At 42.8% G+C, this 57,671-nt stretch carries 50 protein-coding genes and 1 riboswitch (1 of these 51 running past the window's edge); of the genes, 26 read left to right on the top strand and 24 right to left on the bottom strand.

Annotated features, from left to right (window positions below):
* A protein-coding gene (gene purD / locus PSF09_RS20000; RefSeq protein WP_272684402.1) for a phosphoribosylamine--glycine ligase crosses the window boundary here: on the top strand, positions 1-621 show its end. 663 nt of this gene lie to the left of the window's left edge; only the last 621 of its 1,284 coding nucleotides appear in the window; its start codon lies beyond the left edge, outside the window; its stop codon occupies positions 619-621.
* 235 nt (positions 622-856) lie between these two features.
* Here the strand turns inward: purD and PSF09_RS19995 are convergent, their stop codons facing one another.
* The 6 genes from PSF09_RS19995 to nudC all read right to left on the bottom strand — a co-directional run bounded on the left by PSF09_RS19995 (position 857) and on the right by nudC (position 5,436).
* Positions 857-1,501 carry a DUF1481 domain-containing protein gene (locus PSF09_RS19995; RefSeq protein ID WP_336298621.1) on the bottom strand — a complete coding sequence of 215 codons (645 nt, stop codon included), beginning with the start codon at positions 1,499-1,501 and terminating at the stop codon, positions 857-859.
* Positions 1,502-1,572: 71 nt separating this feature from the next.
* Entirely contained in the window at positions 1,573-1,845 is a 273-nt protein-coding gene (locus tag PSF09_RS19990) for an HU family DNA-binding protein (protein WP_004264522.1), read from the bottom strand.
* 199 nt (positions 1,846-2,044) lie between these two features.
* Entirely contained in the window at positions 2,045-2,632 is a 588-nt protein-coding gene (locus PSF09_RS19985) for a YjaG family protein (RefSeq protein WP_109913182.1), read from the bottom strand.
* 74 nt (positions 2,633-2,706) lie between these two features.
* Positions 2,707-3,378: a deoxyribonuclease V gene (gene nfi, locus PSF09_RS19980; RefSeq protein WP_272684405.1), complete on the bottom strand. Its 672-nt coding sequence runs from the start codon at positions 3,376-3,378 to the stop codon at positions 2,707-2,709.
* Positions 3,379-3,487: 109 nt separating this feature from the next.
* Positions 3,488-4,552 carry a uroporphyrinogen decarboxylase gene (gene hemE / locus PSF09_RS19975; protein ID WP_004264519.1) on the bottom strand — a complete coding sequence of 355 codons (1,065 nt, stop codon included), beginning with the start codon at positions 4,550-4,552 and terminating at the stop codon, positions 3,488-3,490.
* Positions 4,553-4,644: 92 nt separating this feature from the next.
* Complete coding sequence (nudC, locus tag PSF09_RS19970) at positions 4,645-5,436, bottom strand: NAD(+) diphosphatase (RefSeq protein WP_272684401.1); 792 nt, start codon at positions 5,434-5,436, stop codon at positions 4,645-4,647.
* 249 nt (positions 5,437-5,685) lie between these two features.
* Here nudC and PSF09_RS19965 point away from each other — a divergent pair, with 249 nt between their 5' ends.
* From PSF09_RS19965 to thiH, 12 genes are all read left to right on the top strand, one after another.
* Entirely contained in the window at positions 5,686-6,738 is a 1,053-nt protein-coding gene (locus PSF09_RS19965; protein ID WP_272684400.1) for an ABC transporter substrate-binding protein, read from the top strand.
* A 29-nt stretch (positions 6,739-6,767) separates the two neighbouring features.
* Positions 6,768-7,583: an alkaline phosphatase family protein gene (locus PSF09_RS19960; protein ID WP_272684399.1), complete on the top strand. Its 816-nt coding sequence runs from the start codon at positions 6,768-6,770 to the stop codon at positions 7,581-7,583.
* On the top strand, positions 7,583-8,485 hold the full coding sequence (locus tag PSF09_RS19955; RefSeq protein WP_272666549.1) for an ABC transporter permease: 903 nt from the start codon (positions 7,583-7,585) through the stop codon (positions 8,483-8,485). Before PSF09_RS19960 ends, PSF09_RS19955 begins: the two co-directional genes overlap by 1 nt.
* The gene (locus tag PSF09_RS19950) at positions 8,475-9,305 is read left to right on the top strand and encodes an ABC transporter permease (RefSeq protein ID WP_272666548.1); all 831 of its coding nucleotides are present in this window, start codon (positions 8,475-8,477) and stop codon (positions 9,303-9,305) included. Before PSF09_RS19955 ends, PSF09_RS19950 begins: the two co-directional genes overlap by 11 nt.
* Positions 9,305-10,321 (top strand): ABC transporter ATP-binding protein, encoded by a 1,017-nt coding sequence (locus PSF09_RS19945; protein ID WP_272684404.1) that lies wholly within the window; start codon positions 9,305-9,307, stop codon positions 10,319-10,321. Before PSF09_RS19950 ends, PSF09_RS19945 begins: the two co-directional genes overlap by 1 nt.
* An 18-nt stretch (positions 10,322-10,339) precedes the next feature.
* The gene (locus tag PSF09_RS19940) at positions 10,340-11,002 is read left to right on the top strand and encodes an HAD family hydrolase (RefSeq protein ID WP_272666547.1); all 663 of its coding nucleotides are present in this window, start codon (positions 10,340-10,342) and stop codon (positions 11,000-11,002) included.
* Between the two features lie 304 nt (positions 11,003-11,306).
* Positions 11,307-11,418, top strand: a riboswitch (TPP riboswitch).
* Positions 11,419-11,562: 144 nt separating this feature from the next.
* Positions 11,563-13,551, top strand: a complete 1,989-nt coding sequence (gene thiC, locus PSF09_RS19935) for a phosphomethylpyrimidine synthase ThiC (RefSeq protein ID WP_272684398.1) — start codon at positions 11,563-11,565, stop codon at positions 13,549-13,551.
* On the top strand, positions 13,535-14,200 hold the full coding sequence (thiE, locus tag PSF09_RS19930) for a thiamine phosphate synthase (RefSeq protein ID WP_272666545.1): 666 nt from the start codon (positions 13,535-13,537) through the stop codon (positions 14,198-14,200). Before thiC ends, thiE begins: the two co-directional genes overlap by 17 nt.
* 76 nt (positions 14,201-14,276) lie before the next feature.
* Entirely contained in the window at positions 14,277-15,035 is a 759-nt protein-coding gene (locus PSF09_RS19925; RefSeq protein ID WP_272666544.1) for a HesA/MoeB/ThiF family protein, read from the top strand.
* Positions 15,023-15,223 (top strand): sulfur carrier protein ThiS, encoded by a 201-nt coding sequence (thiS, locus tag PSF09_RS19920; protein WP_210836562.1) that lies wholly within the window; start codon positions 15,023-15,025, stop codon positions 15,221-15,223. Before PSF09_RS19925 ends, thiS begins: the two co-directional genes overlap by 13 nt.
* Before the next feature lie 2 nt (positions 15,224-15,225).
* Positions 15,226-15,996 (top strand): thiazole synthase, encoded by a 771-nt coding sequence (locus PSF09_RS19915; RefSeq protein ID WP_272684403.1) that lies wholly within the window; start codon positions 15,226-15,228, stop codon positions 15,994-15,996.
* Positions 15,993-17,114, top strand: coding sequence for a 2-iminoacetate synthase ThiH (gene thiH / locus PSF09_RS19910; RefSeq protein ID WP_210836563.1), 1,122 nt, complete (start codon positions 15,993-15,995; stop codon positions 17,112-17,114). The genes PSF09_RS19915 and thiH overlap by 4 nt, the downstream gene beginning before the upstream one ends.
* Before the next feature lie 54 nt (positions 17,115-17,168).
* On the opposite strand, the gene PSF09_RS19905 is transcribed toward thiH, so the two are convergent.
* From PSF09_RS19905 to PSF09_RS19880, 6 genes are all read right to left on the bottom strand, one after another.
* Positions 17,169-18,470 (bottom strand): uracil/xanthine transporter, encoded by a 1,302-nt coding sequence (locus PSF09_RS19905; RefSeq protein ID WP_272684397.1) that lies wholly within the window; start codon positions 18,468-18,470, stop codon positions 17,169-17,171.
* Between the two features lie 257 nt (positions 18,471-18,727).
* Positions 18,728-19,306 carry a DJ-1/PfpI family protein gene (locus tag PSF09_RS19900; RefSeq protein WP_272684396.1) on the bottom strand — a complete coding sequence of 193 codons (579 nt, stop codon included), beginning with the start codon at positions 19,304-19,306 and terminating at the stop codon, positions 18,728-18,730.
* Positions 19,307-19,397: 91 nt separating this feature from the next.
* Positions 19,398-20,252, bottom strand: a complete 855-nt coding sequence (locus tag PSF09_RS19895; RefSeq protein ID WP_115166445.1) for a tagatose bisphosphate family class II aldolase — start codon at positions 20,250-20,252, stop codon at positions 19,398-19,400.
* 115 nt (positions 20,253-20,367) lie between these two features.
* Positions 20,368-21,834, bottom strand: a complete 1,467-nt coding sequence (locus PSF09_RS19890; RefSeq protein ID WP_272684395.1) for a DUF2264 domain-containing protein — start codon at positions 21,832-21,834, stop codon at positions 20,368-20,370.
* Positions 21,835-21,897: 63 nt separating this feature from the next.
* On the bottom strand, positions 21,898-23,505 hold the full coding sequence (locus PSF09_RS19885) for a sulfatase family protein (protein WP_272684394.1): 1,608 nt from the start codon (positions 23,503-23,505) through the stop codon (positions 21,898-21,900).
* Positions 23,506-23,528: 23 nt separating this feature from the next.
* Complete coding sequence (locus PSF09_RS19880; RefSeq protein WP_272684393.1) at positions 23,529-24,764, bottom strand: anaerobic sulfatase maturase; 1,236 nt, start codon at positions 24,762-24,764, stop codon at positions 23,529-23,531.
* A 528-nt stretch (positions 24,765-25,292) separates the two neighbouring features.
* Here PSF09_RS19880 and agaR point away from each other — a divergent pair.
* The 11 genes from agaR (at position 25,293) to PSF09_RS19825 (ending at position 35,261) form a co-directional block, all read left to right on the top strand.
* Positions 25,293-26,069: a transcriptional repressor AgaR gene (gene agaR, locus PSF09_RS19875; RefSeq protein ID WP_210836571.1), complete on the top strand. Its 777-nt coding sequence runs from the start codon at positions 25,293-25,295 to the stop codon at positions 26,067-26,069.
* Positions 26,070-26,120: 51 nt separating this feature from the next.
* Positions 26,121-27,404, top strand: a complete 1,284-nt coding sequence (kbaZ, locus tag PSF09_RS19870; RefSeq protein ID WP_272666539.1) for a tagatose-bisphosphate aldolase subunit KbaZ — start codon at positions 26,121-26,123, stop codon at positions 27,402-27,404.
* An 8-nt stretch (positions 27,405-27,412) separates the two neighbouring features.
* Positions 27,413-28,597: an SIS domain-containing protein gene (locus PSF09_RS19865; protein ID WP_210836573.1), complete on the top strand. Its 1,185-nt coding sequence runs from the start codon at positions 27,413-27,415 to the stop codon at positions 28,595-28,597.
* 34 nt (positions 28,598-28,631) lie between these two features.
* A complete protein-coding gene (gene agaV / locus PSF09_RS19860) occupies positions 28,632-29,126 on the top strand; it encodes a PTS N-acetylgalactosamine transporter subunit IIB (RefSeq protein ID WP_272684392.1) in 495 nt (164 codons plus the stop codon).
* A gap of 48 nt (positions 29,127-29,174) precedes the next feature.
* Complete coding sequence (agaW, locus tag PSF09_RS19855; protein WP_004264436.1) at positions 29,175-29,945, top strand: PTS N-acetylgalactosamine transporter subunit IIC; 771 nt, start codon at positions 29,175-29,177, stop codon at positions 29,943-29,945.
* A complete protein-coding gene (locus PSF09_RS19850) occupies positions 29,935-30,822 on the top strand; it encodes a PTS system mannose/fructose/sorbose family transporter subunit IID (RefSeq protein ID WP_117163054.1) in 888 nt (295 codons plus the stop codon). Before agaW ends, PSF09_RS19850 begins: the two co-directional genes overlap by 11 nt.
* Positions 30,823-30,884: 62 nt before the next feature.
* On the top strand, positions 30,885-31,316 hold the full coding sequence (gene agaF / locus PSF09_RS19845; RefSeq protein WP_272684391.1) for a PTS galactosamine/N-acetylgalactosamine transporter subunit IIA: 432 nt from the start codon (positions 30,885-30,887) through the stop codon (positions 31,314-31,316).
* Positions 31,313-32,485: an N-acetylglucosamine-6-phosphate deacetylase gene (gene nagA / locus PSF09_RS19840; protein ID WP_272684390.1), complete on the top strand. Its 1,173-nt coding sequence runs from the start codon at positions 31,313-31,315 to the stop codon at positions 32,483-32,485. The genes agaF and nagA overlap by 4 nt, the downstream gene beginning before the upstream one ends.
* 37 nt (positions 32,486-32,522) lie before the next feature.
* Positions 32,523-33,353 carry a 5-dehydro-4-deoxy-D-glucuronate isomerase gene (gene kduI / locus PSF09_RS19835; RefSeq protein ID WP_272684389.1) on the top strand — a complete coding sequence of 277 codons (831 nt, stop codon included), beginning with the start codon at positions 32,523-32,525 and terminating at the stop codon, positions 33,351-33,353.
* Positions 33,354-33,420: 67 nt separating this feature from the next.
* Positions 33,421-34,176 carry a 2-dehydro-3-deoxy-D-gluconate 5-dehydrogenase KduD gene (gene kduD, locus PSF09_RS19830; RefSeq protein ID WP_272684388.1) on the top strand — a complete coding sequence of 252 codons (756 nt, stop codon included), beginning with the start codon at positions 33,421-33,423 and terminating at the stop codon, positions 34,174-34,176.
* A gap of 17 nt (positions 34,177-34,193) precedes the next feature.
* Positions 34,194-35,261, top strand: a complete 1,068-nt coding sequence (locus PSF09_RS19825) for a glycoside hydrolase family 88/105 protein (protein ID WP_272684387.1) — start codon at positions 34,194-34,196, stop codon at positions 35,259-35,261.
* A gap of 199 nt (positions 35,262-35,460) precedes the next feature.
* On the opposite strand, the gene ltrA is transcribed toward PSF09_RS19825, so the two are convergent.
* The 3 genes from ltrA to PSF09_RS19810 all read right to left on the bottom strand — a co-directional run bounded on the left by ltrA (position 35,461) and on the right by PSF09_RS19810 (position 39,919).
* Positions 35,461-36,849 carry a group II intron reverse transcriptase/maturase gene (gene ltrA, locus PSF09_RS19820; protein ID WP_272684386.1) on the bottom strand — a complete coding sequence of 463 codons (1,389 nt, stop codon included), beginning with the start codon at positions 36,847-36,849 and terminating at the stop codon, positions 35,461-35,463.
* Positions 36,850-37,515: 666 nt separating this feature from the next.
* The gene (locus PSF09_RS19815) at positions 37,516-38,235 is read right to left on the bottom strand and encodes an oligogalacturonate-specific porin KdgM family protein (protein WP_115166432.1); all 720 of its coding nucleotides are present in this window, start codon (positions 38,233-38,235) and stop codon (positions 37,516-37,518) included.
* 124 nt (positions 38,236-38,359) lie between these two features.
* The gene (locus tag PSF09_RS19810) at positions 38,360-39,919 is read right to left on the bottom strand and encodes a sulfatase-like hydrolase/transferase (protein ID WP_272666535.1); all 1,560 of its coding nucleotides are present in this window, start codon (positions 39,917-39,919) and stop codon (positions 38,360-38,362) included.
* Positions 39,920-40,823: 904 nt separating this feature from the next.
* On the opposite strand from PSF09_RS19810, the gene pepT reads away from it, so the two are divergent.
* Positions 40,824-42,077: a peptidase T gene (gene pepT / locus PSF09_RS19805; RefSeq protein WP_272684385.1), complete on the top strand. Its 1,254-nt coding sequence runs from the start codon at positions 40,824-40,826 to the stop codon at positions 42,075-42,077.
* The gene (gene dcuC, locus PSF09_RS19800; protein WP_272666533.1) at positions 42,074-43,447 is read left to right on the top strand and encodes a C4-dicarboxylate transporter DcuC; all 1,374 of its coding nucleotides are present in this window, start codon (positions 42,074-42,076) and stop codon (positions 43,445-43,447) included. Before pepT ends, dcuC begins: the two co-directional genes overlap by 4 nt.
* Before the next feature lie 64 nt (positions 43,448-43,511).
* Here dcuC and PSF09_RS19795 read toward each other — a convergent pair whose 3' ends face one another.
* The 9 genes from PSF09_RS19795 to secE all read right to left on the bottom strand — a co-directional run bounded on the left by PSF09_RS19795 (position 43,512) and on the right by secE (position 57,043).
* Positions 43,512-44,465 (bottom strand): VWA domain-containing protein, encoded by a 954-nt coding sequence (locus PSF09_RS19795; protein WP_210840412.1) that lies wholly within the window; start codon positions 44,463-44,465, stop codon positions 43,512-43,514.
* 385 nt (positions 44,466-44,850) lie between these two features.
* Positions 44,851-49,074, bottom strand: coding sequence for a DNA-directed RNA polymerase subunit beta' (rpoC, locus tag PSF09_RS19790; protein ID WP_004265876.1), 4,224 nt, complete (start codon positions 49,072-49,074; stop codon positions 44,851-44,853).
* 108 nt (positions 49,075-49,182) lie between these two features.
* The gene (gene rpoB, locus PSF09_RS19785) at positions 49,183-53,211 is read right to left on the bottom strand and encodes a DNA-directed RNA polymerase subunit beta (protein ID WP_210839816.1); all 4,029 of its coding nucleotides are present in this window, start codon (positions 53,209-53,211) and stop codon (positions 49,183-49,185) included.
* 358 nt (positions 53,212-53,569) lie between these two features.
* Positions 53,570-53,935: a 50S ribosomal protein L7/L12 gene (gene rplL / locus PSF09_RS19780; RefSeq protein WP_102140204.1), complete on the bottom strand. Its 366-nt coding sequence runs from the start codon at positions 53,933-53,935 to the stop codon at positions 53,570-53,572.
* Between the two features lie 60 nt (positions 53,936-53,995).
* The gene (rplJ, locus tag PSF09_RS19775; protein WP_102140205.1) at positions 53,996-54,493 is read right to left on the bottom strand and encodes a 50S ribosomal protein L10; all 498 of its coding nucleotides are present in this window, start codon (positions 54,491-54,493) and stop codon (positions 53,996-53,998) included.
* A 324-nt stretch (positions 54,494-54,817) separates the two neighbouring features.
* The gene (gene rplA / locus PSF09_RS19770; protein WP_272666532.1) at positions 54,818-55,519 is read right to left on the bottom strand and encodes a 50S ribosomal protein L1; all 702 of its coding nucleotides are present in this window, start codon (positions 55,517-55,519) and stop codon (positions 54,818-54,820) included.
* Between the two features lie 4 nt (positions 55,520-55,523).
* Entirely contained in the window at positions 55,524-55,952 is a 429-nt protein-coding gene (rplK, locus tag PSF09_RS19765) for a 50S ribosomal protein L11 (protein WP_004264379.1), read from the bottom strand.
* Between the two features lie 158 nt (positions 55,953-56,110).
* Positions 56,111-56,656, bottom strand: coding sequence for a transcription termination/antitermination protein NusG (nusG, locus tag PSF09_RS19760; RefSeq protein WP_004264378.1), 546 nt, complete (start codon positions 56,654-56,656; stop codon positions 56,111-56,113).
* A complete protein-coding gene (secE, locus tag PSF09_RS19755) occupies positions 56,657-57,043 on the bottom strand; it encodes a preprotein translocase subunit SecE (protein WP_004265885.1) in 387 nt (128 codons plus the stop codon).
* Between the last annotated feature and the right edge of the window lie 628 nt (positions 57,044-57,671).

Raw genomic sequence — 57,671 nt, 5'->3', positions numbered from 1 at the left:
GATACCGGCCTAAATACAGGTGGAATGGGCGCTTACTCCCCAGCTCCTGTTGTGACAGATGAAATACACCAGCGCGTGATGGAACAAGTCATTTACCCTACAGTTAAAGGTATGGACCAAGAAGGAAACCGCTATCAAGGCTTCTTATATGCAGGTTTGATGATTGATAAAGCAGGTAACCCAAAAGTTATCGAGTTCAACTGCCGTTTTGGCGATCCTGAAACTCAACCTATTATGATGCGCTTACAGTCGGATTTAGTTGCTCTGTGCCTAGCGGGTGCGAAAGGTGAGTTAGCGGGTAAAGATTCATTATGGGATGAGCGCCCTGCTTTAGGGGTAGTAATTGCTGCAGGTGGTTACCCAGGTGATTACCACAATGGCGATGTAATTTCAGGTTTACCAACCACTGAATCCACGGATAGTAAAGTTTTCCATGCTGGTACTCGCATGAAAGATGGAGAAGTCGTGACTGCTGGTGGTCGCGTCCTATGCGTAACGGCATTGGGTAATGATATTGCTAAAGCACAAACCAAAGCTTATGAAGTCGCCAAAACCATTCACTGGAATGATAGCTTCTACCGCAACGACATCGGCTACCGCGCTATCGCTCGTATAAAATAAGACAAAGTACTAAACCATTCCCTGAGCTGATAAGAGGAAACTTTTATCAGCTTTTTTATTTTCTATTTTTTGAACTTGTTTTTGCCTTTGACCATTCACACAGACAATGGCTCTAAGTATTTCGAATCACAGCAAAGCTGCAAGAGAGAGAATCTCTAGGAACATACATAAGTATGTAACTAGAGTGAGCGAACGTAGCAATATAGCTGAGGCTCGAAAGACGACGAGCGATTATTTATAAGCTATCTTTAGAAGGTTGCCAGCGGCAAAAATCGGTATCAGCTACCATCAAAAGCTGGTTTCCCTCTGAAGACTCCAACCACGCTAAATTTAGCTGGGAATGCCACACTTTTGCACGGTTTTGCAACCAATTTTCAGCATAGGGTTCGAAAGCCACTTCACGCACATCACCTTCACATGTGGTCACTTTTCCTTGTTGCCAGCGACCTTGATAGAGTTTGACGCCGCCGACAATCAGTGCGGTGTTTGTCTCAAGTACGCGTTCCGCTTCAAAGCGCCAACGCGTGATTTCATCAGCCGAAAGTGATGTTTTATGGCCATCTTGAGCACGCTGCATAAAAATAACGTCATTATTTTTATCGAAGCGTAATTGTTCGGTGATATCGCCATTTTTTTGATTCAAGATTTGGCTACGAATTTGCCAGAGGTTACCAGAGCGATACTCGAAGAAATTAACGGAAGTGTCTGTACCTTTATAGGGGCTATAAACCACCATTAAGACCAGAGGTTGGCTTTTTGCATTATTTAGCCGCCACATACGAATGACGCCATCATCGGCAATAAAACCACTTGCACTAAACTCAGGGAGCTTTGGTGCATTAGAAGAACAGGCGCTTAGCATTGAGATAGTTCCCAACACCAGCAACCCTTTTTGAATAAACAAAAGGGGTAGTTTTTTACCCCCTCTGGTGATTCGGCTGTACAATGTTCTTATTTTACAGCTTCTTTCAGTGCTTTACCGGCAGAGAAAGCAGGTACAGTTGTAGCAGGAATCTGGATTTCTGCTTTAGTTTGTGGGTTACGACCAGTACGCGCAGCACGATGGCTAACTTTAAAAGTACCGAAACCGACCAGTTGGACTTGTTCGCCTTTTTTCAGCGTTTCAGAAATAGCATTCAGAGTAGATTCTAATGCCGCTTTTGCCTGAACTTTGGTCAGGTCCGCTGATTCTGCGATAGCATCAACTAATTCAGTCTTGTTCATAAATTATCCTTACACAGTGTGTTTATCGTTTGCAAAGCATCGAGTGCGTCGGATATGCCAAATTGACAGCCCCTGATACACGCCCCCGATAGCCACTTCTTCTCGCCCCTAAATGTAGACCAGAGTAGGGGCAAATGTGAAGTCTTAGTACTCAGCATTACTGCGTCAAGTCACGTTTTCGATAATGAAAATGCGAAAATCAGCTTAAAGTAATACCTATATTGCTCACCCCCGCTTCGCGGAGGTCAGATTTTAATCCTTTAATTAACTCTAAGTCGCGCTCTTCACAAGCTGCCAGTAAGCGGAAAATGTCCCACTGGATATCCCATTCTTCTTCAACGGCCGGGATTTCTTTGAGTTCTTCTTCTGTCATTTCCCGCCCTGCTTGAGTCATTTCGAGCATGGCAACTGTACGAATGGATGCTTCGCTAACCAATATTGCGTGTTCGAGGGTTTCACCGCTCAATTTCGAATGAATAATTTCACCTAATGCAATACAGGCATCAATAGCTGGATACACACCATACATATCGAAATCATCTGCTGATGGGATAATTTCTTCTAATTTTTCTAACTGATTATCGAAATTGACTTTGCTATCTTTAATGACCAAAGTTTCCCAAACTAAATCAAGGATGGAACGATAAACTTTTGCATCGGCAAATTCAGTTTGCTGACAAAACATTTGAAAGTTCGGATACATTCTTTCACATAGGCTCGCCATGAAAGTAGTATGTTGCCAGCTTTCTAATTTTTCCAACCTCAAATGAATGGGATTTCTTAACATAATTTCTGACTCATCAATCTTAATACTTCGCAGTTTACCTGAAAATCTGTCAATGCCACATATTTTGCTGATAATTAGCTGATTTTCTCATTCATTCGCTTAAAAAACGTTCGATTTGATGCAATTCCGTCAGCAAAACGCGTCGGTTCTGGCAACCGATAGCCTCTTAGACACTGCTTAACCCACGCTAGGGAAGACGAAAAACCTACTTTATGGCCCGGCGAAACATATAATGGTTTGCAGCGTTTTTTACTCCGCAACACCCAACCGAGTTGATTTTCACCTGCCATTAACGGCTGAACACTTTCAGGCTCTTCACTTAACTCAACCGCATCACCACATAAACGGCTTTTTGCAACACCAATTGTGGCTATATTCGCTTGTAACCCAAAATGGCAGGCAACACCAAACCCCCGCGGATGTGCAATCCCTTGCCCATCCACAAGCACTAATTCAGGTTTGTTTTGTATTTTTTCCCACGCCGCCATTAACCCAGGGACTTCACGAAAAGAAAGTAACCCCGGTATATAAGGCAATTGAGTCGGTATTCGAGCTATTTGATACTCAACAAGTTCTAACTGTGGCCAAGATAGTACAGCTACCACCGCACGCGTAATAGCACCTTGCTGTTCAAAGCCTACATCGGCTCCACCAATCAGTTTGAGTGGTGTAAATTCATCCTGCAAAATGATTTTTGAAGCCTGGCTAGCTTGTTCTTTTCGTAACAATTGAGTATCTAAAACCATCATGCATCCATTGCTTATGAGATTTAATTATTCTTAATCATAGATGATAATGGTGTACTTACAAGATTCTATAAATACACCACAAATCAAGAAGATCAATAAACGATAATTATTGATGATATTGGCGAGATAAACGGTGAACAGCATCGACAAATGCACCTGCATGCTCAGGTGGAACATCCTGATGGATACCATGACCTAAATTAAATACGTGCCCTTCACCTTGGCCGAAGCCTGATAGAATATTTTGCACTTCTTCTTCAATACGAGCCGGTGGCGCATATAACATGGATGGGTCCATATTGCCTTGTAAAGCAACTTTATCACCGACACGACGACGAGCATCTGCAATTTCAGTCGTCCAATCAAGGCCTAATGCATCGCAACCCGTTGCGGCCATTTCCTCTAACCACTGGCCGCCACCTTTAGTGAATAAGGTGACAGGAACACGGCGACCATCATTTTCACGAATTAAGCCATCAATAATTTTATGCATATAATTCAATGAAAACTGTAAATAATCACGCTTAGTTAAGACCCCACCCCATGTGTCAAAAATCATCACGGACTGTGCACCTGCGCGAATTTGAGCATTCAAGTATAAAATGACACTGTCTGCCAGTTTATCCAATAACAAATGCAATGTGTTCGGGTCTTCGTACATCATCTTTTTGATTTTAGTGAATGCTTTGCTACTACCGCCTTCCACCATATAAGTCGCTAGTGTCCACGGGCTACCAGAGAAACCAATTAGTGGCACATTACCTTCAAGCGCTTTACGGATGGCACGAACAGCATCCATCACATAACCAAGTTCCATTTCAGGATCAGGAATAGGGATATTTTTTACATCTGCCGCGCTCATAATCGGTTTATGAAAACGTGGGCCTTCACCCGTTTCGAAATATAACCCAAGCCCCATTGCATCAGGGATAGTGAGAATATCAGAAAATAAAATTGCAGCGTCTAATGGAAAACGACGTAATGGCTGTAATGTCACTTCACAAGCCAATTCGGTGTTTTTGCACAGAGCAATAAAATCACCAGCTTCAGCGCGTGTTGCTTTATATTCAGGCAGGTAACGCCCTGCTTGACGCATCATCCATACAGGGGTCACATCTACAGGCTGACGTAGCAAAGCACGTAGATAGCGGTCATTTTTTAACTCAGTCATTATTTACTCCATTATTATAAGTGGCCGCCGCAAATGGCTAAGAGCGAAGTTCATTATTGTATCATGTTAATGGTAACAATATCAGCGCTGTGCTATTTGCCCGTTTCATATTCACTCTGACGACACAATGCGACTGTATCTTCAATCAAACGTCTAGCGATTGTATCTGCCGGTGGGATCAAGGGTAATTCATTGTAATGATACCAATTTGCGCTCACCAGTTCCTTAGGGTCTACTTTAATATCGCCACTCTCATAATCCGCAAGAAATCCCATCATTAAGGAATGAGGAAAAGGCCATGGTTGTGAAGATACGTAACGAATATTTTTTACTTTTATATGGCTTTCTTCCATGACTTCGCGCATAACAGCTTCTTCTAATGTTTCACCGACTTCAACAAAGCCCGCTAATACGGTAAATAATGGATTTTGTGAATGGCGCCGGTGCTGAGCTAATAGAATATGGTCATCACGACGAATTCCCACGATAATGCAAGGGGCAATCTGCGGATAATAACGCTCATGGCAATGGTCACACAAACACGCCCATTCTGTTTCACTATGGCGCATTGCCGTACCACAATAGCCACAATAACGATGAGAGCGATAGAATTCCGCCAATTGCACGCCTCGCCCAGCAAGACGAAATAAACCTTCATCTTGCGCAGCAACGAGACGAGGAGATGCCATATCTGATGGCATTTTTTCGGCGATCAACCAGACGATTTCCCCTTGCCACTCACCGATTGGCGTTGCTGTTTTTCCTTCTAACAAATAGTCCTTTGCCATACCTCGTGGAATGTCTCCATGAGGTAACCACAAACGCCCGGAAAAACAGATGAACCACCAACCACTTTCTGTTCCTGATAATTTTAACTTATTCATTTTTCACATCTTTTGTTAGTTTTTATTGTCGATAAGAGCAATCTATTAATGACACAATACACTTCTTTGACACAATATCATTCAAACGTTTGTTTCATTATTTTTCTTTGTCAATTTTGACACTTTTTAGACGTTCCATTCCATAAAATGTCTAAAAACTGTCATAAAAGGATCAACTAACTGTCACTTATTAAAATTAGGATGCTAAGTAACCAATACGGTTCACCGTTCTGCAAAAGTGAGAAAATAATGAAAACTATCGTTCCTGCGATTTTACTATCATTGACCGCATCCAGTGTGACATTAGCTGCTGATACTAATTTAGCAGAGTTAATCGATGCAGCGAAAAAAGAAGGGCAAGTTTACAGCGTTGGAATGCCTGACACTTGGGCTAACTGGAAAGGAACTTGGCAAGACTTAGCGACACAATATGGGTTGAAGCATCAAGATACTGATATGAGCTCAGCTCAAGAAATTGCCAAATTTGCCGCAGAAAAAAATAATGCGACGGCAGATATTGGTGATGTCGGTGCTTCTTTTGGGCCTGTTGCCGTGCAAAAGGGAGTGACTCAACCTTATAAACCAACAACGTGGTCACAAATTCCTGATTGGGCAAAAGACAAAGACGGTCATTGGGCTTTAGCCTATACGGGGTCTATTGCTTTCATGATTAATAATGACTTAGTGAAAGATGCACCGAAAAGCTGGGATGATTTACTAAAAGGGAAATATAAAGTCACCGTTGGGGATGTTGGTATCGCTGCACAAGCTAATAATGCTGTACTAGCCGCCGCATTTGCCCGTGGTGGTGATGAAAATAACCTAAAACCTGCCATTGAGCTTTTTGCTGAACTCGCCAAACAAAAACGCCTATCCGTTAATGATCCAACTGTCGCAAATATCGAGAAAGGTGAAGTCGAAGTTGGTATCTTATGGGACTTCAACGCACTGAATTACCGCGATCAGATCAACCGTGATCGCTTTACGGTTGTGATCCCATCTGACGGTTCTGTCATTTCAGGTTACACCACTATCATCAATAAATTTGCCAAAAACCCAAATGCGGCAAAATTAGCTCGTGAATTTATTTTCAGTGATAAAGGCCAATTAAACCTTGCAGAAGGCTACGCTCGGCCAATTCGTGCACAATATTTAACCTTACCTGATGATATTAAATCCAAATTACTACCCGAAGAACAATATAAAAATGTTCAACCCATTAAGAATGCAGAAGGTTGGGAAAAATCGTCTCGTAATCTCCCTAAAATGTGGCAACAACAAGTTTTGATCCACCAGCAGTAATTTAACGTATTGATTTTAGGAAAAAATTGATGTCTGAGAAAGTCATACTTGTTGTCCTAGACGGTTTAAGTTATTCAGTAGCCCATCATTGTATGGGCTATCTCAACGGTTTAATCAAAGCCGACAGTGCAACACTTTACCGATTAGAGTGCGAGCTTCCTTCGATGTCTCGCCCTCTATATGAATGTATACTAACGGGAGTTCCTCCTGTCAAAAGCGGTATTGTGAATAACCAAATTGTCCGGTTATCCCATTTTGATAGCATATTCTCTCTTGCTCGCCTTGCAGGTAAAACAACTGCCGCCGCTGCTTATTATTGGGTGAGTGAACTGTATAACCGAGCACCTTTCGTAGCAACAAGAGACCGTTTTACCCATGATGAGTCGCTAACCATCCAACATGGCTGCTTTTATCAAGCAGATCATTACCCTGATGACCATTTATTTGTTGATGCGGAATATTTACGTAGTCAATTTGATCCTGATTTTTTATTGATTCATCCTATGAATATAGATGATACAGGGCACAAATTTGGTTTTGATTCCCCACAATACCGTAATGCAGCACGCCATGCAGATATTATCCTGTCGAATTATATTCCTACATGGGTTGAGCAAGGTTATCAAATTATGATCACTAGTGATCACGGTATGAATAATGATCGCAGCCACGGAGGAACACTCCCCGAAGAGTGTTTAGTCCCATTGTTTGTTGTCGGTTCACAATTTTCTCATCAACCCTACAATATTGAGCAAACTGAGATTTGTGGAACCATTTGTCGTTTACTTGGTGCCAACTCTCTCGACAAACCGGTTTGTGATGCGCTATTACGAGGAGATTTGTAATGGCTGACATTCCTGCCCCCTGTGAACAGACATACCAACAACAGGGAAAAATTGCCATGTTAAAAAAACGCTTTGCTCGTTTTCATTGGCGCGCGGCACTGTTACTGTTGCCATTCTTCGTGCTGTTTAGTCTATTCCAAATCGCCCCAATGATTTGGGTGCTCATTAATAGCTTTATCTACGAAGAAGCATGGTCATTAGGTAACTACCTAGAGGTATTCAATAATGATTTTTACTTGCAAGCGTTTGAAAATACCTTATGGCTTTCCGTTATTTGCAGTGTAATTGGCTTATTCATTTCCAGTATCACGGCATTTTCCATTTATAAAATGCAAGGGAAAATTCGCCGGATAATGATCTCCTTCACCACCATGGCCAGTAATTTCAGCGGGGTTCCCCTAGCTTTCGCGTTCATTATTATTTTGGGTTTCAATGGCGCAATTACTTTACAACTCAAGTCATGGGGAATTATTGAAGATTTTAATATATACAGCGCCAGCGGGTTAATGCTGTTGTATGTGTATTTTCAGATCCCATTAGGTGTATTGTTGCTCTACCCCGCCTTTGATGCACTAAAACCGGAGTGGGAAGATGCAGCGAAAACGATGGGAGCAAGTAAGCTAACCTATTGGTTAAAAGTCGCAATTCCAGTGCTTTCTCCTGCTTTACTTGGCACTTTTATTATCCTAATTGCTAATGCCATGGGCGCATACGCCAGTACTTATGCCTTAACGAGTGGTAATTACAACCTTGTGACTATTCGAATTGCCAGTTTAGTTTCCGGTGATCTGTTTCTCGAACCGAATATGGCTGCTGCGTTATCAATGCTACTTATCGCTATCTTAGCTTTTATTACTGCTATCCATCATTGGCTAATCAAGCGGAGCTACCATGCAAAATAATAATGTGATTAGCCCAGTGATAACCAATAACAATAAACCCTCTGGATTATGGCTCCATAAGTTAGTACTAATCAGTGTTGCTAGCCTATTAGCGCTACCTATTATTGCCACATTTTTGTATTCCATCGCCAGCTCTTGGGGAGCCACTGTGCTACCCGATGCCTTGTCCATCAAATGGTATCTACAACTGTGGCAAGACCCGCGTTTTCTCATGGCATTTGGTCGTTCATTAATAATTTGCTTTGGTACGTTGCTGGTTAGCACATTAATTATTTTGCCGATGACATTTGCGGTATTTTATCGCTTCCCTAAATTCAAAGGGGTGATGGATTTACTGATTATTTTACCCTTTGCGATTCCGCCTGTCGTCTCATCGGTGGGCTTGCTGCAAATATTTGCCGATGAACCATTCATGTTAGTTGGCACGCCTTGGATCCTGATTGGTACTTATTTCACCATCACATTACCTTTTATGTATCGTGCTCTTGCGAATAGCTTTCAAGGCATTAATTTGCATGACTTAATGGATGCTGCACATTTACTCGGCGCCAGTACTTTCCAAGCTTTTATGATGATTGTGTTACCAAATATTCGCAAAGGTATGTTGGTCTCATTATTAATTTCATTTTCATTTTTAATGGGTGAGTTTGTATTTGCCAATATCCTTGTGGGAACACGTTATGAAACCTTGCAAATCTATCTTTTCAATATGCGACAAACCAGCGGACATTTCACTTCTGCTCTGGTGATGTCATATTTTCTGTTTACCTTATTGCTGACATGGTTAGCAATGCGATTAAATCGTTCAGGAGATGAATGATGAGTTATGTTATTGCGGAAAACTTAGCTAAATCTTTTGGCACTAATCAGGTATTTTCTGATATTCAATTTACTATAAAAAAAGGCGAATTTATTACCCTACTGGGCCCAAGTGGTTGCGGAAAATCGACTTTATTACGCTGTATCGCAGGGCTTGAACAACTTAATGATGGTGAACTTTATATTAATTGCCAGAATGTAACCCACCAAGCTGCGCAGCAACGCGGGGTGGGTATGGTGTTCCAAAGTTATGCGTTATTTCCCAATATGACGGTAGTTGACAATATCGCGTTTGGTTTAAAAATGCGTAAAATTGATAGCCAAGCAAGGTCTAAAGCAGTCGCTGAAGTGATCGAATTAGTTGAGTTACAAGGAAAAGAACAACAATTTCCGCATCAGCTATCAGGCGGGCAGCGCCAACGTGTTGCGCTAGCAAGGGCATTAGTCATGAAACCGCAAATTTTGTTACTTGATGAGCCACTTTCTGCTCTTGATGCTCGCATTCGCAAGCACTTACGCCAGCAAATTCGCCAGATTCAACGCGAATTAGGTTTAACGACAATTTTTGTTACTCATGATCAAGATGAAGCGATGATTATGTCTGACCGTATTTTTCTGATGAATAAAGGCCAGATAGTACAAAGTGGCACGGCAGAGAATATTTATACCCAACCGGCAACAGAATTTGTCGCTCGATTTATGGGGCATTACAACCTTATTGACTCCGAAAAAGCCAATACGATGTTAGGCCTTAATTTACAAGGTACACTTGCTATCCGCCCTGAGTCTATATATGTCAAAGAAGCGGGTCGCCAATATGGTAACCATATTTCTCACCCTGTTGATGCCGTGATATTGGATCACCAATTGCTCGGCAATATTATTCGTTATAGTGTGAATACCCCTGCAGGTGATATGACAGTGGATTTACTTAACCGCTCATCCGAGCGTTTATTTGAACCGGGCACTCGCCTTGAACTTATGTTTAATAAAAATGAAATTCGCACACTTAGTTAATAAGTAGATAGGAATATAATGCAAAACCAACTGGCCATTTTTGACTTAGATGATACGTTAATTCAAGGTGATAGCAGCGTATTGTGGACACAATATCTGTGGGACAGGCAAATTATCAACGACCCACAGTTTGTAGAGGCGGATAAAGCCATGATGGCGCAATATAATGCAGGCACATTAGATATGCCGACTTACTTACGTTTTAACCTGCAAACTCTCGCCAATGTAAAAACTGAGCAAGTGGATATCTGGCTAAATGATTTTGTGCAAAGCATGATTCTGCCAAGGATCTACCCTGAAGCGATTAGAACGATCGCAAATTATCGAGCTAAAGGGATCCCAATTATTGTGATCTCCGCAACTGTTTCGTTTATTGTCAAAAAGATCGCAGATCAACTCAATGCCGACGTCGCTATGGGCATCGATATTAAGCAACAAGATGGTTGCTACACCACAGAGATAGACGGTATCCCAACCTTTAAAGAAGGTAAAGTCAAACGTCTATTAGCTTGGATCCGCCACCAGCCAATCACTGACGCCTACGTGTATTTCTACTCCGACTCTGCCAACGATCTTCCGATGTGCCAATTCGCTGACGAAACCTTTATCATCAACGGCGACCCTCGTCTCCTCCAAGCCGCCAAAGAAAATCACTGGCCGCAATATCAGTGGAATTTATAAACCTTATTTTTATCTCACCTTGATTTCAATTTGTTAGAAGAAGGCAGCAAACGAGGATATCTCAAGGAGCATACATAAGTATGTGACTTGGGGAGCCGAGCGCAGCCAACGCACTTATCGCTTGAAGAATGACGAGAAAATAATCTTATTCCGCTCTAATTTCTTCTTTCCTCTAAATAATTCAAGTGAGAAGAAGGCGGCAAACGAGGATATCTCAAGGAGCATACATAAGTATGTGACTTGGGGAGCCGAGCGCAGCCAACGCACTTATCGCTTGAAGAATGACGAGGAAAGCTTATACTGAAATCTCTTGTCGGAGTGCCTAGCATGCATAGCATCAGGCTGAGACCGTTAATTCGGGATCCGCGGAACCTGATCGGGTTAATACCCGCGAAGGGAACAAGAGTAATCACTCAGCGTTAGTTTGCCACCTCAGATTTGGTGAAAAATTAACCGCAATGTCTTTTTATTACTCCTCCGAACTCCTGACAAGCAACTTTCTTTCGATAAACCCGCTACACACTAAGCTGTGATAGCCGTGACAATGTCAGGAAATTGCTATGTCCAATAATACAGAACAAAATATCATCCCTACAGCTGATTTATCGCCACAAGCTGCACCCGCTCGCACTCGTAAAGCCCAACGCGACGCTGCTGAAAACTTTATCAATACTGTTTCTGGCGTTTCCTTTCCCAATTCTGAACGAATTTATCTTCAAGGTTCAAGAGACAATATCCAAGTCCCAATGCGAGAAATTCAGCTTTCGCAAACCCTTATTGGTGGCGACAAAGACAACCCGCAATTTGAAGACAACGAACCCGTTCCTATCTACGACACTTCAGGCCCTTACGGCGACCCAACATCAGAACTCAACGTTCACAAAGGCTTGAAAAAAATTCGCGCGCCATGGATAAACGAGCGCTCAGACACCACTAAAGTAGAAAATCTCAGCTCTGACTTCACACAACAACGCCTTGCTGATGCAGGCCTTGACCATCTACGCTTTAACAACCGTCCCCACCCGTTAAAAGCCCAAACTAACAAGTGTGTTACCCAATTACATTACGCACGCAAAGGTATCATTACCCCTGAAATGGAGTTTATTGCAATCCGCGAAAATATGGGACGTGAACGTATTCGTGGCGAAGTTTTATTGCAACAACATCCAGGCCAAGGCTTTGGCGCAAATTTGCCAGAGAATATTACCCCTGAATTTGTTCGCCAAGAAGTGGCGGCGGGTCGCGCTATTATCCCAGCCAATATCAACCATCCCGAATCAGAACCAATGATTATTGGTCGTAATTTCTTGGTTAAGGTTAATGCCAATATTGGTAATTCATCAGTCACCTCATCCATTGAAGAAGAAGTAGAGAAACTGATTTGGTCAACACGTTGGGGGGCGGATACCGTCATGGATTTATCCACCGGCCGTTATATCCACGAAACCCGCGAATGGATTTTACGTAATAGCCCAGTGCCTATTGGTACAGTTCCGATTTACCAAGCTCTCGAAAAAGTGAACGGCGTCGCCGAAAATCTCACGTGGGAAATGTTCCGTGACACATTATTAGAGCAAGCAGAACAAGGTGTCGACTACTTCACTATCCATGCCGGCGTATTGCTACGCTATGTGCCAATGACAGCTAAACGCCTAACAGGGATCGTCTCTCGCGGTGGCTCTATCATGGCAAAATGGTGCTTGTCTCATCACCAAGAAAACTTCCTGTACGAAAACTTCCGCGAAATCTGTGAGATTTGTGCCGCTTACGACGTTTCCTTGTCATTAGGTGATGGCTTGCGTCCGGGTTCCATCCAAGACGCCAACGACCAAGCTCAATTTGCCGAGCTCCATACCCTTGGTGAGCTCACAAAAATTGCGTGGGAATATGATGTCCAAGTCATGATTGAAGGCCCCGGCCACGTACCAATGCAAATGATCCGCCGTAATATGACGGAAGAATTGGAACATTGCCACGAAGCCCCATTCTATACTTTAGGCCCACTAACAACCGATATTGCTCCGGGTTACGACCACTTTACCTCTGGTATTGGTGCCGCCATGATCGGCTGGTTTGGCTGTGCAATGTTGTGCTATGTAACACCAAAAGAGCATTTAGGCTTACCAAACAAAGAAGATGTTAAACAAGGGCTAATCACCTATAAGATTGCAGCCCACGCCGCTGACCTTGCTAAAGGCCACCCGGGTGCACAGATCCGTGATAACGCCATGTCCAAAGCCCGTTTTGAATTCCGCTGGGAAGACCAATTTAACTTGGCGTTAGACCCTGAAACTGCTCGCAAATATCACGATGAAACCTTACCACAAGCTTCTGGGAAAATTGCCCATTTCTGCTCTATGTGTGGGCCTAAATTCTGTTCAATGAAGATATCCCAAGAAGTTCGTGACTACGCAGCCCAAAAAGAGGCAAATGAAAAAGAAGCGGGTATGGAACAGATGTCTGAAGCCTTCCGTGCCCATGGCAGCGAACTCTATCACGGTGCTGAAATTGTGAATGCAGAGGTGGATGAAAATGCCAAAATTGCCTAACGCTATAGCTATCCCAAATAGCCCTTTTCCTGAGACTGAACAACGCCTTGGGCTTTACCCCGTTGTGGATTCCGTTGAATGGATTGAACGTTTGCTTAATGCTGGTGTTTCCACAATTCAATTGCGTATCAAAGACAAATCTGACGCAGATGTTCGTGATGAGATTCAACAAGCTATTGCGCTCGGGGAAAAACATAACGCACGCTTATTCATTAATGATTACTGGCGGTTAGCGGTCGAGTTTGGTGCTTATGGCGTACATTTAGGCCAAGAAGATTTGGAAACTACCGATTTATTAGCAATCCACCAAGCGGGCTTACGGTTAGGAATATCAACGCACGATGAGCATGAATTGGCTATCGCAAAATCGGTTCGCCCTTCCTACATTGCCATGGGGCATATCTTTCCAACACAAACGAAAGAGATGCCTTCTTCGCCTCAGGGTTTAGAAACACTTAAAGCCATGGTGGAAGCAACGCCTGACTACCCAACTGTAGCCATTGGTGGGATTTCCATTGATAAAGTGCCTGACGTGCTAGCAACTGGAGTGGGTAGTGTCGCGCTAGTCAGTGCGATTACTAAAGCCGATGATTGGCGCGCCGCAACAGAAACTTTGCTGAATTTAATTGAGCGGGATCACGCCAATTAGTCGATTTTTAATCACAAAATTAGCCCTAGTTTATCGTCATAAAAACAGGGCTAATGATGATTTAAGGAATTCAATCATGTTAAGTGACCAAGAATTCATGCGTTACAGCCGCCAGCTATTACTTGAAGACATCAGTCCTGATGGGCAACAAAAACTGAAAAATAGCAAAGTCCTCATTGTCGGCTTAGGGGGCTTAGGCTCTCCTGCATCCCTTTATTTAACGGGTGCTGGTGTCGGCGAATTGTGGCTAGCTGACCACGATGACTTGCACGTTTCTAACTTACAACGGCAGGTACTTTACGATACCGATGATATTGGCCAGTCAAAAGCCCAGCTTGCCGCAGATAGGCTACATCAACTCAATCCGTTGGTCAGAACCCATGTTGTCGCACAAAAATTGGATGTTGAGACGTTAATTCCTTTAGCTGAACAAGTCGATTTAGTGCTTGATTGCTGCGATAACATGGCTACTCGCCATGCAGTTAATGCTGCCTGTGTCATGACTAATACAACCTTAGTTAGTGGCAGTGCGGTTGGGTTTGGTGGCCAATTAATGGTACTTGAGCCGCCATTTAGTACCGGTTGCTATGCCTGTTTATACCCAGACCAAGATGAACCTGAACGCAACTGCCGCACAGCTGGGGTATTAGGGCCAGTGGTTGGGGTTATCGGCACGTTGCAAGCACTGGAAGCCATTAAATTACTTGTCGGCCTTCCCTCTTCACTGAGCGGCAAATTGCGTTTATTCGATGGAAAACAACAACAATGGAATACATTGCAATTAACGCCGTCATTGCAATGTCCAATCTGTCGGGAAGAAACATGCATATCATAATTAATGACCAACCTATGGAATTCGATGCCCCACTGACGGTTAATCAATTATTTTCCACTCTCGATCGCCCAATGGTGGGAACTGCACTTGCTATCAATCAAGTGATCATTCCGAAGAGTCAGTGGAATTCATATCTCATTAATGACCAAGATAATATCTTGTTGTTTCAAGCTATCGCTGGGGGCTAATGATGTTAAAAATCGCAGATTTTACTTTTCACTCACGCCTGTTTACTGGAACAGGTAAATTTGCCAGTGCCAACCTCATGCAAGACGCCATTGCGGCATCCGGCAGTCAATTGGTGACAATGGCAATGAAACGTATTGATTTACGAGGGCAAGATGATGGCATTCTACAACCTCTGCAAGAACTGGGTGTGAAACTATTACCGAATACCTCTGGTGCGAAAAATGCCCAAGAGGCGGTGTTTGCCGCGCGCCTAGCTCGAGAAGCCCTCGGTACCAATTGGGTCAAACTCGAAATTCATCCGGATATGCGTTATTTACTACCGGATCCCATCGAGACATTACTCGCCGCAGAGCAGCTCGTTAAAGAGGGATTTGTTGTATTACCTTATTGCAGCGCAGACCCGGTGTTATGCCGTCGTTTAGAAGAAGTTGGCTGTGCCGCTGTGATGCCATTAGGCGCACCGATTGGCACAAACAAAGGCTTAGCAACTAAAGAAATGCTCCGTATCATTATTGAGCAAGCTTCTGTGCCTGTCGTTGTAGATGCCGGGATTGGTGCACCAAGCCACGCCGCAGAAGCTATCGAGATAGGGGCTAATGCCGTCTTAGTCAACACCGCAATCGCTGTAGCGAAACAACCTGTACTCATGGCAAAAGCGTTTAAACTCGCGGTCGAAGCGGCTGAGTTAGCTTATCAAAGTGGTTTAGCTGCACCGAAGCAACAGGCGCAAGCGTCCAGCCCATTGACCAGTTTCTTAGGGGCCTTATCATGATCCCAAGTTTCCAAGAACGCTTACAAGCACTGGATTGGGACGATACGACACTGCGGATAAACAGTAAAACACCTGCCGATGTAGAACATGCTTTGGCGGTGGATATACTCACACTCGATGATTTTATGGCGCTGCTTTCCCCTGCTGCCCGTCCCTATATTGAGCTGATAGCACAAAAAGCTCAGAAACTCACCCGACAACGCTTTGGCCATGCCGTTGGGTTTTATGTGCCACTTTATTTATCGAACCTATGCGCAAACGATTGTACTTATTGCGGTTTTTCGATGAGTAATAAAATTAAACGTAAAACGCTAAATGACGCTGAAATCATCAATGAGTGCGAAACCATTCGCAAAATTGGTTTCGATAGCTTATTACTGGTCACCGGGGAGCACCAGAGTAAAGTGGGTATGGACTATTTTCGTCACACATTCCCCATCATTCGCCCTTATTTCAGTTCCTTAATGATGGAAGTGCAGCCATTAAGCACAGATGAGTATAAGGAATTGAAAACTTTGGGGTTAGACGGTGTGATGGTTTATCAAGAAACCTACCATGAGCCCACGTATCAACTCCATCACCTCAAAGGCAAAAAGCAGGATTTTCACTGGCGCTTAGCCACGCCTGAACGCTTAGGGGAAGCGGGCATAGATAAAATCGGCCTTGGTGCGTTAATTGGTTTATCAAACAGTTGGCGTACCGATTGCTATATGGTTGCAGAACATTTGTTGTACTTACAGCAACATTACTGGCAAAGTCGTTATTCTATCTCTTTTCCTCGCTTACGCCCTTGTGCAGGTGGTGTTGAACCGGCATCACTGATGAATGAAGCCGAATTAGTGCAATTAATTTGTGCTTTTCGCTTACTGGCGCCGAATGTCGAGCTTTCACTCTCAACTCGTGAATCGCCTTACTTCCGTGATAACGTGGTGCCATTGGCAATTAACAACGTCAGTGCCGGCTCGAAAACCCAACCAGGTGGCTATGCCGATACCAAAGAAGAGCTAGAACAATTTTCCCCAAATGATAACCGCAGTGCCGCACAAGTAGCGAATGCACTTGTGCAAGCCGGTTTACAGCCCGTTTGGAAAGATTGGGATGGTTATTTAGGCCGCTAGAATTTTACTGAAAAAGAGCATTAGCTGCACAACAGCTTAGTGCTCTTTTATTATTTAGGAGATTTTATCCCACTTGATCGTATTTTCTAAAATAAGAGCCAATATAATGCCTATAAGTAACCCATTACCCAGTAAAGAACTAAACATTGTTGGTAACGAATTTAGTACCGCAGCAGGTGCTGACATCAAAAAGATGCCAATAAAAATAGGTAATGCGAGGCGATAAATATTACGTGCATTCAGTTTCATATCCGCAAGAAATGAAAATGAAGAAAATAACAGCGGCAAATAAGTCGCTAACATAACCGCGCTACCAATGGCTAACGGCAAAGAGCGGAAAAATTGCGTCAATACTGCAACGCCCCCCACACATAAGAAAATAAGGCTGCCAATAGTAAAAGAGATACGTGAACTGTCTTTTGTTTGAGTAATTAGACCAATTGATGAAACAAACGGTGAAAAAGGCACTACGCCTATCGGCGCTGCTAATATTGTTACGGCTCCTGACATCATAAAACTACGCCGATATAAGGACTTAACGGGTAATGAATCGGGGTAAAATACATCCGTTCCGCGCATTGCTCCAAACGTATTTGATGTGTTTAATATCCCAGCCAAAATTGCTGTCAGCACAATACTAATATTAATTTCATCGGAGCGACCTAATGGAAATAGTACCCACTCCCCTGATGAAACAGATGATATCGTGCTGCCAAATAACCCGCTATAAGCAACCCACCCTGTGATTGTTCCAATCAATAAAGCATATTTACTAATATTCACAGGTAAATACACAATAATCCCTATAACAAATACCAGTACTGCGAGCGCCAAAAAGAATACTGGATAATTAACTGTAATATTCTCACTGCCAACACCAAAGGGTAGCCCTAACATCCCTTTTAAAAAAATAGTAACCAATTGCGCGCCAAGTAAAAACATAAAGACCACCAGCACACCTGGCTTGAACAAACCTGCTAACCAACCACCAAGACCGCTTAAGCCAATAAGAATAGTAATAATCCCAGATAGAAAAATCCCCATGGCCAAACTCCATCCAATCGTCTCAAGAGGAGTTCCTTGCATAGATTCTGACAAAGTTACGGTTAAAATTGTTGCCCACCACAACCCTGTTGGCCCCTCCATCACAGAGCGTTTATGGCCTATAAATGCTTGCAACAAGCAAGCTAAAGCTGTTAATAAGAAAGCATATTGAGTAATAACAAACGTGGTTTGTGGTGACAAATGAAAAGCAGACTGTAACGTAGGGGGAATAACAACCGTATTACAAAAGATAAAAAAGAACCATTGAAAGCCAGAAATAATATTATTTTTTGTAATAGCAATATTCCGCATTTTCATTCCTTACCGGTGATTATATATCTGACCAGCTTAATGTTTATAACGGAAAATTTCTAATTTAAATCTAATTGTTATGATATTTATAAATCATCATTTATTCTTATCATGATAAAAAATAGCTTCATACGCTATTAATTCTCTATTTTTATTTTCATTCGACTAGTTGATAAAAATAAAGCGGGGAAAATATTATTCCCGCTTTATTTATTACCTTTATTGCCGATATAAAAGTACGTAGTTACCAATAAAAATTATAGATAGGAAAGCGGCCAATGTTTAAAATATATATGTTTAGCTTGCCAATCCACTTTATCAATATTGTCAGCCAGTAAATGTTTTGCGACGGTAAATGCAAATTCAAAGCTCACGCCAAGCCCTTTTGCACTAATAAATTTTCCATCAACAACAACATCTTGGTCGACATAGATACCATCATCAAATTTTTCAGCCAGCTTATCTCCTGTACTATAATGCCGTCCTTCCAGTAACCCATGAGCCGCTAACACCTTCGCGCCTGAAGAACATAGCGCACAAATATACTTATCCTCATGTATATGCCGACGAAGAAAATCAACTACTTTTTCATTCGCATACAAGCGGTCAGTTCCTTTTGGGCCCCCTGGCATCATGATGCCATCATAAGTATGAGATAACTTATCGACTAACAGATAATCTGCACTAATTTTAGTACCAAAATACGTATTTAAAATAAGCGAATCCATGCAGGACAGCACATCAACATGAATATCTAGCCGACGTATGATATCAATGAAAACGACCGCTTCCCCTTCCTCAAAGCCATCCGCGAGCAAAACAGCAACTTGTTTCATGACATTCCTTTTATTTTCAAAGAAAGTTATTACGAGTCATCCGCAATAAATTTGGGTTATATACTCAGCAAATCCAGATAATTTTTACTTGTTAAAGTGTTCCATCACTTTTGCAAACACGAATTTTATCCATCACCACCGCTTTCATCGCCGCCTTTCCGGGAACCAAGTAATGGCGTGGGTCCGTAGCCTCTGGGTTTTCAATGAAGTACTGCTTAATGGCATCAGAAAACGCAATTTTAAGTTCTGTCGCGACATTGACTTTACAAATTCCAAGGTCAATACAGTGCCTAACATCCGCATCAGGGATCCCCGAAGCACCATGCAGAACTAACGGTAAATCTGTTTTCTTACGGATGGCATCTAGCCTAACAAAATCCAAATGAGGCTCACTTTTGTACATGCCGTGAGCGGTTCCGATGGCAACAGCTAAGGAATCAATACCGGTTCTTTGAATAAAAGTTACGGCAGCATCAGGGTCGGTGAAAAGTGCATCTGCAGCATCGACAACTAAGTCATCCTCTTGCCCACCTAAACGCCCTAATTCAGCCTCAACCGTGCAGTCCCATTGATGGCAAAAATCAACAACCCGTTTAACAATTTGAATATTTTCTTCAAACGGAAAATGAGAAGCATCAATCATCGCAGAGCGTACACCCGCGGAGACTTTCTGGAAAATATCTGGAATATCTTCATGATGGTCGAGATGCAAAGCCACTGGGACTTTATAACGCTCAGCGGCCTGCTGGCAGATTGCTATCAAATAGTCACTTCCTGCATAAGAAAAGGTACTCGGTGTGCCAGCTAAAATAACGGGGGATGCCATTTCTGCGGCAGTTTCCATGACAACTTGAATAGTTTCTAAATTATGAATATTAAATGCGGGAACTGCATAGCCTCCCAGTTGAGCTTTGTTCAACATATTACGGGTAGATACCAAGTACATAATCGCCTCTTATCTTTCGATTGATTTCGAATAATATTAAACGAAAGAAACAGAAAGGTAAAAGATCTAAATCACATTTCTATTCCTTTCACACTGAAAGCAAATGAAAGGAAGTCTAGAAGTAGTGAGTCATTTTAGAGCTATAGCTGGTCACCCCCTTACGTAACAGGTTGTTTTTAGGGCGCCTTGATTGACCTAGTAGCGTTTCAATCACCTTCTGAGAGCGTAATTGTTTCTCTAAGCGACGCGTCAACGGGGATTGCTGTTTGAGGTAATCTTCACGAAATATCACGGTAACCTCTTGTGTTTCTTTCACACCAATAACCGTTGCCGAAATTGACGGTATTTCGAAATGAAAGTCTGAACGCTCAATTGGCAACGGACTACAAGGGCTGTCCCAAAGTTGGATTCGGTTACCACAATACAAAGCAATAATTACAGCACGTAATGACCAAAAACTACTCGCAGGACCACTGTAGTTATCGACTAGGCGCGCATCATAACTAAATAAACCTTGAGTTGGCGCTCCTGCTTTTAAAGCACCATGGCCAATAAAATAACGCAAAGTACTTTTTAGTGCGTTTTTAGCCTCCCCCACACTCACGGCATCTCCACCTAAATCAACGCCGGCTAATAAAGGCGTGGACACCGCGAGGCGATAACATGCACTGCGGCCAAAAAATGGAATGCCTTGTGGTGTCATAAGATAACGATAATGATGGTTAAACTGATTTAAGGAACTACGAATGAACTCATCATCGAAATGAGGGCAAATTTGATTAAGCCAATATAGTGAATAGTAAAAACCCCATGCATTGTAGTAATCAAAGTTACCCTTTGCACCATCTCGAAACCAACCATCACCTACGTAAAATTGTTTCACTCTTTCATACCGCCACATTGCAATAGTATCTCGGCTGGTGAGTGCTCGGATCACAAACTGCACGGTAAGCGGAAAAAGATGCCAGTTGTTATCAACGATATCACAGTGATTAACCTGTTCGAACCATGTAATAATGCGTTGTTGAACAGAACTATCCAACTTTTCCCATACCCACTCACGACTTAACCAAAGCGTCAGTGCTAAATCTGCCGATTCACAAATTTTTTGGTCATAATTGTCAAGCCTTCCCCAATAGCCTTTATGATTGGGGTCAGTGCCATGCAAAAATGCATTTTTAATAATCTCAGGAAGGTCAATCGACGCTAAATTTAACCCATTTAATACGGTTTTTCGGCTATGGACTAACCATGCAGCGAACAAAGGCAGTACCCGGCTAACGCCTTCTAGCGCATCTGTTCGCACAGTCTGTTGGCCAGGACTGCCAGGGTAATAGGCATGAGAGTAGCCCCAAGCTTGATAATGAACAAAGGCTTCTGCAGTATAGCGGGCTAATAATTCGCAAAGAACGGAAAGTGATTGACTTTCATCTTGAAAAACTTCGGTGATGTGATTATCGTTACATTGATAAGCTGACTTTCTAATTAATCTTCGAATGATATTCTCTTTGAATAATTTCTGATAAATTTTTATACTTGGATGCTCATAAGGTAGTTTTGGGCGTTCAGTCGGTATTGTCATACGTATTTCTCTATGGTGCAGACAGGCGCATCCTTGCGCGCAGAATAAAACAAAGTTTTGTATTTATCTTGCTGATTCAATCAGGACTTGGTAACGATCTTGTCCCCATACAACGGGTTTTGGTTTATCTTTAATCCATTGATAATAAGCAGATTTTAATTCTTTAACTTTTTCTGGATATTGAGCCGCTAAATTATTTGATTCGGCTGGGTTTTGTTTATCATTGAATAATTGGAGCTGGTCAGAACCATCATCATAAAAATAAAGTGCCCATTCTCCATCACGGATAGCCCATGAACCTTTCGATAGTTTTTCTAAATTAGGGTTGTTTGGAATTTCTTTGCGTTGATAAGTGATCCATTCATGGTAACCATGCCAAAAATCTTGGTTTTCTTCGCTGTAATGTTTCGTCCCTGGCCCTGTCCAATACAAATAATTATGTGGCGACTTTTCTGTTTTCCCCGTTAAGAGTGGCATAATATTTTTGCCTTCAACCTTCATACTATCGGGTATGGTGATCCCTGCGCTTTGTAATGCGGTTGGTAAGATATCAATTGCTGAAACCATCGCATCACTGTATTTACCCGCAGGAATATGCCCTGGCCAATAAGCAACAAATGGAACGCTTACACCACCATTAAACATTTGCCCTTTAAAACCTTTATCCATCGCATTCATTGGCATTGGCGACTCATGTACCGCACCATTGTCAGAAATAAAGAAAATTAGCGTATTATCTAATTCACCATTTTCCTTTAGTGTATTGATAATTTTACCTATTCCCTCATCGGCTGCATTTAGCGCAGCAAAATATTTGTCGGCTTCAACATTACCCGTATTGAATTTATCCATATATTTCGCTGGAGAAGCTTCTTCTAACGGAATGTGCGGCACACTATATGAAAGGTTGATAAAAAAAGGTTTGTCCTTATGGCCATCAATGAATTTAATGGCTTCATCCGTTAACAAGTGCGTGGTGTAGCCGGGGGCGGGTACGTTTTCACCATTTCGCCACATAGCCGGGGAGTTCCAAAGTGCCGCCCCTGATGCATAGAAACTATATGCATAATCGAAGCCTCTTTCATGGGGGGCGAAACCCGGCTCCGGTGTCGAAATCATATTATCGTGATAATCACGAGTTTGCTTTTCTGCTGCAATTTTAGGCTTTTTCAATACCTTGGCATTATGCCATTTCCCAATACTGGCGGTGGCATAGCCGTTTTCTTGAAATAATGCAGGTAATAGTTTGATATCTTGTGGGATACCTAACATCGCATCGTCATTACTGTAAGTGCCAAAGCTTGCGGGAGAGCGCCCTGTAAAAATGCCAGCTCGTGATGGACCACAAACAGGATGAGCAACAAATGCATTAGTCATCTTTATTCCACCGGCAGCCATATCCGAAACATTTGGCATTGCTGCTCTTGCTGCTTCCACCATCTTATTAATATCACCTTGATAACGTTGTGGTGATGGGCGCTGTGCAAGTTCTGTGACATCAATGCTATCAAGCACAAAATCGAGCTGCCCTGTTCCTAAGTCATCCATAACAATCAGTAAAACATTCGGCTTTTCCGGTGTGCCTCCTGCATTCGCTGCAATGGGAGGCACTAAGCTGCTTGCGGCTATCAGCCCAGCTAATAGGCTTTTCTTCATAGAAGGTAATCTCACAAAAATATCTCCAGATAATATGATTATTGCTTGTAAGCACGCTGTATTACGCCAAGTGCATCACTGGCTAAAGCACCACCCGATATCGCTTGACGCATTAACTGCATACCTAAAGCGGTATGATGAAAAATCTTTTTATATGAACGACATAAATAGTTATGGCGATATTTTTCACCTTCTATCGCCGTGATCCGGTGCTTAGGGCAACCACCATAACAAAGGCTTTGAACCTCACAGCGCTGGCAAAGACTCGTTAGCTTGTCATATTTATTTTGCCCAAAACGGACTTGCTGCTTAGAAGAAACAATACGGGAAAGGGAGTGTTGTTGTACGTTACCCAACCGATTTGCAGGGTACACATAGTGGTCACAGGAATAGACATCCCCATTAGATTCAATAATCAGTGCTTGCCCACACGTTTTAGATTGCACACAGGTTGATGCGGGATAGCCCATCCAAGTACCTAATAAGCTATCAAATAGACGTATGTAAATTTTGCCAATGTCTCCTTGGTGGATCCATTCATCAAAAACATCAGCCATAAATTGCCCATACCCCTCCGCGGGTACTGAAAATGGCGCCATCACAGCATTTGGTCCAGGAGCATAATGACCACCTTGGGTCTGAGGAAAGCGCCTATCCACTTCAACAATGGGGATAAACTGAAAAAAAGTGGACCCCAATGCTTTCAAGGCTCGGTACGTTTCTTTTCCTTTTCGCCAATTTTGGTCATTAACTACGGTTAGGGTATTAAATTCAACACCGTATTCAATCAAGAGCTGAATGGCTTTCTTCACACGCTCAAAAGTTGGGTTGCCATTAACGGAAATTCGATATTTATCATGAACAGCTTCTAAGCCATCAATTGATACACCAATTAAAAAACTGTGGTCTGCAAAAAACTGCGCCCATTGTCGATTAATCGCAATGGCGTTCGTTTGCACACTATTCGTGATCGTTTTTCCTTGAGCATATTGCTTTTGGTACTTAACAACTCGCTCAAAAAATTCGAGCCCTGCAAGTGTTGGCTCCCCACCTTGCCATGAAAAATCTACCTGCTCACCAGCATGGGACTGGATATAGTCTTTGATATAACGACGTAGCACGTTATCAGGCATAACGTCATGTTTATCTTGCGCAGGTTGCTCGTGAAACACATTTTCTTTTTCAAGATAAAAACAGTATTCACATTTAATATTGCAGCGATAACTGGTGGGTTTCGCCATCATATGAAAGTAAGAGGGTTGGTTTGCAGGCATTTAAATTAATCCGAAATAGTCAGGTTATTTTTATAGCATTACGCAAAACACGAAAAATCAAAAGAGATTGAAATCACAAAATAAGAAAATGAAAGAATTTGAAAGAGTTCAATTTGAGTTAAAAACATTGAAAAGAGTATAAATAACGCACAACATGCCACTAATTTATGTTTTTTGTTTTAAAGAAATTTCTATTCCTTTCGAACTTCAAATACCGCCATCACACTTTATGCCAATTTTTGAGCTTATATTTAGCTAACTTTTTGCAAAAATTGCTAATATTTATGTAAAACACGGAGTTTGCTTAGTAAAAGTATAGTTATTACGACTTTATTGATTGGATACTTTCTTATTCGAAGATATGATATTTAAAATTTGAAAATATCCGTAAGCAAACAACACACAAATCGAAACTTTGTGAAAGAGATCAAAAGTTTTGTTTTTTTTCGTTGTCGGTATTTTTTAGCGTAGTAAACTTAATTCGAAATCAAATGAAAGCAAATCATTTGATTTCGTAAGGAGATGAAAGTGAAAGCGGCTGTTGAAAGGCGCATGGAAATCCTCGACATGATTAACCAACAAGGTAAAGCACGAGTCGAAGATTTAGCCGAAATATTTAAAGTTTCAAGTGTCACCATCCGTAGCGATTTAAGCTTTCTTGAAAAAAATGGTTATGTGGTCCGCTCCCATGGAGCAGCAATTCCAAATACTGGGTTTATTGCTGAACTAAGCATTCACGAAAAGCGTGGGCAGAATGCGGGCACAAAAACATTAATAGGGAAAGCAGCCGCCGCGCTCATTAATGATGGCGACACGATCATTTTAGACTCGGGGACAACGACACGAGAAATTGCGACACACTTAAAGTCGCGGGATAACGTCGTTGTCATGACTAACGGTTTAGATGTCGCAATGGAGTTAGCAACAGCCGCAGGCATTGATGTACTAATGACTGGCGGCGCATTGCGCAAAAATGCTTTATCGTTTTCTGGCTCACAAGCAGAAAATAGCCTCAGAAATTATCGTTTTGACAAGGTTTTTCTTGGGGTTGATGGGTTCGATTTACGCGTTGGTATCACGACACACAATGAACAGGAAGCTAGTCTTAACCGGTTAATGTGTGAAATCTCGGAAACAGTTATTGCGGTTGCTGATTCTACGAAATTTGGTAAGCGCAGTTGTCATATGATCCGTGAATTCGCTGATATTGATGTTTTGGTGACAGACTCTGGGATCCCTGATGAATATGTCCAAGAGTTGAAAAACCATAAAATTGAAGTAATCATCGTCGATAAAGAGCAATAATTCGCTAACTCCATTAACAATACAACCGTGTTGATTGTGGAGTTAGTATTAATGCATCCTTTAGAAAAGATTGTTCAGCAAAATAAACTTGGTAAACAGAATGGCATTTATTCTGTTTGCTCAGCCCACCCATTTGTTATTGAAGCTTCATTGCACCAAGCGCTGGATGATGATTCCTTTCTTTTAATTGAAGCCACATCAAATCAAGTTGATCAATTTGGTGGCTATACGGGTATGACTCCGGCTGATTTTTTCAATTATGTAATTGAAAAAGCAGAAAAAATCAATTTCCCTCTGAATAAGTTAATTCTTGGTGGTGACCATTTAGGTCCGAATCGTTGGCAAGGGCTTAATGCCGCTGATGCCATGGATAATGCCGATGTTCTAATTGAACATTACGTTGCCGCAGGGTTCAAAAAAATCCACCTTGACTGTAGTATGTCCTGCGCAGATGACCCCGTTCCACTCACGGATGAAATCGTTGCACAACGTGCCGCCCGACTCGCTGTTGTTGCAGAAAAAACCGCCAAAGAAAAATTTGGTTACAGCGATATCGTGTATGTTATTGGTACTGAAGTCCCCGTACCAGGTGGAGCAACTGAAGCGCTTGAAGGTGTTGAAGTCACAGATCCAGAAGCCGCGAGAAAAACCTTAGACTGCCATGCGAAAGCGTTCGAAAAAGCAGGTGTCGGTGACTGTTGGGCACGTGTTATTGGCCTCGTCGTTCAACCTGGTGTGGAATTTGACCATACTGGTGTTATTGATTATCAACCCGAAAAAGCACAAGCATTAAGTCAAGTAGTTGATGATTACCCTCATCTCGTTTTTGAAGCACACTCAACCGATTACCAAACACCTGATGCTTATAAGCAGCTTGTTCAAGACCACTTTGCCATTTTAAAAGTTGGCCCAGCTTTAACATTTGCTATGCGAGAAGCCCTCTATTCTCTGTGTGAAATTGAGAATGAAATGTTCCCGGCAGAACAGTGTTCTCACTTAAAAGAGAAAATGGAACAATTGATGTGTCGTGAGCCCGAATTTTGGCAAAAATACTACCATGGCGATGCCCAGCAGCAAGCTTTTGCTCGCGTTTATAGCTTTAGTGACCGTATTCGTTATTACTGGCCTGATAAAGAAATTAACCAAGCCATAGAAATACTGATGGCTAACTTATCTTCAAAACCAATCCCGTTACCACTTTTAAGCCAATACATGCCGCATCAATTTCAACAATTAAGAGAAGGCATGCTCGATGGCACAGCGAAATCCTTTATTTTTGCAAAAATTCGCGACGTACTTTCGGTATATGCCGATGCATGTAAATTTAGTCACTGAGGTTTGACATGGAATATTTAAGCTATCAAACACCCGAACTCGAAAAGCTAAACGCATTCTGGACAGCAAAAGAAATTGAGCAACAACCTGAATGCTGGGAAAAAACAAACCAGCTAATACAAGAGCAACGTACTGAAATTGATACATTTTTAGCTAAAGTACTTCAGGCATCGGACGCACGCATTATCATGACAGGTGCTGGAACATCGGCTTTCGCCGGCCGCGCTCTTGCCCCCGTTCTCACTGGTCATTTAAAACGCCGCGTGGATGCCATTGCCACCACGGATTTAGTCGCTGATCCAAAAGAATATTTAGCGGAAGACGTACCAACGTTATTAATTTCTTTTGCTCGCTCAGGCAATAGCCCAGAAAGTGTTGCCGCCCTCGATGTGGCAGAAAAATGCCTCACTCAATGTTACCACTTAGTTTTAACCTGTAACGAGCAAGGACAGCTATATCGTTATTGCCAAAATAATACCAATGCATTAGCCATTTTAATGCCTGAAGAGTCAAATGACCGTTCATTAGCCATGACTTCAAGCTTTTCATCCATGATGATGGCTGCACTGTGTATTTTCTTAACAGAATCCTTCTATTTAAACGAAATTAAGCCTTATTTCTACGATTATCACGACATTTTTACTCAATTTAACCATCGTATCCGGGAAGAATACGCGGGTAAATTTAAACGAGTCATTTATTTAGGTAGTGGTGGCCTACAAGGTCTCGCACAAGAAGCGGCTCTAAAAATGTTGGAATTAACAGCTGGTAAGGTCGTTGCTAACTTCGACACACCGTTAGGCTTTCGCCATGGACCGAAATCTATCGTCAATAAGGAAACGTTAATCGTGCTGTTTCTGTCAAACGATAAATACACTAGACAGTATGAAACTGACTTATTAAGAGAGGTAATTCACGATAATGCGTCAGCAAAAGTGATCGCGGTCACCTCCTCTTCCGATGACACACAAATAGAGGAAAGTTTTGTTTATATTAAAAAAATGGAGCAATGCTCAGACTCAGCCCTATTTTTCCCTTATTTAATGTTAGCGCAGGCCTTTGCATTCCATAGTTCCATTGCACTGGGGAATACACCGGATAACCCATCTCCAACCGGAGAAATTAATCGAGTTGTTCAAGGTGTCACTATTTACCCGTTCTCATATCAAGAAGATGGCTTCATGCCTTCTTAATGATAAATATAGCTAATAATAAGAGAGCAATTATATGCACGCACCAAATATTGTCTGGACCCGAATCGATGAGCGTTTATTACATGGGCAAATTCGAATCACTTGGGGTAAACACACTGAAGCAAATTTAATTCTTGTCGCTAATGATGATGCTGCGGATGGTCCTAATGCTGCTTTTATGCAAGCAGGAATGAAAGCCTCCGCGGGTGGAGAATATGCCGTCCGATTTTTCTCTATCGAAAAAACCATCGATGTCATTCACAAAGCGTCTCCTCGTCAAAAAATCTTTATTCTTTGCAATAACCCAACAGATGTTGCCCGCCTTGTCGAAGGCGGCGTTCCTATCACGCACTGTAATGTTGGCAATATGCACTTCCATGAAGGAAAACGCCAAATTACCAAAACAGTGTCTGTGGATGATCGCGACTTAGAAGCATTTCGTCGGCTTGTCGACAAAGGAGTCGCTTGCACGATTCAAAATACTCCCGATCAAACCCCCGTTAATGTTCTTACTCTCGCATCAGCATAAGCAGATTGAGATAACAACTTAACACTAAGGCGTTTAAGGAAAACTATTATGATTTATGAAGCTTCTCTTGTGGCTTTATGGGCCTTCTTTTGCGGTATAGATAAGTATGACGTTGCACTCAATATCCACCGCCCACTGATCACAGGGCCTGTTGTCGGCCTGATTATGGGTGATATGCAAGTCGGTTTAATTGCGGGTGCAACATTAGAATTAGCTTGGCTTGGGCTTGTTCCAAATGCAGGAGCTCAGCCACCTGACGTTACTTTAGGCACTATTGCCGCCGTTGCATTCGCTATTATGACAAATCAATCACCAGCGGTAGCGATGGGAATTGGTATGCCAATTGCCGTTCTCATGCAAATGATCATTATCGGCTTTTTTGCTATTACCGCGTTCACCATGGGTAAAGCTGACCGCTACGCTGAAAAAGCTGATGCGGCGGGGATCTCCCGGTTATTAGTCGCCACAATTACCGTTCGTTCTTTACTCTACGCGATCGTCGCCTTTGTAACGGTTTACTTCGGTGAACACGCAGCACAGTGGATTGATGAAAATACACCAAAAGTGCTACTCGAAGGCTTAGGTATTGGGGCGAAAATGGTTCCAGCAATTGGCTTCGCGATGTTGTTGAAAATTATGTGGTCAAAAGAAGTGGCGGGTGTGTTCTTTGTTGGTTTCGTGATGACCACTTATCTCAAACTGCCAATTATGGCAGTCGCAATACTCGGCGCATCTGCGGCGGCTCTGTATTACTTCTTCAGCGGTAACAACAACAAGAATAACTCACAACAAAATGAGGATTTTGAAGATGGTATCTGATAACAAAACAACAGTAGAAACAAAAAACTTACCTGTGGAATCCTACGTTGATGGCGTTGATGAATATCAAGATACCACTGTCCGCAAAGTCATCACGAAAGGCGATCTATGGCGCTGTGCTTTTCGTGGGCTCTTTATGGAAGGTAACTTTAACTTTGAACGTATGCAAGGAGGTGGCTTTGCATTCTCCATCATCCCAGCCCTACGCAAAATTCATGGTAATAACAAACGCGATTATGCAACCGCACTGAAAAATCACTTACAGTTTTTCAATGCGAGTCCAAAATTATTTACTTTCTTACTTGGTACTGCCGTTGCCATGGAAGAAAACAAAGAGAAGCCTTCTACGGTCAACGTCATGAAAGTCGCAGGTATGGGCCCAACAGGTGGAATTGGCGATGCTATCGACCATATGACACTAATGCCACTGACTTTAGCATTAGGTGCATCTATCGCAATGGAAGGATCAATTGCCGGCCCATTCGTTTTCTTCTTTTTGTACCAAATTGTTCACTTTTTTGTCTATTTCGGTTTGATGTTCATGGGATATCGTGCAGGTACTGCAGCGATGGTTAACATGAGCGATGCAACAGAAAAGCTCGCTAAAGCCGCCAACATCATGGGGATTTTTGTCATCGGGGCGCTTTCCGCCACCTTCATAAAAGTACAAACCACTGCTGCTGTCGAGGTGGGTGGCAAAGTGGTCGAACTACAAACCGCCTTGTTTGACAAAATCATGCCTAACTTACTCCCTCTGTGTCTTGTCTTTTTGATGTTCAAAATGGTGAAAGGGACAGGCTTTTGGGCAAAACCGCCAGTACTTATCTTCTCTGTCTTAGCCTTCGGTGTTATTGGTCATGTACTTGGTGTGATGTAACAAAATCGTATTAAATTGTTTTTAGGTGGGTAGCTAAGTTACCCACCAGCAAGGAGTTATAAATGATTGGTTTGATTGTTTCTGGGCACATTAATTTTGCGAGCGGTATGGCTTCCGCCGTCAAAGCCATCGCAGGTGAACAGGAAAATATGGTGTTTATTGATTTTGTTGAAACCCTTTCTCCCGACGAATTGGAACAACAAATGCGAGCAGCAATGGACACCATGAATTGTGAACAAGTACTTTTTCTTACCGACCTTCCTGGTGGAACCCCTTGTAACCGCGCCATGGCAATTATGATGGAAGATAAATCCGTTGAAGTTTTAGCTGGAGTTAATTTGCCGATGATTGTCAATGCGGCATTGGAACGTGAAGGCGTTGATGCGAAAGAACTTCTTTCTATCTTACAGGATATTGGTACTAGCAGTATCCAAGACCTACGTCAGCAGCTGGCTATGATATCAGAGCCTGAATTTGAAGAAGATGGCCTATGAAACAGCAATATGCCATTTTAGCGGATCGCACCTTTACTCCTGAAGGAATTCGCTATCAGCAGTATGTTCGAGTGTGCAACGGTGTTATACAGGAAATTACGGATACTGCTCCCGAACACTGCCCTGTTATCCGTCTTGAAGACCGCTCCTTACTACCGGGGTTTGTTGATATCCATATTCATGGGCGTGCTGGTGCAGACGTCATGGATGCAAGCCAACAAGGGTTGCAAACCATTGCTGATGCATTAGTCAAAACCGGCGTTGCGGCTTGGGTGGGAACCACCGTCACCGCACCAATGAATGATATTAAACGCGCACTAACCCAAGTGTGTGAATTTATCACCAAGCCGCAAACATCAGGAGCCCAATTAGTCGGCAGTTTTTTAGAAGGCCCTTACTTCACTGAACGTCATCGAGGCTCACATCCTGTTAAGTACTTAAAATCGCCGACCATTCATGAATTAGAAGACCTTATGCAATGTGCTAATCACACACTTTTGCGTGTTGCAGTTGCACCTGAAGCTGAAGGCGCCATTGAGGCTATTGATTGGTTAGTACAACACGGTATTAAAACCAGTGTTGCACATACCGCCGCCGATTTCATGCAAACCAGTCTTGCATTTTCCCAAGGAGCAGATTGTGGTGTGCATCTTTATAACGGGATGACCGGTTTACACCATAGAGAACCTGGTTGCTGTGGCGCAGTGTTGTACCACGATGTTCTTGCGGAACTGATTGCCGATGGCATTCATGTTCACCCCGTCATGATGCAGCTAGCGTATCGAATGAAAGGTTATCAGCGGCTCGCTTTAATCACAGATTGTATGCGAGCTGGCGGCCTACCAGATGGTGATTATGCCCTTGGTGCACAAACAGTAAAAGTCACGCAAGGGCAAGCTCGCACAGCCGATGGCTCTCTTGCGGGCAGTACATGTAGCCTTGATAACGCATTGCGCAATATGGTGCAACTCGCTCATGTTCCTGAGTGGGAAGCCGTACAAATGGCCACATCGGTCCCCGCTCAATACCTTGGAATTGATGACCAATTTGGCTACATCCGAGTTGGGGCTCAAGCTAGTTTTGCCGTTGTTGATAATAATTTTTATCTAACAGACACATTCATCAGAGGTGAACACGTTCACTCTGTATTCGGGGATACCGACCATTAAGGTTGGTTACCTATCAGTAAATCATGAGGTATTTATAATGGAAATTCGTCAACCAATTCACAGCGAGCATGCAAAAACACTTGATACTGAAGGCTTACGCAAACAGTTCCTGATCGAGAACTTGTTCCGTGAAGGGGAAATGAATCTCACTTATAGCCATATCGATCGCATTATTGTGGGTGGCATTGTCCCAACACAAAAGCCACTCACTCTTATGGCAGGAAAAGCATTAGGCGTTGAGTTCTTTCTTGAGCGTCGTGAACTGGGTGCAATTAATATTGGGGGCACAGGTCAAGTTATCGTTGACGGCGAAACCTATGATATCGCACCAAAAGAAGCTATTTATATTGGTATGGGTGCTAAATCTGTCGAGTTTATCAGTAACGATGCCGTTACCCCTGCACGTTTTTACATCAACAGTGCTCCTGCACACCATACCTATCCAACACGCAAAATTACTATCGAACAAGCTTCACCAGAAAAATTGGGTAATGTTGAAAATTGTAACGTTCGAACCATTTATAAATTCTTACACCCATCTATTTTACCAACCTGCCAATTATCAATGGGCATGACAGTACTCGAACCCGGTAGCTTATGGAATACCATGCCATGCCATACCCATGAGCGCCGTATGGAAGTGTATCTGTATTTCAATATGCAAGAAGACAACGTTGTTTTCCATTATATGGGCGAGCCTTCGGAAACCCGCCATATTGTTGTTCGTAATGAACAAGCCGTCATTAGCCCAAGCTGGTCTATTCACTCAGGCGTGGGAACTGCGGCTTATACATTTATATGGGGAATGGTTGGGGAAAACCAGGTATTCCACGATATGGACCATGTCGCGATGAAAGATCTGAAATAACCTTTTTATCTTTTTAACATAATAAAAAACGATGTGGCAGTACTGTCACATCGTAAGTGAGGCACAGATGAACTTATTTGATTTAACAGGAAAAGTTGCGATTGTCACTGGATGTAATACCGGTTTAGGTCAAGGGATGGCAATTGGTTTAGCCCAAGCTGGCGCGGATATTGTTGGGGTTGGTATTCAAGATGCCCCTGAAACACGTGCTCAAGTTGAAGCTTTAGGCCGTAAATTTCACTATATTATCATGAATTTAATGGAACAAGATGGGTTACAAACTTTGGTTGATGATGCAGTATCCGCCATGGGCCATGTTGATATCCTTGTCAATAATGCGGGCATTATTCGCCGTGAAGACTTATTAGAGTTTAGTGAAAAAGATTGGGACGATGTGATTAATATTAATCAAAAAACCTTATTCTTTTTATCTCAACGCGTTGCACGCCAATTTGTGAAGCAAGGTAATGGCGGGAAAATTATTAATATTGCATCAATGCTCTCATTCCAAGGTGGTATTCGGGTTCCATCTTACACAGCAAGTAAGTCCGCTGTCATGGGGCTCACTCGTGCTCTTGCTACTGAGCTTTCCCAATACAACATTAATGTGAATGCAATCGCCCCAGGTTACATGGCAACAGACAACACAGCAGCACTACGCGCTGATGCAGACCGCAATGCGGCTATCTTAGAGCGCATTCCTGCGGGTCGCTGGGGAACACCTGGGGATTTAGCAGGACCAGCCATCTTTTTAGCCTCCAAAGCAAGCGACTATATTAATGGTTATACCATTGCCGTTGATGGTGGCTGGTTAGCTCGCTAATCCATCTGGAGAAAATAATGGAACAATCATCATTACCAAAACCATTACAACGTAATACGGTTTTAGATGATATGAAACGGGTTTATCGTTATCAATCAAAAAACCAAGTACGCAGTGTACTTCGTCGTAGTGGCAAAACCCGTTTTATCAAAGATACGGACTGGGAACGTGGTGTTCTGTGGTCTTGTGTTGCGGCTGCATGGCAGGCAACACAAGATAACGAATATCTTGCTGGTGTATTGGATTACACATTACATACTGGATTTCGCACAGGGCCTAACCCACGCTTTGCCGATGACCACGTCTGCACCCAAGCCTATTTAGCTGTGAGTTCACAATTTGATCATCCAGAAGTTCTTGAGCCCACTATTAACGCATTCAACCTTATGTTAGCAGAGCCAAAACTAGGTCGAGAGGACTGGTGGTGGTGTGATGCACTTTTCATGGCCCCCCCGGCTTTTGCCGCATTATCAACTAAAACGAATGACGCTCGTTATTTCGATTACATGCATACCGCTTATTGGGATGCGATAGAACATTTGCGTGATCCTGAAACTGGCTTAATTTATCGCGATTATCGTTATATTCCTGATGGTAAAGGTGGTGAATTGCGTGAAAAAAATGGTGAGAAAGTATTTTGGAGTCGAGGCATTGGTTGGGTCATTGCATCTATCCCTCGTATCTTACAATCTTTACCTAATGATTTCCCTGCCCGCCAGCAATATGTAAATTTATTTACGGAGCTAATGGAAACTGTCATTCAATACCAGCAAGAAGATGGCTTCTGGCGTACCAGTTTACTTGACCCGCAAAACTTCCCCTCACCCGAAAGTAGCGCCACCGCATTATTTTGCTATGGCTTAGCATGGGGGTTAAACCAAGGTTTACTGGAAGAAACGCGTTATCTGCCTTTACTCGAAAAATCATGGCGTGCACTACAAAACTGTATTCACCCTAACGGCATGTTAGGTTGGGTGCAGCTTCCGGCGTTCAATCCGCGAGATGTCAAGTATGAACATAATATGGATTATGGGGCAGGAGCCTATTTGTTAGCAGCAAGTGAAGTTATTCAACTCAAAATTTAATTCATTACAACCCGATTTACCATTGCTCAAGTTGTCATTTCATTACTTTCTTTTGGCCAATTTATTGGCCATTTTTCTTGCTTTTTTTCCGTGTTTCTTCCTCCCTTCTCTTTAAAAATAGGCATCGAGTAGGAGACGGGATCACTCCCGTCGTCCTCTCACACCACCGTACGTACGGTTCCGTATACGGAGGTTCATGTTAACACTGGAACTGCCGTTGTTGTTCCAACAATGATAGTAAGCCTGCCCTACGTAACATCGCGACTTTTATCGCTTGGTTCATATGGCTAGCTCCCGAGTTCCACCACGCTCCTCGTTGGTTGCACGCTGAACTCCAGGCTCGTTCCTCACTTAAACCTGCCAACATTAACTTCTTTGCTCGCGTGTAAGGCCGTTTCCATTGCCGCCATAGCAAGCAACGGAGTTTCCTGTTGATCCAACTGTCTATTTCTCCTAATACACCTTTCACTTGCGTGTATCTAAAATAGCTGATCCAACCTCTGAGGATCGGTGTCAGTTCCTCAATGACCCGTTTGATTGACTTCGAGTTATGCCCCGTGGTCAGGCTGCGGATTTTCTCCTTTAGCCTTTCTACGCTCGTGTTTGACACTTTCAGTCGAACAACTTTGTGCCGTGTCACACTGTACCCTAAGAACTTCCGTTCCCAAGGTTGCGCCACTGCACTTTTCTTTTCGTTTACCGTCAGTTTTAACGTTTTCGCTAAATACTCACTGATATCCTTAAGCAGATGTTCTCCCGCTTTACGGCTGCTAACATAGATATTGCAGTCGTCCGCATAGCGACAAAATGCGTGTCCACGTCGCTCCAGCTCTTTATCCAACTCGTCCAACAAGATATTTGAGAGCAGCGGTGACAATGGCCCGCCTTGCGGCATGCCCTGTTCACGTTTTATCCTCTCTGTTTTGTCGACCATCTCCGCTTCAAGGTATCGACGTATCAACCTCAATACGTGTCTATCCTTGACCCAGCGGGCGAGTCGCGACATCAAGATATCGTGATCCACCTTGTCGAAGAACTTTTCCAGATCTATATCAACTACCCAATGTTTTCCGCTATTCATGTAGATTTGTGCTTGGCGCACTGCCTGCCATGCGTTGCGTTTCGGGCGGAAGCCATAACTGGCTTTTGAGAAGGTCGAGTCAACCATTGGACTCAGTTTCTGCGCGATCGCTTGTTGGATCAGTCTATCTACCACTGTCGGGATCCCCAATGTTCTCACTCCACCATCTGGCTTTGCGATGTCCATTTTACGGATTGCCCGAGGGAGGTAACTCCCTGTCATTAAGGCGCTTTTGATGCTTGCCCAGTTTGTTTTCAGCCATGGCTTCAACTCACGCACACTGAGGTTATCTACCCCTGCTGCACCTTTGTTTTCTACTACGCGCTGATAGGCGAGCATCATATTGGCTCTCTCTATCACCGTTTCCATTGTCAACGGCACTTCCGCTTTCGTTTTCCCACTGACCGCCGTGTCGATTTCAGCACCACGAGGCAGCTCTGGCGAATACTGTCCGCTATCCTGACCTGTGGCGGCAATCATTTGCCCTTGTGCATCATTAATCGGCATCGAGTATCAATGTCCTAATTGCGGTTAAACATGTTCAGCCCTTCATGCTGTCGGTTAGCTAGCACTACTACGGCGTCGGCTGACTTCTGTCATTGCATCCCAACACCTCTCGATGTTGGTAGCACGGCGGCACAATGGCAGATCTCCCGAGGTAATTCGCGCGACTTTCCTGCCTATGTCTGTCGGCTGTACGTCACAGCGTTCCGTATAAGTATTGGGCGTTGACGATAATTGCCGCCTTACCCCGCTGCGCCGCCTGAACCGCTTCCTGTTCGTCAGACCTGCATTTTGCTTTCAGCTTCCTTCAGATTTCACCTCGCGGTGAACACCCTTGCCGTTCAGCTAACACTTCCCCTTATCGGGCGTGTAGAGGACTTTCACCTCCAAGTCGCCTGTTAGCCACCACAGTCAACAGACAGCGCCAATCAAGGCGCTACGCGCCATGCTCGGCGCACAATAAAAAAAACCCACGATAATTCGTGGGTCAGACTGCCGACAAACATATTGTGTTTGGCGGCAAGTCTAATAGGTTTTGAAAATAAACTAGGAAAATCAATTTATTGATTTTCGTCTGATAACACAAAGCGGGAAAAACCACGCTTTTATCCCGCTTTGTCAACAACCTAACCCACGATAATTCGTGGGTGTATTTAATAGAAAACGATATTACCAAGTATATTGAATACCTACACGGAAACGTGTTTGGCGGTCACTTGAAAACCTATTTTCTTTCACATTACCCACTTCAACAAATGGGCGCCATAAAGCACCATCATCCGCTTTAATGTCATAACGAAGGCGAACGTTGTGTTGATAATCGAATTTCTTATCATTATAAAGAGGTTGAGCGTTGTCAGCCATTTCCCACATTAAATCTAATTGATATTGCAAATCTAAGTTACCCCATTTGTAACCTATCCAGCTATCAAACTCCTGGATTTTAGAATGGTAATTACTGCCGTTTTCCCCAGCTTGACCATAATCCCATACTTTCCATTTATAACGGCCTTGCAAACGAATACCATTATCGAATGTATAATTTAAACGGACATAAGGCACATAAACTAAACCTAATTTATCAAAATCAAGAGAAGCACCGACAAGTCCCACTAAATTTGGGTTCAACTTTGTATAATAAAAAGCTGAAAATTCTGAACCATCAATTTTCATTGCATCATAGGCACCATCTTTATTCCCATAACGTGCATCAAGTTCAAATCCAATATTTTTTCCTGTATCCAAGAAAGCTTTAATTCTATCTCCACTTTTCCCTGATGCGTCTAAATATTGGTGACGGTATTCAATTGTGGTTTTATAGTTATTTGCGAGAGCAGATTGTGATGAAATTGCAAATAACACTGCACTAGCAATAATTAATCTTTTCATTATCTTTATTCCAAAGCTGTGTGCTATTTAAGCACGAGGATAGTGATTCCCTGTTTTATTAGAGAATAATAATTTCATTATTTTTAGTTATTACCGCCTAATTAATTAGGCGGCAAAAAATAATTTATTTAACTTCACACGCTGAAACTTTCTTATTTAATTTATTTGTTGTTGCCGTAATAAACTCTGTTGGTCTCCAAGAGTCACCGGTTTTTTCTAACCACGGTATGAGCTCATCTTTAATTAATTTATCAATAATTGGCTTGTTTTCATCTGCCACATTTTTCATTTGATAAGGGTCATTCACATTATCATAAAGCGTATATTTCAGTGGCTGTCCATCTTGGCGATCAATAACCAGTGTATGCGTTTTCGTTCTCACTCCGCGTTTACCAAACGAAGGTTCACCATATGGAATAAATAAGTAAAGTTGAGAATTGGCAACATCGCCCTCACCAGTGATTACACGTTCAGCTAAGTTACTCCCTTCAACTGAGCCGGGAATCCATTGCTCTAACCCTAATAAACCGAGAATCGTTGGGTAGATATCCGGTGCTGACATTAATGCATCATCTTGCCCCGGTTTAATTTTACCCGGTAACCGAAACATCATCGGAACACGCATTGATTCATCATAAGGGTTATTTTTTGTCGGCTGCCCATTTGCACCAAGACAACTACCATGATCAGAGAAGAAAACGACCAATGTATTATCAGCAAGTCCCTGTTTTTCAAGTTCATCAACGATACGACCAAATTGTTCATCGACGCCGTTTACCATCGCCAGATATTCTTTAAAATATTGAGGTCCATAACCTTCTTGGTATTCCACATCCCATTTAACGTTTGGCCGAGTATTTAACTCTTGCGAGGTTTTCCCTTTATAGACATCAAGATATTTTTGTGGGACTTGGTCATACGGTGAATGCGGAGGGTTCATTGAAACAACCAGTGCAAATGGCTTAGTATTATCACGGTATTGCCCATTTTTATTCTGTAAGAATTTTATGGCCATATCCGCTTCGTGCTCTGGTCCCCATTGGTCGATATAAATAGGTTTTTCTCGTGGTGTATTATTGGCCCAATACATCGGTTTCATATGCAAATCATATGTGCCATAGGAGTACCAAAAATCAAAGCCATGGCGGCGGTTTGGTGCAGCCCATTCATTCCAATAACGCCCTTCCATCGGATTGTTATAGCTTTCAATGAAAGGTGCATATGGCGCATCTAAATGCCATTTACCAATATAACCCGTGCTGTAATCCAATGATTTCAAAACATCAGACCAACAATTAGCGTAAGGTGATAAATCAATCCCTACCTTCCCACCATAATCGTGTGCGTTGCCTGTAATACCGTTACGTACAGGATATTGCCCAGTCATAAACATGCCACGAAATGGAGAACATAGTGGGTAATTGGATGCCATTTGTGTCATGACTTTTGATTGTTTGGCAAACTTATTTAAATTAGGGGTAATTGACGGGTCTTCTCCCATAAATTGTAACGCATGGGTACGCATCTCATCGGGGAATACTATCAATAAGTTAGGGGAGTTATCGGGCCGATAAGGCTTAATATTTGAAGGTTTTCCATCACTGGCTAAAATGGGACTAGAAACCGACATTGCTGCACCGCTGGCTGCTAATCCTTTTATAAAGGTTCTGCGCGAAACAGTCATTGCTTCATCCTCTTTTTGTTTACGTTTTCTTTCGTTTCTGGTTAACACATATTATTTATACTTTTACATAAGATCAAAAAGTAAGTGATCGAAAATACCAAAATTCAAGTAGAGATCACAAAAAGTAAGCAATTCATCGAAAACAAGTCGATTACCTCGCTGTAAAAAGATGATGACAACTTAGAAAAAATAACCATAATCAAATGATTTTTAATCAAAAAAAATAATTTAGAGATACTGAACACAAAAGTGGAATTTTGCTTTGAAATTACATAGCAAGGGGTAGTTAAACAGTCGATAGTAAATCTTCATTTGCTTTCAAAGAAGGATAGGTAGAGGCAATGTGAAACGATACAAAAAAAATTTTTATCACTACCCTATAAAAATCAACCAATATAAGGGGCATTATAAAATTTATTCAATTATCTAAATGAAAGATAAAGAAATAAAATGTCAAAATATGATTTTAAGCATTCATTCCATCTACCTTTCTATTAATGTTGTTAAATTAAAATTGTTTTTATTTTTAGAATAAATTATCTTTTAATTATCCAACAAAAATATATATTAATTAAATTTAAGATAGAGCAAGTTTAATACTAGGTGTTAAATAAAATATACATTGTGAAAGAATATTATCACGTATCAATATCAATAATTTAACAATGTAAAGTTAGGAAAAATAAGGTAGGAATAAAGTCGCTCATTTTAATTCATTATACGAATAATGCCACTATTAATTATCAATTTTATATTCTCACTAGCATTTCTTAGAAAAACTCAACAGGTCTGATATTCAGAATATCTTTAGTTGTGATACAAGAATAATACTGTGAAATGAAATTACAGTCACAGATATAACTAATGTAAAACGCATTCTATAAGATGCTGGGGAATTAACAGAATGAATATTGTTGAGCGGTTTATTTCTTACACCAAAATTAACACCACCACTGATAGGGAAAAGGGCGCGGCAGGGATTATGCCATCCTCAGAAGGGCAACGTGTCCTTGCGAAACAACTGGTTCAGGAGCTAGAAGCTCTGGGCGTTGAAGATATTAAACTGCGTGACACTGCCATTGTCACTGCAACGTTACCTTCCAACCTTGATTATGATGTCCCAACCGTCGCTTTCTTTGGCCACTTAGACACTAGTGCAGAACAAACTAATGATACTAAAGCGCAAATCTTGCCATACACCGGTGAAGATTTATGCATGAATAAAGAGCTTAATATTTATCTACGCAAGGGTGAATTCCCTGAATTGGTGAATTACATTGGTGATGACATTATTGTCACTGATGGAACCAGCCTATTAGGTGCTGACGATAAAGCGGCAATTGCCTCTATCATGGATATGCTGCAATACTTTAAGCAAAACCCAGAAATCAAGCACGGAACCATTAAAATTGGTTTTGTTCCGGACGAAGAACAAGGCCTCCGTGGCGCAAAAGTCTTTGATGTTAAAGAGTTTGGAGCAGATTTTGCTTACACCTTAGACTGCTGCGGTATTGGTGAACTTGTGTATGAAAACTGGAATGCGGGTGATGCCGAAATCATCTTTACGGGTAAATCAGCTCATCCAATGTCTGCAAAAGGCAAACTCGTTAATTCATTATTAATGGCGCAAAAATTTATTGCCATGTTACCGGGCGGTGAAGCACCTGAATATACAGATGGTCGCGAAGGCTATTATTGGGTGAAACAAATGTCAGGTAATAGCGCTCGTACCGTGTTAAAAATGGACGTTCGCGATTTTACCGAAGATGGCTATCGCAAACGTATGGCTTTTTTAAAACAATTAGCAGAAAGCTGTGAAAGTCTCTGGGGCAGCGAAAGTGTTGTTTGTAAGCTATCAGATCGCTATTCTAACGTTTACAACAGCCTACAAGGTGATAACCGTTACCCTATTGATATTGCTGTTGACGCCTACCAAGCTTGTGGTATTACACCAAAAGTCATTCCTATGCGTGGTGGCTATGATGGAGCCGCATTATCACAAAATGGGTTACCTTGCCCTAACATCTTCACAGGTGCACATAACTTCCATTCAATCTATGAATATCTACCTGTTAAGTCCCTACACGCCGCCAGCGATGTATTAAAACAAGTGGTACAAATCACCGCAGAACGCTTCAAACCAGGAGCTAAAGCATGATCCCAATTCTAACGGTTCTGATTATCGTTGTTTTGGTTGCGCGGTTTATTTTGAAGGGATACAAAGCTGAGCCAGTATTATTAATTGCTGGCTTAGTATTGATGATATTCACCCTAGCCCTTGGCTGGGGGCCTATTCTCCCTAAAAATGTCGCCACCACCGGTATCACTTGGCTCGATCCATTTGAAGTCATGCGAGATTTATTCAGTAGCCGTGCAGCAGATCTCGGTTTAATGATCATGGCATTGATGGGCTTTGCGCACTATATGGACCATATCGGTGCCAATGAAGCGGTAGTACGTGTTGCAACCAAGCCACTGAAAAATATGCGTTCACCTTATGTACTACTATTTTTCTCTTTCTTGTTGGCGAGTATATTGCAATTAGCCATTCCATCAGCAACGGGCTTAGCGGTATTGTTAATGGGTACCATGTTCCCCATTATGATAGGTTTGGGATTATCACCTGCTTCTGCGGCTGGGGTTATCGCTACATCCCTTGGTGTGGCCTATACTCCAACGGCAATTGATGCTATCCGTGGCGCAAAAGCTGTCGATATGTCTGTTGTTGAATATGTACTTTACTATCAAGGCCCTGCCGCGTTAGCCACTGTATTGGTAGTCGGTATTACCCATATTTTCTGGCAACGTCATTGTGACCGTAAGCAAGGCTTCGTGCCTGAAATTGGTAAAGCTGTTCAGTCCCATGAAAAAGAAGAAATGACTAAATCCGTTCCTGGATATTATGCACTTCTTCCTATGTTACCCATTATTATGGCAGTAGGAACATCCAATCTGTTCTTTTCCGGTATTCACTTAGATGTTGTGACTATCGTACTGATTGCGATGGCAATTTGTATGGTGATTGAAACACTTCGCGTACGTAATTTCAAAACGGTTTGTAATGGCTTCCAAACATTTTTAAATGGTATGGGTCATGCATTCAGTAATGTAGTTGGCTTATTGGTTGCTGCTGGTGTGTTCGCTCATGGTATTAAAGTCAGTGGAGCAATTGACCAACTGATTTTAGGCGCTGAGTCCGTCGGCTTGCCACCATTTGCCATGGCGATTGTATTTGCATTAGTGACCCTTGCTGCAGCCATTATTATGGGTTCAGGTAATGCACCATTCCTTGCATTCGTTGAGTTAATTCCACAAATTGCGCATAGCATGGGCGTTAACCCAATTGCCATGATCCTACCAATGCAACAAGCTTCACACATGGGTCGAGGTATGTCACCAGTCGCGGGGGTTATTATTGCCGTATCGAGTGGGGCAAAACTGCAACCTTTTGATGTCGTGAAACGAACCGCTGTACCATTGATGGTCGGGTTTGTCGCGCACTGTGCAATTATTGGTATTTTTTATTAACCACGAAACTTATCAATAATAATTACAAAGCGGGAATATTTTCCCGCTTTTATTTTTTATAACATTAATGCTGACACTGGCACGAATCATCATGTTTCGTATCTGAGTCTATTGGGCAACAAGAGTTGATTGTTTTATTGATGATATCGGACAATGTATTTACTGTATTAATAATTAATGGCAAGTTGTCACACACCGCATCACAATTTAATAAGCCTTTATCGGGTTTTACTGGTGGTGTTAAGCTGTCACACAATATTTCCTGTAAAACCAAGGAGAAATTTGCAATCCCTGTGGTGTAAATATACGCACGCCCGTCGGTTTCTTTGGCTAGCCGTTCGTACTCTCTCGTCACGTTATCTCTATCAGCAAGAGTTGGGAAACGATCTAGATTGGTTGGGCTATCATCTGGTGTACCTTGGTAGGTATATACTTTAATTCCTCTTTCTTGAGCCACCGATATGGCTTCATTATTTTTAGCAATCGCAGCACGAGTGAGAATTCCCCCACCACCTTCCATTCCTTCATCACCCAATACAAAAATAGCTCTACGGGCATCATCACGCCAATCAAAATGTTTACTAATATCAATAACCGCGCGACATAAATCCTCTTTATTTCCAGCGTGATCTCGCCCGTCGGGTTCTTTAAACGGCAATCTAGCTTGTAGATCCCTTTCGTTCGTACCTATCTTAATTAAATATTCACTGGCAGATTGGTCAAACCTTGTGTTTGCCCAATTCCCTTCTATACCTAAAAATGTCGCTCTAAGATGGGATGGACACTTCGCTGATGCCGCTTCAATCGTCGCATCAATCTGTTTACTTAAATCCCCTGCTTCATCAGCCATTGAACCACTGGTATCGATAACAACAACTAAATCTAACGCAATTTGCCCGTTTCCAGTGACTATCTGAGATGTATTCATTACCCCTAATGAATTTGATAATAACCCATGATAAGCCGAAAGATTGGCTTGATTTGTATCAACCTGTTCATTTGTCTTTTTTTTGTCCATCGTATATTCCTTTTATTTATTCCTATTAAATAATTTGAAAGTGATTTTTATATTATTATTTTTTATTACCGTTTACTTTTTAACCCGGCAAATTATTATTACGTTTTTTCACTGACCGATATATTTTAAAAATAGAAATACGTATTACATATTCAGATAAGCTTAAGAAAAAAAAGGGTTTATTGATAAACTCAAATTAGAAAAATAAAAATTAATTTAAACAATAATTAATATATAAATATATTTATTTTTAGCCATATATTTGTTTCATAGAAATCAATTTATCATTTTATTAGATATAAAAAAGCCAGCACCTTTTAGATATAAAAAAGCCAGCACCTTTCGGTACTGGCTTCTGTCAGGAATTTTGCAGTGAAATCAGAAACTAGTTCTGGTTGTCGCTGCTAAAACCTGCATTTAACAGCTCAGCTAAGTTCGCTGTTGCTTCGTCTGCACTGACTTGTGGTGCATCCACAACATCGTTCAGATGACGGCGACGGATACGGTCTTGGTGATACGCAAAACCAGTACCTGCTGGGATCAGACGTCCAACAATTACGTTTTCTTTCAGACCGCGCAGTTCATCACGTTTACCTGCAACTGCTGCTTCAGTCAGTACGCGTGTCGTTTCTTGGAACGATGCTGCTGAGATAAAGGATTCTGTTGCCAGAGATGCCTTCGTAATACCCAACAGGTCGCGAGCAAAGTTCGCTGGAATTTTGCCTTCTTGTTCCAGTTTACGGTTAGAAACTTTAACACGTGAGTACTCGACTTGTTCACCTTCGAGGAATTCAGAACTTCCTGCATCCGCGATAGTGACTTTACGCAGCATCTGACGAACGATAACTTCAATGTGTTTATCGTTAATCTTAACGCCTTGTAAGCGGTAAACTTCCTGAACCTCGTTAGTGATATAACGCGTAACAGCATGGACACCACGCAGACGCAGAATATCATGTGGAGATTCTGGACCATCTGAAACCACGTCACCGCGTTCAACGATCTCACCTTCGAACACGTTGAGCTGACGCCATTTAGGGATCATCTCTTCGTACGGATCGCTACCATCTAATGGCGTGATAACCAGACGACGTTTCCCTTTGGTTTCTTTACCAAACGAGATAATACCGCTGATTTCAGCCAAGATCGCAGGCTCTTTCGGACGACGTGCTTCAAACAAGTCAGCTACGCGTGGTAGACCACCCGTGATATCTTTCGTACCCACAGATTCTTGTGGAATACGCGCTAAGGTATCACCCGCATTGATAGCAACGCCATCGTCTAACTGAACAATTGCTTTACCCGGTAAGAAGTACTGAGTTGGCATGTCTGTGTTAGGGATCAGAACATCGTTACCATTTGCGTCAATAACACGTAGAGCAGGACGCAGGTCTTTACCACCACTGGTACGTTCCGCAGTATCCAGAACAACGATTGAGGACAGACCAGTTAACTCATCAGTCTGACGCGTCATTGTTTGACCATCAAGCATGTCAGAGAAGCTGATGAAACCAGAAACTTCACTGACGACTGGCATGGTATGTGGATCCCAGTTCGCAACAGTTTCACCGCCCGTTACAGCCTCGCCATCACCTTTGGTTAAGTGCGCACCGTAAGGGACTTTGTAGCTTTCTTTCGTACGACCGAATTCGTCAATCAGACGCAATTCTGTATTACGTGAAGTAATAACCAGTTTGCCTTCTGTGTTAGTAACGAATTTCGCGTTAACCAGCTTCAGAGTACCTGTGTTACGGACTTGAATACTAGATTCTGCCGCCGCACGAGATGCCGCACCCCCGATGTGGAACGTACGCATCGTTAACTGTGTACCCGGCTCACCGATTGACTGTGCCGCGATAACCCCGATAGCTTCACCTTTGTTGATGATATGACCACGAGCAAGGTCACGACCATAACAGTGAGCACACACACCGAAGTCAGTTTCACAACTTACAACTGAACGAACTTTAACGCTGTCGACGGAGTTAGCTTCTAACAGGTCACACAGTTTTTCGTGCAGTAATGTATTACGTGGAACCAGAATGTCCGCAGTACCTGGGATCAGGATATCTTCTGCAGTCACACGACCCAGTACACGCTCACGCAGTGGTTCTTTAACGTCGCCACCCTCGATAACCGGAGTCATCAGGATACCTTCGTGAGTTCCACAGTCGTCTTCAGTTACCACCAAGTCCTGTGCAACGTCAACTAAACGACGTGTCAGATAACCGGAGTTCGCTGTTTTCAATGCGGTATCGGCAAGACCTTTACGCGCACCGTGCGTAGAAATAAAGTACTGGAGAACGTTCAGACCTTCACGGAAGTTTGCCGTGATTGGTGTTTCGATGATTGAGCCATCTGGCTTAGCCATCAGACCACGCATACCGGCTAGCTGACGAATCTGAGCTGCAGAACCACGAGCACCGGAATCGGCCATCATAAAGATACTGTTGAAAGAAACTTGTTGTTCTTCGACGCCATCACGGTTAATAACCGCTTCAGTCGACAAGTTTTCCATCATCGCTTTAGCAACACGTTCGTTTGCCGCTGCCCAGATATCGATAACTTTGTTGTAACGTTCGCCTGCTGTAACCAGACCAGACTGGAACTGTTCCTGAATTTCTGCAACTTCAGCTTCTGCTTCGGCGATAATTCCAGCTTTTTTCTCTGGAATAACCATATCATCGATACCAACTGATGCACCAGAACGTGCCGCATAGGCAAAACCGGTATACATGATTTGGTCAGCAAAAATAACAGTAGGCTTCAGGCCCAGAACACGGTAACAGGTGTTCAGCATTTTAGAGATCGCTTTTTTACCTAACGCTTGGTTAACCAATTCATAAGGCAGACCTTTCGGTACGATCATCCATAAAATTGCACGACCAACAGTGGTGTCAACTAAGCCCGTGTTGATTGTGATGTTACCTTCCGAATCTTTTACTTCTTCAGTGATACGGACTTTAACGCGGGCATGCAGCGACGCATGACCTGAACGGTAAACACGCTCAGCTTCTTTAGGACCGGCTAATACCATGCCCTCGCCTTTCGCGTTTACGCAGTCACGTGTCATGTAGTAAAGACCCAATACAACGTCCTGTGAAGGAACGATGATAGGCTCACCACTTGCAGGTGACAGGATGTTGTTGGTTGACATCATCAACGCACGTGCTTCTAACTGAGCTTCCAGAGTCAGAGGAACGTGTACCGCCATTTGGTCTCCATCGAAGTCGGCGTTATATGCCGCACAAACGAGTGGGTGCAATTGGATAGCTTTACCTTCGATAAGAATAGGTTCGAAAGCTTGGATACCCAGACGGTGAAGTGTTGGTGCACGGTTCAGCATAACTGGATGTTCACGGATAACTTCATCCAAGATATCCCAAACAACCGCTTCTTCGCGCTCAACCATTTTCTTCGCAGCTTTAATGGTTGTTGCCAGACCACGTAATTCTAATTTGCCATAGATAAATGGTTTGAATAACTCAAGAGCCATTTTCTTAGGCAGACCGCACTGATGCAGACGTAGGTATGGACCTACGGTGATAACAGAACGACCTGAGTAGTCAACACGCTTACCAAGTAAGTTCTGACGGAAACGACCTTGTTTACCTTTGATCATATCTGCCAAAGATTTCAGAGGACGTTTGTTAGAACCTGTGATTGCGCGACCACGACGACCGTTATCTAACAAGGCGTCAACCGCTTCTTGCAGCATACGTTTTTCGTTACGTACGATGATGTCTGGCGCTGCCAGATCCAGAAGGCGTTTCAGACGGTTATTACGGTTGATTACGCGACGATACAGATCGTTTAGATCTGATGTTGCGAAACGACCACCATCGAGTGGAACTAATGGACGCAGATCCGGTGGTAACACAGGTAATACGTTTAAGATCATCCACTCTGGTTTGTTACCAGATTGAATGAATGCTTCCAGCAGTTTGATACGCTTGGTCAGCTTCTTACGCTTAGTTTCAGAGTTAGTTTCGTTTAACTCTTCGCGCAGCGTTTCACACTCGTTCTCAAGATCGAGGTTTTTCAGCAGGCCTTGGATTGCTTCCGCACCCATTTTCGCATCAAATTCGTCACCGAACTCTTCCAGCGCATCTAAGTATTGCTCTTCTGTCAGAATCTGTGCACGCTCAAGGCTAGTCATACCGCCTTCGACAACTACATATGATTCAAAGTACAGAACGCGTTCGATATCACGCAGTGGCATATCAAGCAGCAAACCGATACGGGATGGCAGTGATTTTAAGAACCAAATGTGTGCAGTCGGAGAGGCAAGTTCAATGTGGCCCATGCGCTCACGACGGACTTTGGTCTGTGTAACTTCAACGCCACACTTCTCACAAATCACACCACGGTGTTTTAAACGTTTGTACTTACCGCACAGACATTCGTAGTCTTTTACTGGCCCGAAAATACGCGCACAGAAAAGACCGTCACGCTCAGGTTTGAACGTACGGTAGTTAATGGTTTCTGGCTTTTTAACTTCACCGAATGACCATGAACGGATCATATCAGGTGATGCCAGAGCAATCTTGATAGCATCAAACTCTTCGGTCTTGGTTTGCGCTTTCAGAAACTTTATTAAGTCTTTCACAAAATGCTCCTGTCGGAGTTAGACCTGTCAGGTGAGTGTTCAAAGACACTCTCCCCAAATCCCAGTGCTTACATGTGCCGGAAAGCAAGCTTTCCGGCATAAAACGAATTACTCGTCTTCCAGCTCGATGTTGATACCCAGTGAGCGGATTTCTTTCAGTAATACGTTGAAAGATTCCGGCATACCAGGTTCCATCTGATGGCTGCCATCGACGATGTTTTTATACATCTTCGTACGGCCGTTAACGTCATCCGATTTAACTGTAAGCATTTCTTGAAGAGTATAGGCTGCACCGTATGCTTCCAGTGCCCACACTTCCATCTCCCCGAAACGCTGACCACCGAACTGCGCTTTACCACCCAGCGGTTGCTGAGTAACCAAGCTATAAGAACCTGTTGAACGGGCGTGCATCTTATCGTCAACCAAGTGGTTCAGTTTCAGCATATACATGTAGCCAACAGTTACTTGACGCTCAAAACGCTCGCCAGTACGACCATCGAATAATGTAATCTGACCTGAAGTTGGCAGACCACCCAATTTCAGCAGTTCTTTGATTTCTTTCTCTTTCGCACCATCAAATACTGGTGTTGCAATTGGCATACCTTTTTTCAGGTTCTCAGCCAAACGCATAACTTCTTCGTCAGAGAAAGTGTTCAAGTCAACTTTCTGGCGTGGATCATCACCTAAATCGTATGCTTTTTGGATAAACTCACGCAGTTTGGCAACTTCTTCTTGCTGTTTAAGCATAGCATTGATTTTCTCACCAATACCTTTCGCTGCCATCCCTAAGTGGGTTTCCAAAATCTGACCGATGTTCATACGTGATGGTACGCCCAGCGGGTTCAGAACGATATCAACTGGGTTACCGTTTTCATCGTAAGGCATGTCTTCAACTGGGTTGATTTTTGAGATAACACCTTTGTTACCATGGCGACCCGCCATTTTATCACCCGGTTGGATCTGACGTTTAACAGCCAGATAAACCTTAACAATTTTCAGTACACCCGGTGCTAAGTCATCACCTTGAGTAATTTTACGACGTTTTGCATCGAGTTTTTTCTCGAACTCAGATTTCAGTTCGTCATACTGTTCAGCTAATTGCTCTAACTGGTTTTGCTTCTCTTCGTCAGCTAAAGATAACTCTAACCAACGGTCGCGAGGTAGTTTGTCCAGTTTTTCAGCTTCAATTCCGCCGTTAACCAGTACAGAACGGATACGAGCAAACAGACCTGCTTCGAAAATACGTAGCTCTTCTGTTAAGTCTTTCTTCGCATCACGTAACTGAGTTTCTTCGATCTCTAATGCACGTTTGTCTTTCTCTACGCCGTCACGGGTAAATACTTGTACGTCAATAACCGTACCAGATACACCGTTAGGAACACGTAAAGAAGAGTCTTTAACGTCTGATGCTTTTTCACCGAAGATAGCACGTAACAGTTTCTCTTCTGGCGTCAGCTGAGTTTCACCTTTAGGTGTCACTTTACCAACCAGAATATCGCCGCCTTTCACTTCCGCACCAATATACACGATACCGGATTCGTCAAGTTTAGACAGGGCAGCTTCACCAACGTTTGGAATATCTGCAGTGATTTCTTCAGGCCCTAATTTAGTGTCACGAGACACACAAGAGAGCTCTTGAATATGAATAGTTGTAAAACGGTCTTCTTGAACAACACGCTCAGAAACTAAGATGGAGTCTTCGAAGTTATAACCATTCCATGGCATGAATGCCACGCGCATGTTTTGACCAAGTGCTAATTCACCGAGGTCTGTTGAAGGACCATCCGCTAACACGTCACCACGTTCAACTGGCTCGCCTAAAGATACACAAGGCATCTGGCTAATACAGGTGTTCTGGTTAGAACGGGTATATTTAGTCAGGTTATAAATATCGATTCCAGCTTCGCCTGGGTACATCTCATCTTCGTTAACTTTGATAACGATACGAGAAGCATCAACGTACTGAACCGAACCACCACGTCTTGCAACAGCAGTAACACCAGAGTCAACCGCTACTGCACGTTCCATACCTGTACCAACTAATGGTTTGTCAGCACGCAGAGTAGGAACCGCTTGACGTTGCATGTTCGCACCCATCAATGCACGGTTGGCGTCATCGTGTTCAAGGAATGGGATCAGAGACGCACCAACAGAAACAACCTGTTGAGTCGAAACGTCCATATATTCAACCTGTTCACGGCTGAATAAGCTTGACTCACCTTTGTTACGGCAAGTGATCAGTTCTTCAACAAAGCTACCATCATCACCTAAAACGGTATTTGCCTGAGCAATGATGAAGTTACCTTCTTCAATTGCAGACAGATAATGGATTTCGTCTGTCACTAAGCCATCACGTACTAAACGGTATGGGGTTTCTAAGAAACCGTACTCATTGGTCTGTGCATAAACAGATAATGAGTTGATCAGACCGATGTTTGGACCTTCAGGCGTTTCGATTGGACAGACACGACCATAGTGAGTTGGATGAACGTCACGTACTTCGAAGCCCGCACGCTCACGAGTCAGACCACCTGGGCCTAACGCAGAGATACGACGTTTGTGCGTAATTTCAGACAGCGGGTTGTTCTGGTCCATAAATTGTGACAACTGGCTGGAACCAAAGAACTCTTTAACTGCGGCTGAAATTGGTTTCGCGTTGATCATATCTTGTGGCATTAATGCATCGAGGTCGCCCAGAGAAAGACGCTCTTTCACTGCACGCTCAACACGAACCAGACCGACACGGAATTGGTTCTCAGCCATTTCACCAACGGAACGAATACGACGGTTACCTAAGTGGTCGATATCATCCACTTCGCCTTTACCGTTACGGATATCGATGAGTTTACGCATCACCTCGATGATGTCTTCTTCACTCAAGATACCTGAACCTTCAATTTCTTCACGGTTCAGTGAACGGTTGAACTTCATACGACCTACAGCAGACAAGTCGTAACGGTCTTCAGAGAAGAACAAGTTCTCGAACAGGTTTTCAGCTGCTTCGCGGGTCGGTGGTTCACCAGGACGCATCATGCGGTAGATTTCTACTAATGCGCTCAGACGGTCGTTAGTTGGGTCGACACGAACGGTTTCAGAAATGTAAGCACCGTGATCTAAGTCATTGGTAAACAATGTTTCAATTGTTTTATGACCAGACTGGCTCAGACGTGCCAACATGTCTAAAGAAAGTTCCATGTTTGCTGCACAAATCAGCTCACCAGTACTTTCATCAATGTAATCTCTAGCAACAACTTTACCTGCGATATATTCAACAGGAACTTCGATGCTATTGACTTCTTCTTTTTCTAACTGACGAATGTGACGTGCAGTGATACGGCGGCCTTTCTCTACATAGACTTTACCGTTCGCTTCGATATCAAAAGAAGCAGTTTCACCACGTAGACGCTCAGGAACCAGCGTCATCATCAGTTTATTATCACGGATTTGGAATACTGTTTTTTCGAAGAACAGGTTTAAAATTTCTTCGGTATTGTAATCCATTGCACGCAGAATAATGGTCGCAGGTAATTTACGGCGACGGTCAATACGCACAAACAGGTTATCTTTCGGGTCAAATTCGAAATCAAGCCATGAACCACGGTAAGGGATAATACGTGCGTTATAGAGCACTTTACCTGAAGAGTGTGTTTTACCTTTATCGCTATCGAAGAATACACCTGGACTACGGTGTAACTGAGAAACGATAACACGCTCAGTACCGTTGATAACGAAAGTTCCGTTTTCAGTCATGAGTGGAATTTCACCCATGTAGACTTCTTGTTCTTTGATGTCTTTAACAGTTCCTTCCGGTGCTTCACGCTCATAAACGATGAGGCGTAATTTCACACGTAAAGGCGCAGAGTAAGTTACACCGCGAATTTGACATTCTTTAACATCAAAAACAGGCTCGCCTAAACGATAGCTGACATATTGTAATTCAGCATTACCGCTGTAGCTCTGAATTGGAAACACAGAACGGAAAGCTGCTTCCAGCCCATTCTGGCCATCTGGATCTTGCTCGATAAACTTCTGGAACGAGTCAAGTTGGATAGAAAGGAGATAAGGTATGTCCAAAACTTGTGGACGTTTACCAAAATCCTTACGAATACGTTTTTTCTCGGTATAGGAGTAAACCATTGGTTTCCTCAGCTCGTTGATCAGTGACCCAAGTGGTTAGCTCTTAGTGTAAGAGACTGAACCGCAACGCGTTTTTTATAAGAAACGGAAAATGAATACTTTCCTTAATACTCATTGCTATTACTCTTAAATCATTTCATTGTGTTGCCATGGCTACCGAGCTACCCGAGCGGGTCGTAGCGAAGAACACAGTATATTAAGTCGTCAATAGAAAGAAGTATTGGAGGGTTGTTGTTAACATTAAAACTGCGTGAAAAGCTGTTAACACCCATCACGCTTTACAGCGCAAAAAGGCTGGTGATTAAAAAATCACCAGCCGTCAGCCTAATTAGATCAGGCTGCGTTCTTGAAATTGAACTTATTTAAGTTCAACAGAAGCGCCTGCTTCTTCAAGAGCTTTCTTCAGAGTTTCAGCTTCGTCTTTGCTTGCAGCTTCTTTGATAGTCGCTGGAGCTGACTCTACCATGTCTTTAGCTTCTTTCAGGCCAAGACCGGTTGCGCCACGAACTGCTTTGATAACTGCAACTTTGTTACCGCCGATAGCAGACAGAACAACGTCGAATTCAGTTTTTTCTTCAGCAGCTTCAGCAGGACCCGCAGCAACAGCAACAGCTGCAGCAGCAGAAACGCCGAATTTTTCTTCCATCATAGTAATCAGTTCAACAACGTCCATTACAGACATTTCTGCAACTGCATCAAGGATTTGGTCTTTAGTGATAGACATAACAAGTGTTCCTAAAATTCAGAAATAGTTTATACGTTAAAAAGCAACGAAGGAAAGGGCTTATGCAGCTTCTTTCTGATCGCGCAGAGCAGCCAGAGTACGAACCAATTTGCCGGCAGCGGCTTCTTTCATGGTTGCCATCAGGCGTGCGATTGCTTCATCGTAAGTTGGGAGAGTTGCCAGACGATCGATATCTTTCGCTTGGATTAACTCACCTTCAAAGGCCGCAGCTTTAATCTCAAATGCTGGATTCGCTTTCGCGAACTCTTTGAACAGACGAGCGCCAGCGCCCGGGTGTTCGTTAGAGAAAGCAATTAAGGTTGGACCGACAAACACGTCTTTCAGTACATCGTAAGAAGTACCTTCAACAGCACGGCGAATCAGTGTGTTACGAACAACACGGATATAAACGCCAGCTTCGCGACCTGCTTTACGCAGTTCAGTCATTTTTGCTACAGTTACGCCGCGTGAATCGGCAACAACTGCAGAAAGCGCGCCTTTGGCTACTTCGCTGACTTCAGCAACAATCGCTTGTTTGTCTTGAAGATTTAGTGCCATTAGCTTCTTGCTCCTGGATTAACCGGGAAACCCCGGGACTCACATCACTCAGGTACAACATGTACTTGAGCGCTAAAACACGGTGAGCAGAATAGAATCCAGAATAAAATTCTAGGTATCTCTGTCACCGTCTACGCAGGTAAATTAAGTAGTTAATATAACCACACCTGCGGTCTTGGACGGGGTCTGGAAAGGCCAGACTCCATACCGAAATTTGTGGTTTGTTGAGCATGTTACTATACCCAACAAACTCAAGGCGTCAAATTTTATACAAATTTGACGCAAAGGTAAAGCCTAATTACCAATTAGCCGGGGCTATAGCAATTAAACTGTCGCTGACAGACCAGATTGGTCAACAGCAACACCTGCACCCATAGTGGTAGACAGGCTAACTTTCTTGATGAAAACACCTTTAGCAGAAGCTGGTTTTGCTTTTTTCAGCGCGATCAGCAGTGCTTCTAAGTTTTCTTTCAGATTGTTAGTGTCGAAATCAACTTTACCGATTGTGGTGTGGATGATTCCGTTTTTGTCATTACGGTAACGAACCTGACCTGCTTTAGCATTGTTAACTGCTTCAGCAACGTTTGGAGTTACAGTACCAACTTTCGGGTTTGGCATCAGACCACGTGGGCCCAGAACTTGACCTAATTGGCCAACAACGCGCATTGCATCTGGAGAAGCAATAACAACGTCAAAGTTCATTTCGCCCGCTTTGATTTTATCAGCCAAATCTTCCATACCTACCAGTTCAGCACCTGCAGCTTTAGCAGCTTCAGCGTTTGCGCCTTGTGCGAACACAGCAACGCGAACTGAACGGCCAGTACCGTGTGGCAGTACAGTTGCACCGCGAACGTTTTGGTCAGATTTACGAGCATCGATGCCCAGGTTGATAGCTACGTCAACGCTTTCTACGAATTTAGCAGTTGCTAATTCTTTCAGCAGTGCAACGGCTTCGTTGATATCATACTGTTTAGTTACATCAACTTTTTCACGGATATTGCGCATGCGCTTAGTCAGTTTAGCCATTGTCTTAGTCCTCCACTACCAGGCCCATGGAACGAGCAGTACCTTCAATTGAACGCATCATTGCGTCAACATCAGCACCAGTCATGTCCGCAGCTTTAGTTTCAGCGATTTCGCGAATCTGAGCAGAGGTCACTTTACCAACTTTATCTTTGTTAGGCTTGCCTGAACCAGACTTAACGCCAGCTGCTTTTTTCAGCAGAACTGCTGCAGGTGGAGTTTTGGTAACGAAAGTGAAAGAACGGTCTGCATAAACAGTAATAACAACAGGAATTGGTAAACCTTTTTCCAGGCTGTCTGTTTTTGCGTTGAACGCTTTACAGAATTCCATGATGTTAACACCTTGTTGACCCAGAGCTGGACCAACTGGTGGACTTGGGTTCGCCATACCAGCTGCAACTTGCAGCTTAACGTAGGCTTGAACTTTCTTAGCCATGATATTTCCTCTAGATGGGTGATAGCGCCTTACGGTTTGCAAGGCTCCCCGTTACATTAAACATGTCCCGCACATTAATTTGCGCCGAACATAAAAACAAAAGGCGCGAAATTGTAGTCAAATTTCACGCCTTTTGCAAGTCAGTTTTGTCGCTTAGATTAGGCTTTTTCTACCTGACCAAAATCCAATTCGACTGGAGTTGCACGACCGAAGATAGAAACAGAGACTTTTAAGCGGCTCTTTTCATAATCAATTTCTTCAACAACACCGTTAAAGTCAGCAAATGGACCTTCACTAACACGAACCATTTCACCTGGTTCAAACAGTGTTTTCGGACGTGGTTTATCACCAACTTGTTGTAAGCGGTTCATGATAGCGTCAACTTCTTTATCGCTAATTGGCGCTGGACGATCTGACGTTCCGCCAATGAACCCCATTACACGCGGTACACTACGCACTAAGTGCCAAGAGTCATCGTTCATGACCATTTGGACCAAGACATAGCCTGGGAAGAATTTACGTTCACTCTTACGGCGCTGACCGCTACGGATTTCAACAACTTCTTCTGTTGGAACCATAACTTCGCCAAAAGAATCTTCCATAGCATGTAATTTGATATGTTCACGTAAAGATTGTGCTACGCGACCTTCAAAACCAGAGAATGCCTGAATGACATACCAGCGCTTTTTAGGTGAATCGGACATTTAGAATAACCTCAGGCTTGTAATAAATGAAACTAAACGCACCAGGATACCATCTAGTCCCCACAGTATTAAAGACATTACAGCCGTTACTGCAGCAACAATTAAAGTAGTTTGTAATGTTTCCTGGCGAGTAGGCCAAATGACTTTTCTCATCTCGACGCGAGCTTCGCGTGCAAACGCCAGTGTTGCTTTACCTTTTGTAGTCCATAAAGCGACAGCACCTGCAATAGCGACAACAGCCACAACTGCAAATGCACGCAGCGCGAGATTATATTGACGGAAGTAATAATTACCAACAATAGCAATTATTAATAAGGCACAGACAATGACCCACTTGAAGATGTCTGCACTGCGTCCACTTCCTTGAGCTTCGCTATTCGCACTCATAATTCAACCTGTTACCATGAAGTATGTACATAGCCTGCTTGTTTACAAAGGTAAAACAACCAAGCCAAACCAATAGAATATGCCAACATATCCCTCAATTACTACAAACTAAGCCTGCAAAATTGAATAGGGATATCAATAACATTACCTGCGATCTAAAAGTAATTAGCCTTGTTAATGGAGGTAATTAGCGTTATTCGTTCTGCAAATATAACAAATTGCAGTAACATTTTATTTCGCAAGTACTACTTGTACGTCAGTACTATCACTTTACAAGTGCTACCCATTTCACAAGTGCTATTCCATTTTGCAGGAATTTCAGCATGCTCAGTAAATTTTTTGACTACACAAATAAGAAAATGACATTCTTTTTGTGGCAGCGGTAAAATATACCATATCTTCTGAGCAAAACCTTAATAAATCTCATATAACTGCGCAAAGGAGTCCGCACAGTTATCAATTCGTTGTTTCAGAGCCTATCTCACCAATAATTATCGAAATGATTGATGAGATAGGTTCTTAATTTTGCAACGTCTGAATTTTGCAATGTATAAAAAGGACGTCTATTAGACGCCCTTTTTTACTAAGTGGTTCTTTCTTATTCAGAAAGAGCGGTATTATGCAATGA

The organism is Providencia sp. PROV141 (assembly GCF_028481645.1).
Lineage (GTDB): Bacteria > Pseudomonadota > Gammaproteobacteria > Enterobacterales > Enterobacteriaceae > Providencia > Providencia rettgeri.
Note: the sequence above shows the minus strand (reverse complement) of the source record. Positions and strands in the feature narration are given on the sequence as shown.

Bases quoted from the DNA above. Each gene is read 5' to 3' on its own strand.
- PSF09_RS19990 (WP_004264522.1), bottom strand. From the start codon at position 1,845: ATGAACAAGACTGAATTAGTTGATGCTATCGCAGAATCAGCGGACCTG.
- PSF09_RS19985 (WP_109913182.1), bottom strand. From the start codon at position 2,632: ATGTTAAGAAATCCCATTCATTTGAGGTTGGAAAAATTAGAAAGCTGG.
- nfi (WP_272684405.1), bottom strand. From the start codon at position 3,378: ATGGTTTTAGATACTCAATTGTTACGAAAAGAACAAGCTAGCCAGGCT.
- hemE (WP_004264519.1), bottom strand. From the start codon at position 4,552: ATGACTGAGTTAAAAAATGACCGCTATCTACGTGCTTTGCTACGTCAG.
- nudC (WP_272684401.1), bottom strand. From the start codon at position 5,436: ATGAATAAGTTAAAATTATCAGGAACAGAAAGTGGTTGGTGGTTCATC.
- PSF09_RS19965 (WP_272684400.1), top strand. From the start codon at position 5,686: ATGAAAACTATCGTTCCTGCGATTTTACTATCATTGACCGCATCCAGT.
- PSF09_RS19960 (WP_272684399.1), top strand. From the start codon at position 6,768: ATGTCTGAGAAAGTCATACTTGTTGTCCTAGACGGTTTAAGTTATTCA.
- PSF09_RS19955 (WP_272666549.1), top strand. From the start codon at position 7,583: ATGGCTGACATTCCTGCCCCCTGTGAACAGACATACCAACAACAGGGA.
- PSF09_RS19950 (WP_272666548.1), top strand. From the start codon at position 8,475: ATGCAAAATAATAATGTGATTAGCCCAGTGATAACCAATAACAATAAA.
- PSF09_RS19945 (WP_272684404.1), top strand. From the start codon at position 9,305: ATGAGTTATGTTATTGCGGAAAACTTAGCTAAATCTTTTGGCACTAAT.
- PSF09_RS19940 (WP_272666547.1), top strand. From the start codon at position 10,340: ATGCAAAACCAACTGGCCATTTTTGACTTAGATGATACGTTAATTCAA.
- thiC (WP_272684398.1), top strand. From the start codon at position 11,563: ATGTCCAATAATACAGAACAAAATATCATCCCTACAGCTGATTTATCG.
- thiE (WP_272666545.1), top strand. From the start codon at position 13,535: ATGCCAAAATTGCCTAACGCTATAGCTATCCCAAATAGCCCTTTTCCT.
- PSF09_RS19925 (WP_272666544.1), top strand. From the start codon at position 14,277: ATGTTAAGTGACCAAGAATTCATGCGTTACAGCCGCCAGCTATTACTT.
- thiS (WP_210836562.1), top strand. From the start codon at position 15,023: ATGCATATCATAATTAATGACCAACCTATGGAATTCGATGCCCCACTG.
- PSF09_RS19915 (WP_272684403.1), top strand. From the start codon at position 15,226: ATGTTAAAAATCGCAGATTTTACTTTTCACTCACGCCTGTTTACTGGA.
- thiH (WP_210836563.1), top strand. From the start codon at position 15,993: ATGATCCCAAGTTTCCAAGAACGCTTACAAGCACTGGATTGGGACGAT.
- PSF09_RS19905 (WP_272684397.1), bottom strand. From the start codon at position 18,470: ATGCGGAATATTGCTATTACAAAAAATAATATTATTTCTGGCTTTCAA.
- PSF09_RS19900 (WP_272684396.1), bottom strand. From the start codon at position 19,306: ATGAAACAAGTTGCTGTTTTGCTCGCGGATGGCTTTGAGGAAGGGGAA.
- PSF09_RS19895 (WP_115166445.1), bottom strand. From the start codon at position 20,252: ATGTACTTGGTATCTACCCGTAATATGTTGAACAAAGCTCAACTGGGA.
- PSF09_RS19890 (WP_272684395.1), bottom strand. From the start codon at position 21,834: ATGACAATACCGACTGAACGCCCAAAACTACCTTATGAGCATCCAAGT.
- PSF09_RS19880 (WP_272684393.1), bottom strand. From the start codon at position 24,764: ATGCCTGCAAACCAACCCTCTTACTTTCATATGATGGCGAAACCCACC.
- kbaZ (WP_272666539.1), top strand. From the start codon at position 26,121: ATGCATCCTTTAGAAAAGATTGTTCAGCAAAATAAACTTGGTAAACAG.
- PSF09_RS19865 (WP_210836573.1), top strand. From the start codon at position 27,413: ATGGAATATTTAAGCTATCAAACACCCGAACTCGAAAAGCTAAACGCA.
- agaV (WP_272684392.1), top strand. From the start codon at position 28,632: ATGCACGCACCAAATATTGTCTGGACCCGAATCGATGAGCGTTTATTA.
- agaW (WP_004264436.1), top strand. From the start codon at position 29,175: ATGATTTATGAAGCTTCTCTTGTGGCTTTATGGGCCTTCTTTTGCGGT.
- PSF09_RS19850 (WP_117163054.1), top strand. From the start codon at position 29,935: ATGGTATCTGATAACAAAACAACAGTAGAAACAAAAAACTTACCTGTG.
- agaF (WP_272684391.1), top strand. From the start codon at position 30,885: ATGATTGGTTTGATTGTTTCTGGGCACATTAATTTTGCGAGCGGTATG.
- nagA (WP_272684390.1), top strand. From the start codon at position 31,313: ATGAAACAGCAATATGCCATTTTAGCGGATCGCACCTTTACTCCTGAA.
- kduI (WP_272684389.1), top strand. From the start codon at position 32,523: ATGGAAATTCGTCAACCAATTCACAGCGAGCATGCAAAAACACTTGAT.
- kduD (WP_272684388.1), top strand. From the start codon at position 33,421: ATGAACTTATTTGATTTAACAGGAAAAGTTGCGATTGTCACTGGATGT.
- PSF09_RS19825 (WP_272684387.1), top strand. From the start codon at position 34,194: ATGGAACAATCATCATTACCAAAACCATTACAACGTAATACGGTTTTA.
- ltrA (WP_272684386.1), bottom strand. From the start codon at position 36,849: ATGCCGATTAATGATGCACAAGGGCAAATGATTGCCGCCACAGGTCAG.
- PSF09_RS19815 (WP_115166432.1), bottom strand. From the start codon at position 38,235: ATGAAAAGATTAATTATTGCTAGTGCAGTGTTATTTGCAATTTCATCA.
- PSF09_RS19810 (WP_272666535.1), bottom strand. From the start codon at position 39,919: ATGACTGTTTCGCGCAGAACCTTTATAAAAGGATTAGCAGCCAGCGGT.
- pepT (WP_272684385.1), top strand. From the start codon at position 40,824: ATGAATATTGTTGAGCGGTTTATTTCTTACACCAAAATTAACACCACC.
- dcuC (WP_272666533.1), top strand. From the start codon at position 42,074: ATGATCCCAATTCTAACGGTTCTGATTATCGTTGTTTTGGTTGCGCGG.
- PSF09_RS19795 (WP_210840412.1), bottom strand. From the start codon at position 44,465: ATGGACAAAAAAAAGACAAATGAACAGGTTGATACAAATCAAGCCAAT.
- rpoB (WP_210839816.1), bottom strand. From the start codon at position 53,211: ATGGTTTACTCCTATACCGAGAAAAAACGTATTCGTAAGGATTTTGGT.
- rplL (WP_102140204.1), bottom strand. From the start codon at position 53,935: ATGTCTATCACTAAAGACCAAATCCTTGATGCAGTTGCAGAAATGTCT.
- rplJ (WP_102140205.1), bottom strand. From the start codon at position 54,493: ATGGCACTAAATCTTCAAGACAAACAAGCGATTGTTGCTGAAGTCAGC.
- rplA (WP_272666532.1), bottom strand. From the start codon at position 55,519: ATGGCTAAACTGACTAAGCGCATGCGCAATATCCGTGAAAAAGTTGAT.
- rplK (WP_004264379.1), bottom strand. From the start codon at position 55,952: ATGGCTAAGAAAGTTCAAGCCTACGTTAAGCTGCAAGTTGCAGCTGGT.
- nusG (WP_004264378.1), bottom strand. From the start codon at position 56,656: ATGTCCGATTCACCTAAAAAGCGCTGGTATGTCATTCAGGCATTCTCT.
- secE (WP_004265885.1), bottom strand. From the start codon at position 57,043: ATGAGTGCGAATAGCGAAGCTCAAGGAAGTGGACGCAGTGCAGACATC.